The sequence below is a fragment of the Pseudomonas sp. S37 genome (assembly GCF_016658545.1).
Classification (GTDB): Bacteria; Pseudomonadota; Gammaproteobacteria; order Pseudomonadales; family Pseudomonadaceae; genus Aquipseudomonas.
This window is the reverse complement of the sequence record NZ_JACVZC010000007.1, coordinates 1-55,258: the sequence shown is the minus strand read 5'-3', so window position 1 is coordinate 55,258 and position 55,258 is coordinate 1. Positions and strand designations below refer to the sequence as shown.

The following is a 55,258-nucleotide window of genomic DNA, read 5'->3' as shown; positions in this document are numbered from 1 at the left end:
GCCCGGTACATCGATAAAGCCCGTCAGCGGCGCACCTTCGGCCAACGCCGCATAGCGGTAGCCCAGGTCGATGGTCATGCCACGCTCGCGCTCTTCCTGGCGATGGTCACCGGTCTGGCCGGTCAGCGCCTTCAGCAGGGCGGTCTTGCCGTGGTCGATGTGCCCGGCGGTGCCAACGATCACTGCACCGGCCCCAGTTACAGGGCAGGCAACTGCGCCAGCCACTGGGCTTCATCGTCCAGTTGGCGCAGATCGAGCCACAGGGCGTCGTCGTCGATACGGCCAAGTACCGGCACCGGCAAGTCACGCAGGGCCCGCTCCAGTACATGCAAGCTGCGCCCACGCAGCTTCTTCGACACCTGCGGGCGCAGGCACAGGGCAGCACTGGCTAAGCGCGCCACCGGCTGGCTGCCACTGCCGATCATGCCCAACGCCTGTTCCACGCTGACAGCCCATTGCTCGCCGAGGCGAGCCTTGAGTTCAGGAGCCAAACGCTCGGCCTGGGCCTGGATCTCGGCCTGGTTGCGGGTGAGCAGGCGCAGGCTGGGCAGGCGTTCGGCCAACCGTTCCGGGTTGCGGTACAGCGCCAGCACCGCTTCGAGTGCGGCGAGGGTGATCTTGTCGACGCGTAGCGCGCGCTTTAGCGGGTTCTTCTTGATCTTGGCAATCAGCTCCTTGCGGCCAACGATGATGCCGGCTTGCGGCCCGCCCAGCAGTTTGTCGCCACTGAAGGTGACGATATCGGCACCCTCGGCCAGGGCCTGGCGCACTGTCGGTTCGGCAGGCAGGCCCCAGCGGGTGAGGTCGAGCAGGCTACCGCTACCCAGGTCCTCAAGCAGCGGCAAGTCATGCTGGTGGGCGATACGCGCCAGCTCGGCGGTGGGCACCTGGGTGGTGAAACCCTGGATGCTGTAGTTGCTGCAATGCACACGCATCAGCAGGCCGGTGCGCGGGCCGATGGCAGCTTCGTAGTCGCGGGCATGGGTACGGTTGGTGGTACCGATTTCGTGCAGTTTGACGCCAGCACGGGCCATGATGTCGGGAATGCGGAAAGCGCCGCCAATCTCGATCAGCTCGCCACGCGAGATGATGCCTTCCTTGCGCGCGCCCAGGCTGTTCAGCGCCAGCAGCACGGCGGCGGCATTGTTGTTGACCACGGTGACGGCTTCGGCGCCGGTCAGCTCGCGAATCAGGCCTTCGATCAGGTCATCGCGGTCGCCACGCTTGCCGGTGGCCAGGTCGAACTCCAGGTTGAGCGGGTAGCGGGCAGCGGTCTGCATGGCCTCGATGGCTTCCTCGGGCAACAGGGCACGGCCGAGGTTGGTGTGCAGCACGGTGCCGGTGAGGTTGAAGACACGGCGGACCTGGCTGCGTTGCTGAAGGGCGAGGCGTTCGCCGCTGCGGCCCAGCAGGACTTCAGCGGCCAGTTCGGCGGCGCTGAGCTGGCCATTGCGGGCAGGGTCACGCAGGTCGTCGAGCAGTTGGCGCAAGGTGGCCAGCACGGCGTCGCGGCCGTGACGGTCGATCAGTGGCAGGCAGGCCGGGTGGCGCAGGAGGGTATCGATGGACGGCAGGCGTGGGGTGTCGCTGGCGAGGCTGTTGGACATGCGGTACTACCTTGGACTGATCCGTTGTCTGTGCTGGCCCTTTCGCGGGTAAACCCGCTCCCACAGATTCCTCTACAGATCTCGAGACCTGCGCAATTCCTTGTAGGAGCGGGTTTACCCGCGAAGAAGGCAACTCGGTACTTCAGTGTAGACACTCACCCACTACCCGGGCGCAAGCAGCAGGTTGGGTGCCAGGCGATAAAAGCCCTCCTCGTCCAGGCGGATATCCAGCGCCAGGCTCGCCAGATCGTCGGCCAGTGGCTCGGCCGCTGCATCGTTCTCCAGGTAATTCTGCTTCAGGTAGCTTTCGCACCCCGGGCAACACTCGGCGCGCAGCGGCGCCTTGCCCGGCGCATGGCGGTCGTCTTCCAGGCTGGTGTAGCGCAAATCCTTGCTCGACTCGCAATACACGCACTTGACCCGCACCACATGCCACTCGCAGGCGCACAGCGAACAGGCCAGGTAACGCAGGCCGTTGTGCTTGCCACGGTTACGCACCACCCCCGCCATCGCCGGCGAACCGCAGGCCGGGCACTGGGCCAGGCTGCCGGCGGGCTTGAGCTCGGCGGTTGGCAGTGCCAGCAACCAGCTCGACCACGCGGCCTGCAAGGCCGCGCCAATGAACGGCACCAGCGCCGCCGGCAGCGCATCGTATTGCCCACCGAGCAAGGCGATACCCCAGCCCTTGCGCCGACGATCGTCGCTGTCGCGCAGGGCTTGCAGCGCCTCGCCCAGCGCGCCACCGGCCTCGCTGTCGAGGTGCATGAGCAAGGCCTGCAACCAGTCCAGCCACGGGCCTTCACGCACCAGGCTGTCAGCTGCCAGGGGTGGCAGGCCATGACTTATGCACAGGCGCTGACGCTCCTCGGCCACTGGCAATCCGCCGGGCGGGTTATCCACAAGCTGCTGCTGCACGCGGCACAGCTGTGCGATAAAGCGCAGGTAATCACCCAGCGCGTTGCCCTCGGCCAAGTACTCCAGCCGCGCGGCACGCAGTGCAAACAGGTTGGCCGGAGGCAGGTGCAGAAACGGCGGCATCACCGCCGACGCTTCGATCTGGCCGGGTTCAAGTATCGTGCTCAAGCGCTCATCCTTCTTTTCGTCCGTGATTGCCCGGCGTCTTGTCGCCGGTCACCTCGCGGTACCACAACTCATGGTGCTTGCGTGCCCATGCGCGGCTTACCCAGCCATGCAGCATGGCGCCGATCGAACCCTTGATCCAGATGCCGGCGTAGATGTGCACGATGATGCTGAGGATCAGCACGAACGCCGCCAGGGCATGGGCCAGTGCCGACAGGCGAATGACCTCGATGCCGAACAGGTGGCTGAAATACGCCCGCCAGATGACCACGCCGCTGAGCAGCAGCACCAGCATGCACGCCAGCAAGGTCCAGAACAGCAGCTTCTGCCCGGCGTTGTACTTGCCGACCGGCGGCACGCCCTCCTCCTTGTTCAGCATCACCCGGTCCACGCGACGTAGCCACAGGCGGTCGTTGGCAGTGATGAAGTTGGCCCGCCAGAAACGCAGCACCAGACCAAGGAAGAACACGAACATCGCCACGCCCAGGAACGGGTGCAAGATACGCGTCCATGGCCCGCCACCGAACAGGTGGCTGAGCCAGAACAGCGCCGGGTGGAACAGCGCCAGCCCGGAAAGCCCTGCCGTAATGAACAGGATCGCTACGATCCAGTGGTTGGTGCGCTCGTTGGCGTTGTAGCGCAGGATGGGCTTGTTGTCGTTCATGGCCGCTGCTCCCCTTGCCCACCGGGCTTGCCCGGATCGTAGATATGCACCGCGGGGTCCACCTGACGCACGCTACTGTCCGGTGGCGTCGGGTGTTCGTCCTCCTCGACCCGCTGCGGGCCAACCCGCACGTAGTGGAAGAACCCGGCCAGCACCGCTGCACCCATCGCCAACAGCGCCAGCGGCTTGGTGAAGCCTTTCCACAGCCCCACCAGCGGGCTGATCACCGGCTGGTCCGGCAAGCCGGCGTACAGCCTGGGCGTGTCGGCATGGTGCAGCACGTACATCACATGGGTGCCTCCGACGCCATCCGGGTCATACAGCCCGGCATTGTCGTAGCCGCGTGACTTCAGGTCGACGATGCGCTCGGCGGCATGCACCTTCATTTCGTCCTTGCTGCCGAACACGATTGCCCCGGTCGGGCAGGTTTTCACGCAGGCCGGCTCCAGGCCCACGGTCACCCGGTCGGAACATAGGGTGCACTTGTACGCCTTGTGATCCTTTTGCGAGATGCGCGGGATGTTGAACGGGCAGCCGGTGATGCAGTACCCGCAACCGATGCAGTGGTCCTGGTTAAAGTCGACGATGCCGTTGGCGTGCTTGATGATCGCCCCCGGGCTCGGGCAGGCCTTCAGGCAACCTGGCTCAGCGCAGTGCATGCAGCCATCCTTGCGGATCAGCCACTCCAGGTTGCCATCGTCGCGCTCGTGCTCGGTAAAGCGCATCAGCGTCCAGGTCTCGGCCGTAAGGTCCTGGGGGTTGTCGTAGGTACCGTGGTTGTGGCCGACCTCGTCACGCAGTTCATTCCACTCCGAACACGCCACCTGGCAGGCCTTGCAGCCGATGCACTTGGTGGTGTCGATCAGCTTGGCAACTTCCTGTTGCTGGCGTACCGAGGGCGGTACGGTGGTGGTGGCCGAGCGGGCGATGATGTCTTGGCTGGCCATCAGAGTTTCTCCACTTTGACGAGGAACGACTTGGACTCTGGCGTCTGCGTGTTGCCGTCACCGAGGAATGGCACCAGGGTGTTGGTCAGGTAGCCATGCCGGGTCGCGCCGGTAAAGCCCCAGTGCAGCGGAATGCCGATCTGGTGCACGGTCTGGTTGTTGACCTGCAGCGGGCGAATCCGCTTGGTCACCACCGCCACCGCGTCGATATGCCCGCGCTTGCTCGACACACGCACCCGGTCACCGGCCTTGATGCCCTTCTCGTTGGCCAGCACCTCGCCGACCTCGACGAACTGCTCGGGCTGGGCAATGGCGTTGAGCCGGCAATGCTTGCTCCAGAAGTGGAAGTGCTCGGTCAGCCGGTAGGTGGTCGCCGCATACGGGAACTCGTCGTGCGTGCCGAGGGTGTCCCACACCGAATCGAAGATGCGCCCGGCCGGGTTGCTGATGGCCTTCTTGTTCTGCGGGTGCAGCGGGTTGATGCCAATCGGCGTTTCGAACGGCTCGTAATGCTCGGGGAACGGCCCTTCGGCCATCTTGTCGATGGCGAAGAAACGCGCCACACCTTCAGGGTTCATGATGAACGGGTTCATCCCCGCCTCAGGTGGCGAATCGACCTTGAAGTCGGGCACGTCGGTACCGGTCCAGGCCTTGCCGTTCCACCACACCAGGCGCTTTTTCTCCGGGTCCCACGGCTTGCCTTGCGGGTCGCTGGAGGCACGGTTGTAAAGGATGCGCCGGTTGGCTGGCCAGGCCCAGGCCCAGTTCTGCACCTGGTGCATGCCGTACGGGTCACTGTTGTCGCGACGGGCCATCTGGTTGCCCTGCTCGGTCCAGCAGCCGGCGAAGATCCAGCAGCCGGACGCAGTACTGCCGTCGTCCTTCATCTGGCCGAAGCCCGACAGCTGCTGACCCGCCTTGAGCGTGGCGCCGGTGGCATCGGTAAGGTCCGTCACCGCCCAGCCATTCATCTCCTTGGCCAGCTCCTCCGGGGATGGCTCATCAGGAATCTTGTACGGCCAGCTGATGTTCATCATCGCGTCAGGGTAGGCACCACCTTCAGCCTGGTAGCGTTGGCGCAGGCGCAGGAACAGCTCGCTCATGATCTGCACGTCGGTACGGGTTTCGCCCGGGCCATCGGCGCCCTTCCAGTGCCACTGCAGCCAGCGGCTGCTGTTGACCAGCGAGCCGTCTTCCTCGGCGAAGCAGGTAGTGGGCAGGCGGATCACCTCGGTCTGGATATTGGCCGTGTCTACATCGTTGAACGGCCCGGCGTTGCGCCAGAACTCCGAGGTTTCGGTGGCCAGCGGGTCCATGATCACCAACCACTTGAGCTTGGCCAGCGCAGTCGTTACGCGGTTCTTGTCCGGCAGCGCGGCGATCGGGTTGAAGCCTTGGCACATGTAGCCGTTGACCTTGCCCTGGCCCATCATCTCGAACATGCGCAGCACGTCGTACGCTGGTACATCGAGCTTGGGCAGCCAGTCGTAGCCCCAGTTGTTTTCTGCCGTGGCGTTGGCGCCATACCAGGCTTTCATCAGGCTGACGTGGAACTTGCCGTAATTCTGCCAGTACGACAGCTGCCCCGGGCGCAGCGGCTTGGAAGCGCGCTTGTCGATGTAGGTGGCGTAGTCCTGCTCGGCGTCGCCGGCCAGGGTCAGGTAGCCCGGCAGCGAGTTGGACAGCAGGCCGAGGTCGGTCAGGCCCTGGATGTTGGAGTGCCCGCGCAAGGCGTTGACCCCGCCACCCGGCATGCCGACGTTGCCCAGCAGCAACTGGACCATGGCCGCACTGCGGATGATCTGCGCGCCGATCGAGTGCTGCGTCCAGCCCAGCGCATAGAGAATGGTCATGGTCTTGCCCGGTACCGAGCAGGTGGCGATCTCTTCCCACACCTTCATCATCGCGTCCTGCGGCATGCCACAGGTCATGCTCGCCAGCTCCGGGGTATAGCGGCTGTAATGCTGCTTCATCAGCTGGAACACGCAGCGCGGGTGCTGCAGGGTTGGGTCGACCTTGGCAAAACCGTCCTCACCCAGCTCGTAACCCCAGCCGGACTTGTCGGCATACACGCGCTTGGCCTCGTCGTAGCCGCTGAACAGCCCGTCCTCAAAGCCATAGTTCTCTTTGACGATGAACGACACGTCGGTGTAGTTGCGCACGTACTCGTGCTGGATCTTGTCAGAAGTCAGCAGGTAGTTGATCAGCCCGCCCATGAAGGCGATGTCGGTACCGGTGCGGATCGGCGCGTAGTAATCCGCCACCGAAGCGGTACGGGTAAACCGCGGGTCGACCACGATCAGCCGCGCCTTGTTGTGCGCCTTGGCCTCGGTCACCCACTTGAAGCCGCACGGGTGCGCTTCTGCTGCGTTGCCACCCATCACCAGGACCAGATTCGCGTTGGCGATATCGGACCAGTGGTTGGTCATGGCGCCACGGCCATACGTCGGGGCAAGACTTGCCACCGTCGGGCCATGTCAGACACGTGCCTGGTTATCGAACCCCAGCATGCCTGTTGCGCGGACGACCTTGTGGGTCAGGTAACCAGCCTCGCTGGAGGCGGCGGAAGCAGCGAGAAAACCGGTGGTGAGCCAGCGGTTTACAGTTTGCCCCTGAGCGTTCTTCTCGATGAAGTTGGCGTCGCGGTCCTGTTTCATCAGGTCGGCGACACGGTCGAGCGCCTCATCCCAACTGACCCGCACCCACTCCTTGCTGCCCGGCTTGCGTACCTCGGGGTACTGCAGGCGGCTCGGGCTGTGGATAAAGTCCAGCAGGCCGGCGCCTTTCGGGCACAGCGTGCCGCGGTTGACCGGGTGGTCGGCGTCCCCTTCGATGTGGATGATGTTCTGTTTGACGTTTTTGCCCGCATCGCCCTGGCTGTACAGGATCAGGCCGCAGCCGACCGAGCAGTAGGGGCAGGTGTTACGCGTCTCTATGGTGTGCGCCAGCTTGAAGTGACGCACCTGCTCGGCGAAGGCCGGCGTCGGGGCCATGCCCAACGCCGCCAGGCTCGAGCCTCCAAGGCCGACAGCGGCGACCTTGAAGAACTGCCGACGGTTCAGGTCCATCGTGCACTCCTGATCAGGTGGTGGACGCACGGAACATGGCCGGCGTCTCTTGGTAGTCACGGTGGCGGCTTTTTGATGGCTGCCAATAGATAAGACTAGTCAAGAATCGGGAAGGTGCGATGACATGGGTCAGTGGCAGACACTGTTGCTGGCGCTACCGGTGCCAAGCACTGTGCCCAGGCCCGAGCCATGGGACTGTTCCACTGGGAGCAAGCGCGCTCCCACGGAGGCCCCACCATGGCTCGCTACATCTGAAAGGAATCAATGTCACTCAAGGAGATGCAGCAGAACAGCACCTGCCAAAACCAGGCTCACGCCCACAACCTGAAAACAGGACAACCGCTCTCGAAAGAAAAAATAGCCAAGTATTGCAGCGATGCCGCCCGACAGTGTGCTGATCACCGTGACAATGGAAATTGAACCATTGAGTACCCCCCAAGAAAATGCAGAAAAACCACCCAGGTTAAACAAGCTGGCACAGCACAATGTTGCACAGGTTCGTGGTCCGATTGCCGACCAGCCTCTCATCAGTCTAAGCGCTTCGGGCATCAGGAAGATCACCCCTACTGCATACCCTAGCGCCAGCATGTTCACCGGGCCGAGCGACGGCAGCGCATACTTCCCCTGAAGCCAGAAACTGATGCCGTAGAGCGTCGCAGCCAACAAGGCGAAACCTATTGGCAAACGGCTCATCGAGCGCACTTGCTCACTCTCCCTCTTACCGCTGCTACTGGCCAACAGCACACCCAGGAAACAGGTCAGCAAGCCAAGAAACTGCCAAAGCGATAACTCATCACCGCCCAACCAGGCCAGCAGCGTAGTAATGACGCCATACGAGGTCACCAGGGGGGCCACCACCACCGTTTTGCCGATAGCGAAGGCCTTGGAAAGTGACAGCGCCCCTAACACCGTGCAAAGCGCCGCAACCCCACCGAGCAGCAATGCGCTAACAGGTGCCGCCAGCATCTTTTCCAGTTGATTGGCCGAAACGAAGATAATCAGCCCCATCAGCAGCAGACCCAACACCTGTCCAAAAAAGACAGATCGACGAATGCCAACCGCACGGGCGTTCACACCCACCAGAAAATCCGTTGCGCCCCATAACACAGCAGCTACCAGCCCCATCATGACGTCCATTTGCCCATCCCCTCTGCCTGCTAGGGAGCAGATACTAAAGGGTGAGGGCTGCAATCTGGTCGCAACACTGGCAATTTCAGAAGCCTCCTACACCGGGGACTCGGACATAAAAACCCAGGGCAACTGCCCTGGGTTCCTGGTCTTGCTAGACGACCACACGTTCTGATAAGAACGGTTGCCCCGGCGGTTGCCATAGGTTCTAGCGACCTATGTGTATGTGCGGTGGCCTTCGACCGCGCATGATAATGCAGCTACAAGCTTGCTCGATTTCACAACCCTGATGCCCAAGTGCCGGGCATCAGGCAGATGTGTCGGTGCAGGTCAGTTATTAGAGCAACCATTCCCCATAATGCGGTACTCCATGATGTGCCGGTCGCCTTTGGAGTCGTCGTAAGTCAACTGCATTGGCACCACGTCGCAGACATCAGGTACCGGGGTTACCGCCACAACATGGGCGATATCGAGGCGCTGAGCGTAACGATAGAGCTCCACCGTAACCTGTGCAGTTTGGGTAACCTGGCCATCGGCCATGGCCACAGAACCCAGGCAGCCGAGGAACAAAACGAGTAACAGCTTCATCGCAATCACCTGTATTGAAGGCGTGAGAAGGCCAGCGCACTTGAATGGCGCTCAGTCGAAATAAAGGGTTGGGGGCTAGCCCGGCGTCGCCTGACGCCGGGCGGGGTTACATCAGAAAGGTTTGGTCGGCAGGTACTTGCCATCCAGGGTGATGACTGCGCGGTGGCCACCGTCGGGATCTTCGACCTTCTTGATGTCCAGCTTGAAGTTGATGGCGCTGATGATCCCATCGCCGAACTTCTCGTGGACCAGGGCCTTGAGGGTGGTGCCGTAGACCGACATCATTTCGTAGAACCGGTAGATGGTCGGATCGCTAGGGATGCCTTCGAAAAAGCTGCCGCGAATGGGCATCGATTGCAGCAGCGCAACTTGATCAGCATCGAGGTCGAGCTTTTCGCCTACGACCTTGGCGGCGCTTTCAGGCAGCGGGTGTTGGCCAAGCAGGGCTGCCGTGACGAAGGCTTCGGACAGGCCGGTGCCATCGACGATCTCGGCGAAGGAAAGGTCCTTGCGGGCCTTGGCCAGAATGATGATTTCGGTCAGTTCCTGGCGAGCGGTACGGGTAGCTTGAGTCTGGATCATGGTGAATCTCCTGGGTAGGTAAAGGCGTAGGTACAGGTTTCAGGCAACGTGCCTGGCTTGCTGGGAAAGGGCGTGGACTTCTGGGTTCTCTGCGAGCGACACAAAGGCCCCGGTACTGCCATCGAAGGCATCGATACGCCCGGTTTCAATGTCGTAGAGCCAGCCATGCAGGGTGACGCGGCCCTCTTCGAGCGCCAGGCGAACGGATGGGTGGGTCTGGATGTTGGCCAGTTGCGCGATGACGTTTTCACGCACCATGGAAGCGACTTTGCTTGGTTTGTCCGGGTGCTGACGGGCCTCGTTGACCACCTTGGCCGAGTCGGCGTAGCGCAGCCAGCCGGCCACGGCAGGCATGTGGTCCAGGCACTTGCAGGTTGCAATGGCCGTCATCGCACCGCAGTCGGAATGGCCGCAGATCACGATGTCTGCGACGTTGAGCCCGGCCACTGCATACTCGACCGAGGCCGAAACGCCGCCTGGCTCCGGGCCGTACGAGGGGACGATGTTGCCGGCATTGCGGATGACGAACAGGTCGCCTGGCTCGCGCTGGGTAACCAGTTCAGGCACCAGCCGGCTGTCAGAACACGAGATGAACAGCGCCTTTGGACTTTGCTGGTTAGCCAGGTCCTTAAACAGTTTGACCCGCTCAGGGAAGGCGTTTTGCTGGAACTTCAGAAAACCGTCGATGATCGCTTTCATGGTTGCTGTCTCAATGTCGCTGGGTGTGAAACAGAGATTAAGCAAGGCATGACATAAGGTAAAAGTCTCATTTATTATGCAGTGGATCAGATAATCTTATGAGTCAAGACATGCTCGCTCGGCACATCCAGTATTTCCTCGCGGTTGCGGAACATCTCAGTTTCACAAAGGCTGCAGCGGCGCTGCATGTCTCACAACCGGCCTTGTCACAGCAGGTGAGGTTGTTGGAAGAAAGTCTTGGAGCCCAGTTGTTCGACCGTTCTGGACGCACAACGCGATTGACTGACGCGGGCGACGTTTATCTGCTTTATGCGCGCCGTGCTTATCAGGAACTGCGCGAAGCTAAAAACGCTATTCATGACGTGAGCGACCTCAGTCGTGGCTCATTGCGCATTGCCGTAACGCCGACGTTCACGACCTATCTCGTGGGGCCGCTGATTGAGGCATTTCATTCCAGGCACCCCAGAATCACCGTCAACCTGAAAGAGATCTCCCAAGAGCGCATCGAGGAGCTACTTCTGGCAGGAGAGCTGGACGTAGGGATCGCGTTCGATGAAGTAAATACACCGGACATTGAAGCCCTCCCCTTGCTAAACGAAACGCTCGCTCTAGTGGTGAACCGAAGGCACCGCCTGGCCGAGGAGCGGGCAATAACATCGCAAGGCCTGAGTGCTGAGTCTCTGGTTCTGCTCAGTACCGAGTTTGCCACTCGTGAACAAATCGACCGCTACTGCCGCAAACACGAGATACGCCCCCAGGTGCAAATGGAGGCCAATGCCCTTGGGGCAGTGATTGAGATCGTTCGACGAACGCATCTTTCGACCTTGCTGCCTGCCAGAATTGCATTGGCCCATGACGACCTGGTGGCCATCACCCTGGAGCCAGAACGCTTGCAGCGAACAGCCGTTCTTTTACGGCGAAAAGAAGCTTATCTGAGTGCGGCGGTGGGGGTTTTCATCGAGCTGGCCAAAGAAGTGTCCAGCGGTCTTGGTGAGTGAGGCGGCCACGAGGGTTGATGGCGCGGCTTGACGCTTGGGGAAGGAAGACGGCACTTGCGGTTGATTTCGGCGTGATTGCCATGCCGACACCGTGGGTAAAGCAAAAAACCTGATCCTTCAGCTATGAAGGATCAGGTTTGCCACGGCTTACAGGCCCAGTTCAGTCAGGCCTGGGTGGTCATCCGGGCGGCGCCCCAGTGGCCAATGGAACTTGCGCTCGCTTTCCTTGATAGGCATGTCGTTGATGCAGGCGAAGCGGCGGTGCATCAAGCCATCGGCTTCAAACTCCCAGTTTTCATTACCGTAGGAGCGGAACCAGTTGCCCGAGTCGTCGTGCCACTCGTAGGCGTAACGGACGGCGATGCGGTTGTCGGTGAAGGCCCAGAGCTCTTTGATAAGGCGGTAGTCCAGCTCTTTCTTCCACTTGCGAGTGAGGAAGCCCTGGGCTTCTTCGCGATTGGTTGCAAATTCGGCGCGGTTACGCCATTGGGTGTTCAGCGTGTAGGCGAGGGCAATTTTTGCGGGCTCGCGGGTATTCCAGCCATCTTCGGCAAGTCGGACCTTCTCAATCGCTGATTCGCGAGTGAAAGGAGGAAGTGGCGGACGAGCTTGTTCATTGGACATGGGGGGGCCTCCAGGGCAGTGGATACATTAAAAGAGTTAGCATTCATTAAATAAGGCCAATGCGGCTTGGCCTAATTGCAGCGAGCTTGAATAACGTGTCGCGTTGATTGAAAACGTGCAGCCGATAGCCGTCGCCAGTGACAGCAGCAAATTGCTGTTACTGACGGCTCATCAAAAAACAATATAAGGTTAACGTTTAACGTGTAACCGAGTTATCGAGCGCCTGTGCGCTTTGCTTCCTTGATTAATAACTTCGCTACTTCTTTTGCACTCTCAAGAGAGGAATGATCGCCCATGACACGGGCCACGGTAATCGTGCCCTCTATCAGCACAAAGAGTTGCCTCGCCAAGCCCATCGGATCGTCGACAGCCAATTGGCTGGTCAGCTCAAACGTGTAGTCCAGCAGCTTTTGCTTGTGCAACTTCGCGATCTGGCGAATAGGGTCTTCTGCATCGCCAACTTCTCCGGCGGTATTGATAAAAGCACACCCCCGGAAACCGTCCGATACAAACCAACTCTTGAGCACATCAAACATACCGATGATGCGCGCTTGCGCAGATTCCGCTTTGTCACATTCGCTTTTGAACCACTGCATCCAGCGTACATCGCGGGCGTTGAGTGCCGCCGCAGCGACATCGTCCTTGTTCGCGAAGTAACGGTAAATACTTTTACGTGCTACGCCCGAGGTCTTTACCAACAGGTCCATGCCCGTGGCATGAATACCGTTCTCGTAAATTAGCTGCTCGGCCGTCGCCAGGATTTTTTCGCGTGTATCGGTTATTGGCTTTTCCATGTAGCCAGAGTAGAACGACCGTTCTCCCGGGTCAAGCATCTACTGAATATTTTTCGATTGCCGGTTGGGAGAGAGGGTTTCACACGGTCTGGTGCGCAGATTTAACCCTGCCGCCCAAGCTGACCATCACCCTGCTCCGAGCTGCCTCAAGTGTTCACCGGGCGCTTCGGCAGGATGCCCGCCAGTGGAGGCGAAGCATGCATTGACGTCGGACTTCGGCAAATTATACAGTTTGTATACATTATGATTTTGCACACAAGGAAGCACTGCAATGCGTGGAATATTCTCCATCACCCTACTCGCCAGCACTTTCGCATCGCTGGCGTTCGCCGATATGCAAGGCATCACGTACGCCATCGAAAACCCGCTGCGCCCCGGTGCCAAGGCCGCCTACTGCCCCGCGCAAGCGCAGGTAGTCGATGGTTGCACGTTCCATAGCGTGGCCGGGGCTACTTACTCCGCCAGGCTGGCAGTGGCCCCTGGGGAAACCTGGGTCGCCAGCACCCCGGACTCCGCTACTGTCGAGCTTCAGCCGCAAGCGCCAGCAGGCCAGGACTATCAGGTGATACGGGTCGTGCCTAATCCGGCAGTCAATGCCGATACCACCGTCACTTTCGACAAGCTCACTGGCGCACCCGGCGCCCAGAAAGTTATCGAGCGTCGCCGTATTAACGTAATGATTCATCCGGCCTGATTAGGGCAAAAAAAAGCGAAGCCAAATCAGTGGCTTCGCTTTTGGTGTTTGCTGCTTCGAAAAAGCGGTGAATCAGAACGGAATGTCGTCATCAAAGCTGTCAAAGTCAGCCGCTGGCTGCGGTGCAGGCTGCTGCGGCGCCGGGCGCTGTTGCTGCTGCGGGCGCTGGGCCTGCTGACGTGGCGGTGCCTGGTTGTACTGTTGCTGCTGGCCACCACCCTGGTTGTAGTTGCCGCCACCCTGGTTGTACGGGTCGCCGCCCTGCTGCTGGCCCTGCGGACGACCGCCGAGCAGCTGCATGGTGCCGTTGATGTCGACGATGATCTCGGTGGTGTAGCGCTTGATGCCGTCTTTTTCCCACTCGCGGGTCTGCAGCTTGCCTTCGATGTAGCACTGCGAACCTTTGCGCAGGTACTCGCCGGCGATTTCGGCAACTTTGCCGAACAGCGACACACGGTGCCACTCGGTACGCTCGACCTTCTGGCCCGACTGCTTGTCGGTCCACTGCTCGCTGGTGGCCAGGCTCAGGTTGGTCACGGCGTTACCGTTGGGCAGGTAGCGGACTTCGGGATCCTGGCCACAAGTGCCGACCAGAATGACTTTGTTAACCCCACGGGCCATAACGTTCTCCTAGGCTTCGCACGCCGAAGAGGCTGGATTCACCAGTCGCTCGAGGGTCGCACGGTCCAAAATTTTCGTATCCAGTTTGATATAGATGGCGGCTTCTTCAGCCACCACAACGGCGTCGGTCACACCCGGCACGGCCATCAGGCGCTCGGTCAGGCCGGCTTCCCGGACTGCCTCTGGCGTAAGCGGCATGCGCAGGCTGGTCACATACGGCGGCTCGTTCATGCGCAAGGCAACGACCAGCCAGATGGCACACAGCACCGCGCAACCCAGGAACACCATGTTCAGCCCGCCGTGCTGGAACAACCAGCCACCAAGAATCCCGCCCAGCGCTGCACCCAGGAACTGGCTGGTGGAATACACCCCCATTGCCGTCCCCTTGCCACCGGCAGGCGACACCTTGCTCACCAGCGAAGGCAGCGACGCCTCCAGCAGGTTGAATGCGGTAAAGAATACCACGGTGCCAATCACCAGTCCGCGCAAACCGTCAGCCCACTCCCAGAAGTATATCTCTGTCAGTAGCAGGACACTGACCGCGCCGGCCAACACACGTTTCATCTTGCGCTTTTTTTCGCCGTAGATGATGAACGGGACCATTGCAAAAAATGAAATGAACAACGCGGTCAGGTACACCCACCAGTGCTGTTCCTTCGGCAGGCCGCCGCGCTCGACAAAGGCCAGGGGCAACGCAACAAAGCTGGCCATGAGGATGGCATGCAGGATGAAGATGCCCACGTCCAGGCGTAGAAGGTCCGGGTGGCGCAGGGTCGGGCCGATGGCCTTGCGCGCCACACCCGATTCGCGGTGCTGCAGGATGCTGTGGGTGTTGGGCACGACAAAGGCGATCAGCAGGATGCCGACCAGGGCAAGGCCTGCGGTGGCCAGGAACAATCCTGACAAGCCGAAGGCACTTGTCAGCAATGGCCCGACGACCATGGCCACAGCGAACGACAGGCCGATGCTCATGCCGATCATGGCCATGGCTTTGGTCCGGTGTTGTTCGCGGGTAAGGTCGGACAGCAGCGCCATGACTGCGGCCGAAATTGCCCCCGCGCCCTGCAGGATACGCCCGGCAATCACGCCCCAGATGGAGTCGGCCTGGGCCGCCAGCACACTGCCCAGGGCAAAGATCACCAGCCCCAGGTAAATCACCGGCCGGCGACCAATGCGGTCGGAAATCATCCCGAACGGTATCTGCAATACCGCCTGGGTCAGGCCATAGGCACCAATGGCCAGGCCGATCAACGCAGGTGTGGCACCCGCCAGGTCCATGCCGTAGGTGGCCAGTACCGGCAAGACCATGAACATGCCCAGCATACGAAAGGCAAAGACCAGGGCCAGGCCGCCAGCAGCGCGGGTTTCGCCGCTGCTCATGCGCTCGTTGTGGGTGTCGTGCATGGAGTAACCTCGTGTGAACCGGCGGCGATTCTATCAGTCCGACAGCTTGACGGCATCTACGCGACGCTTTGCCGCGTACTGGCAGGGCGCCGTATACTTCCTTGTTTATGCCCGCCAAGCGAGGCCGCAGTGGACAAGATCCTGATTCGTGGGGCACGTACCCACAACCTGAAGAACATCGACCTGACCCTGCCCCGGGACAAGCTGATCGTGATCACCGGCCTGTCCGGTTCCGGTAAGTCGTCCCTGGCGTTCGATACCTTGTACGCCGAAGGCCAGCGCCGCTACGTCGAGTCGCTGTCGGCCTACGCCCGCCAGTTCCTGTCGATGATGGAAAAGCCCGACGTCGACACCATCGAAGGCCTGTCGCCGGCAATCTCCATCGAACAGAAGTCGACGTCGCACAACCCGCGCTCCACGGTCGGCACCATCACCGAAATCTACGACTACCTGCGCTTGCTGTATGCCCGCGTCGGTACGCCTCGCTGCCCGGATCACGATATCCCACTGGAAGCGCAAACGATCAGCCAGATGGTCGACCTGGTGCTGGAGCGCCCGGAAGGCAGCAAGCTGATGCTGCTGGCACCGGTGGTGCGCGAGCGCAAGGGTGAGCACCTGGCGGTGTTCGACGAACTGCGTGCCCAGGGTTTCGTGCGGGCCCGGGTCAATGGCAAGCTCTATGAGCTTGATGAACTGCCCAAGCTGGACAAGCAGAAGAAGCACAGCATCGATGTGGTAGTGGACCGTTTCAAGGTCCGCGCCGACCTGCAGCAGCGCCTGGCCGAATCGTTCGAGACCGCACTGAAGCTGGCCGACGGCATCGCCCTGGTGGCACCGATGGACGACGAACAAGGCGAAGAGATGATCTTCTCCGCGCGCTTCGCCTGCCCGGTGTGTGGCCACGCCATCAGCGAGCTGGAGCCGAAGCTGTTCTCCTTCAACAACCCGGCCGGCGCCTGCCCGACCTGTGATGGCCTGGGGGTGAAGCAGTTCTTCGACACCAAGCGCCTGGTCAATACCGAACTGACCCTGGCCGAGGGTGCGATCCGTGGCTGGGACCGGCGTAATGTGTACTACTTCCAGATGCTCGGCTCACTGGCCGCGCATTATGGCTTCAGCCTGGAGGAGCCGTTTGGCGAACTTTCCGCCGAACACCAGAAGGTGATCCTGCAAGGCAGTGGCAAGCAGAGTGTCGACTTCAAGTACCTCAATGACCGCGGCGATATCGTCAAGCGCACGCACCCGTTCGAAGGCATCGTGCCGAACCTGGAGCGCCGCTACCGCGAGACCGAATCGGCTACCGTACGTGAAGAACTGGCCAAGTTCCTTGGCACCCAGCCCTGCCCGGATTGCCGCGGCACCCGTCTGCGCCGCGAAGCACGCCATGTGTGGGTAGGCGAAAAGACCCTGCCGGCTGTGACCAACCTGCCGATTGGTGAAGCCAGCAACTACTTCGGCGACCTGACCCTGACTGGCCGCCGTGGCGAAATTGCAGCGAAGATCCTCAAGGAAATCTGCGAACGCCTGCAGTTCCTGGTCAACGTCGGCCTCGACTACCTGACCCTGGACCGCAGCGCCGATACCTTGTCTGGTGGTGAGGCCCAGCGTATCCGCCTGGCCAGCCAGATCGGCGCCGGCCTGGTGGGGGTCATGTACATCCTCGATGAGCCGTCCATCGGCCTTCATCAACGCGATAACGACCGCCTGCTGGCCACCCTCAACCACCTGCGCGACCTGGGCAATACAGTGATCGTGGTGGAGCACGACGAGGACGCCATTCGCCTGGCCGACTATGTGGTGGATATCGGCCCAGGTGCCGGTGTGCATGGCGGCCAGATTGTCGCCGAGGGCTCGCCACAGGAGGTCATGGACCACCCTGACTCGCTGACCGGCAAGTACCTGTCGGGGCGCAAGAAGATCGTCGTGCCGGCCAAGCGCACGCCGCGCAACAAGAAGCTGCAACTCAAACTCAAGGGCGCACGGGGCAACAACCTGCAGAACGTTGACCTCGAGGTGCCGATCGGGCTGCTGACCTGCGTGACCGGGGTTTCCGGCTCGGGCAAGTCGACGCTGATCAACAACACCCTGTTCCCGCTCGCGGCCACTGCCCTGAACGGCGCGACCAGCCTGGAAGCGGCACCCCATGCCAGCATGGACGGCCTGCAGCACCTGGACAAGGTGGTGGACATTGACCAGAGCCCGATCGGCCGCACCCCACGCTCGAACCCGGCGACCTACACCGGCATCTTCACGCCGATCCGCGAGCTGTTTTCCGGCGTGCCAGAGTCGCGCTCGCGCGGTTATGGCCCGGGGCGTTTTTCGTTCAACGTCAAGGGCGGGCGTTGCGAGGCCTGCCAGGGCGACGGCCTGATCAAGGTCGAGATGCACTTCCTGCCAGACATCTACGTGCCGTGCGACGTGTGCAAAAGCAAGCGCTACAACCGCGAGACCCTGGAGATCAAGTACAAGGGCAAGAACATCCACGAGGTCCTGGAAATGACCATCGAGGATGCCCGTGAGTTCTTCGACGCAGTGCCGGCACTGGCGCGCAAGCTGCAAACCCTGATGGACGTAGGCCTGTCCTACATCAAGCTGGGGCAATCAGCGACCACGCTGTCCGGTGGTGAGGCGCAGCGGGTCAAGCTGTCGCGCGAGCTGTCCAAACGTGACACCGGCAAGACCCTGTACATCCTCGACGAGCCGACCACGGGCTTGCACTTTGCCGATATCCAGCAACTGCTGGATGTACTGCATCGCCTGCGTGACCACGGCAATACCGTGGTGGTGATCGAGCACAACCTGGATGTGATCAAGACGGCCGACTGGCTGGTGGATCTGGGGCCTGAGGGTGGCTCCAAGGGTGGGCAGATCATTGCCTGCGGTACACCGGAAGAACTGAGCGAGATGAAGCAGTCGTATACCGGGCATTACCTGAAACCGCTGCTGGAGCGGGATCGGGCTTGAGGGCCATGGGGGCGCTCTGCGCCCCATTCGCGGCTAAAGCCGCTCCTACAGGTAACGCGTGAAGGTGAGGCTAACGCCGTCCATGTAGGAACGGCTTTAGCCGCGAATGGGCTGCAAAGCAGCCCCGCTTTTTACATCTGCGATTGCAGGTAATTCTCCAGGCCAATGGCCTTGATCAGACCCTGCTGCTTCTCCAGCCAGTAGGTGTGATCTTCTTCGGTATCGGCCAACTGCGCACGCAGGATGTCACGGCTGATGTAGTCCTTGTGCAGTTCGCACAGTTCAATGCCTTTGCACAGCGCACCACGCACCTTGTACTCCAGCTTCAGGTCGGCCTCGATCATCTCCGGTACAGTGCTGCCAACTTCCAGGTCGTCCGCACGCATGTCCGGGGTACCTTCGAGCATCAGAATACGACGCATCAGGGCATCGGCGTGCTGCGTCTCTTCTTCCATCTCGTGGTTGATGCGCTCGTAGAGCTTGGACAGGCCCCAGTCTTCGTACATGCGCGAATGAATGAAGTACTGGTCGCGTGCCGCCAGTTCGCCTTTCAGCAGCGTGACGAGGTAGTTGATTACGTCCGGGTGGCCTTGCATCGCCCTGTTTCTCCGTATGAAAGCGTGTATGTCACATAGTGTGAACCAGCTTTTGCCCACGGTCACTGAAAAACGCGCAATTAGAAGCAAAAAATCGGTTAAACAGTAGTGATATTCATTGAAAAACCGCCCAAATGAGGGCGGTTCTTCTTATCACTTCGACTTAGACGAGATTCAGGCCCAAAGCCTTGGCGATACCCCCGCCGTAGGCCGGGTCAGCCTTGAAGAAGTACTGCAACTGGCGCTGGATTACATCCTCACTGACACCCGCCATGGTGCCGGCAATGTTGCTGATCAGCAGGGCCTTCTGTTCATCTGTCATCAGGCGGAACAGCGCGCCGGCATGGCTGAAGTAGTCGGTGTCCTCGCGGTGGTCGTAGCGATCAGCCGAACCATTCAAAGCCAACGCTGGCTCGGCATGACGAGGCGACTGCTTTGGTGCATCGCCGAAGCTGTTGGGTTCGTAGTTCGGTGCACTGCCGTAGCTGCCGGTGGCCATGGAGCCGTCACGCTGATAGCTGTTGACCGGGCAGCGCGGTGCGTTCACCGGCAGTTGCTGGTGGTTGGTACCCACGCGGTAGCGATGCGCGTCAGCGTAGGCGAAAACACGACCTTGCAGCATGCGGTCGGGTGACAGGCCAACACCAGGCACCATGTTGCTTGGCCCAAAAGCGGCCTGCTCGACTTCGGCGAAGTAGTTGAGCGGATTACGGTTGAGTTCCAGTACACCCACCTCGATCAGCGGGTAATCCTTCTGCGACCAGGTCTTGGTGACGTCGAACGGATTCTCGTCGCGGCTGGCCGCCTCGGCTTCGCTCATTACCTGAATGCAGACAGTCCAACGCGGATAGTCGCCACGCTCGATGGCCTCAAACAGATCGCGCTGGGCGTAGTCCGGGTCAGTACCCGCCAGGCGCGCGGCTTCTGCCGGAGCGAGGTTCTTGATGCCCTGCTGGGTCTTGAAATGCCACTTGACCCAGGTGCGCTCTCCCTCGGCATTGATCAGGCTGTAGGTGTGGCTGCCAAAGCCGTGCATGTGGCGATAGCCATCCGGAATGCCACGGTCGGAAAACAGGATGGTGACCTGGTGCAACGCCTCTGGCGAGTGCGACCAGAAGTCCCACATCATCTGGGCGTTCTTCAGGTTGGTCTGCGGGTGGCGCTTTTGGGTGTGGATAAAGTCTGGGAACTTGAGCGGATCGCGAATGAAGAACACCGGCGTGTTGTTGCCGACGATGTCCCAGTTACCTTCCTCGGTGTAAAACTTGACCGCGAAACCACGTGGATCGCGTTCGGTGTCCGCAGAGCCGCGCTCGCCACCCACTGTAGAGAAGCGCATGAACGTCTCGGTCTGCTTACCAATCTGTTCAAACAGCCTGGCACTGGTGTAACCAGTAATATCGCGGGTGACGGTGAAGGTGCCATAGGCGCCCGAACCTTTGGCGTGAACGCGACGCTCAGGAATGTTCTCGCGGTTGAAGTGAGCGAGCTTCTCGATCAGGTGGAAGTCGTCGAGCAACAACGGGCCGCGTGGGCCGGCGGAACGGGAATTCTGGTTGTCGGCTACGGGTGCACCGCTGGCGGTGGTGAGAATCTTGCTCATGGGCTCTCCTTATCGGTCTTCAAGCGCCGGCTAATCGGCTATGGAGAGAGTATTGACGAGCAAGGTTACAGGGACAAATTCATTACATGACTTATATCAATAGAAATAAACAATAGTTACAGGTACAAAAAACCGGGCACTAGGCCCGGTTTTCTGTAGCAGACAGAACGTCTTACTCAGCAGCTTCTACAGCACCGCCGACCGGACGATCAACCAGCTCGACGTACGCCATAGGCGCGTTGTCGCCAGCGCGGAAACCGCACTTCAGGATGCGCAGGTAGCCGCCCTGACGGGTGGCGTAACGCTTGCCCAGGTCGTTGAACAGTTTGCCAACAGCGGACTTCGAACGGGTACGGTCGAAGGCCAGACGACGGTTAGCAACGCTGTCTTCCTTGGCCAGGGTGATCAGCGGCTCGGCAACGCGGCGCAATTCCTTGGCTTTCGGCAGGGTGGTTTTGATCAGCTCGTGCTCGATCAACGACACTGCCATGTTCTGGAACATAGCCTTGCGGTGAGAGCTGGTACGGCTCAGGTGACGTCCACTTTTACGATGACGCATGATTCATTCCTTACCAAACACTACGTTCGGTGATTACGACGATCAGGCGGTCGCCTTGTCGTCTTTCTTAAGACTTGCAGGCGGCCAGTTGTCGAGGCGCATGCCGAGAGACAGACCACGAGAGGCCAGGACGTCCTTGATTTCAGTCAGGGACTTCTTGCCCAGGTTAGGAGTCTTCAACAGCTCTACTTCGGTACGCTGAATCAGGTCGCCGATGTAGTAGATGTTCTCCGCCTTGAGGCAGTTGGCCGAACGTACAGTCAGTTCCAGGTCGTCAACCGGACGCAGCAGGATCGGATCGATCTCGTCTTCCTGCTCGACTACGACAGGCTCGCTGTCACCTTTGAGGTCGACGAACGCGGCCAGCTGCTGTTGCAGGATGGTCGCAGCGCGGCGGATAGCCTCTTCAGGATCCAGGGTGCCGTTGGTTTCCAGATCAATGACCAGCTTGTCCAAGTTGGTACGCTGTTCAACACGGGCGTTTTCGACCACATAGGCGATACGACGCACCGGGCTGAACGAAGCGTCCAACTGCAGACGGCCAATGCTACGGCTTTCGTCTTCGTCGGTTTGACGGGAGTCGGCCGGCTCGTAACCACGACCACGAGCTACAGTGAGCTTCATGTTCAGGGCGCCATTCGACGCCAGGTTCGCGATTACGTGATCGGGGTTGACGATCTCGACATCGTGATCCAGCTGAATATCGGCAGCGGTAACCACCCCCGAACCCTTTTTCGACAAGGTCAGCGTAACTTCGTCACGACCGTGCAGTTTGATAGCCAGGCCTTTCAGGTTCAACAGGATTTCAATTACGTCTTCCTGAACACCTTCGATCGCGGAGTACTCGTGGAGTACGCCATCGATCTCGGCCTCGACTACTGCACAGCCAGGCATAGAGGACAACAGGATGCGGCGCAGCGCGTTGCCCAGGGTGTGGCCAAAGCCACGCTCGAGAGGCTCGAGCGTGATCTTGGCGCGGGTCGGACTGACTACCTGCACATCAATATGGCGGGGAGTCAGGAACTCATTTACCGAAATCTGCATGGATGCACCTATTTTCTAGCCCTTACTTGGAGTAGAGCTCGACAATCAGGTTTTCGTTGATGTCGGCAGACAGGTCGCTGCGAGCAGGAACGCTTTTGAAAACGCCCGACTTTTTAGCAGCATCCACGTCAACCCACTCAACGCGGCCACGCTGGGCGCACAGTTCAAGGGCTTGAACAATGCGCAGCTGGGCCAGCGACTTCTCGCGGACCGCGACCACGTCACCCGGACGAACTTGGTAGGATGGAATGTTTACAGTCTTACCGTTGACGCTGATCGCTTTGTGCGAAACCAGCTGACGCGACTCGGAACGAGTCGAGCCGAAGCCCATACGGTAAACGACGTTATCCAGACGGCACTCGAGCAGTTGCAGCAGGTTCTCACCGGTTGCGCCTTTTTTCGAGGCAGCAGCTTGGTAGTAACCGCGGAACTGACGCTCCAGAACACCGTAGATACGACGGACTTTTTGTTTCTCACGCAGCTGGGTGCCGTAGTCGGACTGACGGCCACGGCGCTGGCCGTGGATACCTGGGGCTGCTTCGATGTTGCACTTCGATTCCAGAGCGCGAACGCCGCTCTTCAGGAACAGATCGGTGCCTTCACGACGAGACAGTTTGCATTTTGGACCAATGTAACGTGCCATTCTTCTGTCTCCTGATTACACGCGACGCTTCTTCGGCGGACGGCACCCGTTATGCGGGATAGGCGTCACGTCGGTGATGCTGGCGATCTTGTAGCCGCAGCTGTTCAATGCACGAACGGCGGACTCACGACCTGGACCTGGACCCTTGACGTTAACGTCGAGGTTCTTCAGACCGTATTCCAGCGCAGCTTGACCAGCACGCTCAGCAGCGATCTGTGCTGCGAACGGGGTGGATTTGCGCGAACCACGGAAACCCGAACCACCGGAGGTCGCCCAGGACAAAGCATTGCCCTGACGGTCGGTGATGGTCACGATGGTGTTGTTGAAAGACGCATGGATGTGGGCGATGCCATCAACCACTGTCTTTTTGATTTTCTTACGAGGACGAGCAGCAGGTTTTGCCATGTCTATATTCCTGGGCGATTACTTGCGGATCGGCTTACGCGGGCCCTTACGGGTGCGTGCGTTGGTCTTGGTGCGCTGACCGCGAACCGGCAGACCTTTACGATGACGCAGGCCGCGGTAGCAACCCAGGTCCATCAAGCGTTTGATCTTCATGTTGATGTCACGACGCAGGTCACCTTCGGTGGTGAACTTCGCGACTTCGCCACGCAGGGTTTCGATTTGCTCGTCGCTCAGATCCTTGATCTTTGCGGCTGGGTTTACGCCAGCGTCTGCACAGATCTTCTGTGCAGTTGTGCGACCGACACCATAGATGTAGGTCAGCGAGATAACAGTATGCTTGTTATCTGGAATGTTGACGCCTGCAATACGGGCCATTCAGTGGGACTCCAATTGACAGCTACCTACGCCCCGGAAGCCAAGAAATAGGGCGCGAGATAATATCGCTGTAGAAACAAATAATCAACCCAGCAGCACACTAGCTGCTGGGTTTGAAGCGCAGATCACACTCAGCCTTGGCGCTGTTTGTGACGCGGTTCCGCGCTGCAGATCACTCGTACGACGCCTTCGCGACGGATGATCTTGCAGTTACGGCACAGCTTTTTCACCGATGCACGAACTTTCATTACCGACTCCTCGAACCTTAGGGGCGTATCAGCGCAGCAAACCGCTGCCACCGTAGCCTTTCAGGTTGGCTTTCTTCATCAGGGATTCGTACTGGTGCGAAACGAGGTGCGATTGTACTTGGGACATGAAGTCCATCACAACCACTACCACAATCAGCAACGAGGTCCCGCCAAGGTAGAACGGCACATTTGCTGCCACCACCAGGAACTGGGGCAGAAGGCAGACGGCCATCATGTAAAGAGCACCGAACATGGTCAAACGGGTCAGAACGCCATCAATGTAGCGCGCCGACTGCTCACCAGGACGGATACCCGGAATAAAGGCACCGGACTTCTTCAGGTTTTCCGCTACGTCTTTCGGGTTGAACATCAATGCTGTGTAGAAGAAGCAGAAGAAAATGATCCCTGCACTAAACAGCAGAATGTTCAACGGCTGACCAGGAGCGATCGACTGCGAGATGTCCTGCAGCCAGCCCATACCTTCGGACTGACCGAACCAGGCACCCAGCGAAGCCGGGAACAGCAGAATGCTGCTGGCGAAAATAGCCGGGATAACCCCCGCCATGTTCACCTTCAACGGCAAGTGGCTGGTCTGCGCAGCAAAGACCTTGCGGCCCTGCTGACGCTTGGCGTAGTGAACGGCGATACGACGCTGACCACGCTCAATGAACACCACGAAACCGATAATCGCTACTGCCAGCAAACCGATTGCGACCAGGGCGAAAATGTTGATATCGCCTGTGCGTGCAGACTCGAAAGACTGCCCGATTGCTCTCGGAAGACCGGCAACGATACCTGCGAAGATCAACATCGAGATACCGTTGCCCACACCGCGCTCGGTGATCTGCTCGCCCAGCCACATCATGAACATCGCGCCAGCCACGAAGGTGGAGACGGCGACGACATGGAAGCCCAGGCCTACAGAAAACGCCACGCCCTGGTTGGCCAGGCCAATGGACATGCCAATGGCTTGAACCAGTGCCAGGATAACGGTGCCGTAGCGGGTGTACTGGCTGATCTTGCGACGGCCAGCTTCACCTTCCTTCTTCAACTGCTCCAGTTGCGGGCTGACCGCCGTCATCAGCTGCATGATGATCGATGCCGAAATGTACGGCATGATCCCCAGTGCAAAGATGCTCATGCGCTCAAGCGCGCCACCGGAAAACATGTTGAACAAGCTAAGAATGGTCCCCTCATTCTGCCGAAACAGATCCGCCAGACGGTCTGGATTGATGCCAGGAACCGGGATATGCGCACCTATCCGATAGACGATGATCGCCATGAACAGAAAGCGCAGACGAGCCCAGAGTTCCGACATCCCGCCCTTACCGAGCGAAGAGAGAGCACCTTGCTTAGCCATTTATTCCTCGAATTTGCCGCCAGCTGCTTCGATAGCCGCACGCGCACCCTTGGTGGCTGCGATGCCCTTGATGGTGACTGCGCGAGTAACTTCGCCAGACAGCATGATTTTCACACGCTGAATGTGCTGGTTGATCACGTTGGCATCCTTCAGGGACTGCACGGAGATCACGTCGCCTTCCACTTTGGCCAGCTCGGACAGACGCACTTCTGCGCGGTCCATGGCTTTCAGGGAAACGAAGCCGAACTTCGGCAGACGACGGTGCAGCGGCTGTTGACCGCCTTCGAAGCCAGGAGCGATCGAACCACCCGAACGGGAAGTCTGACCTTTGTGGCCACGGCCGCCGGTCTTACCCAGACCGCTACCGATACCACGACCTGGACGATGCTTCTCGCGACGGGAACCCGGCGCTGGACTCAGATCATTGAGTTTCATCGATTAACCCTCGACCTTCAGCATGTAGTAAGCCTTGTTGATCATCCCGCGGTTCTCGGGAGTATCCTGGACTTCTACAGTGTGACCGATACGACGCAGACCCAGGCCTTTAACACACAGTTTGTGGTTAGGCAGACGGCCCGAGACGCTCTTGATCAGCGTTACTTTTACGGTTGCCATGATCAGAAGATCTCCTCGACGCTCTTGCCGCGCTTGGCAGCAATGGATTCAGGAGATTGCATGGCTTTCAGACCCTTGAAGGTGGCGTAAACCACGTTCACTGGGTTGGTCGAACCGTAGCACTTGGCCAGAACGTTCTGAACGCCAGCAACTTCCAGGACAGCACGCATTGCGCCACCGGCGATGATACCGGTACCTTCCGAGGCAGGCTGCATGTAAACCTTCGAGGCGCCGTGGGCAGCCTTGGTGGCGTACTGCAGGGTGGTGCCCTTCAGGTCAACCTGAATCATGTTGCGGCGAGCAGCTTCCATGGCTTTCTGGATCGCAGCTGGTACTTCGCGCGATTTGCCACGGCCGAAGCCGACACGACCCTTACCATCACCTACCACGGTCAGCGCGGTGAAGGTGAAGATACGGCCGCCTTTTACGGTTTTGGCAACGCGGTTAACTTGAACCAGCTTCTCGATGTAGCCTTCGTCGCGCTTTTGATCGTTATTTGCCATAACTTAGAACTCCAGCCCGCCTTCACGAGCAGCATCAGCCAGCGCTTTGACGCGGCCATGGTACTTGAAGCCGGAACGGTCAAAGGCAACTTGAGATACACCGGCGGCTTTCGCACGCTCAGCTACCAGCTTGCCAACCTTAGTGGCCGCGTCGATGTTGCCAGTGGCGCCATCACGCAGGTCTTTGTCCAAGGTCGAGGCGCTTGCCAGAACCTTGCTGCCGTCGGCCGAAATGACCTGGGCGTAGATGTGCTGCGAGGAGCGGAACACGCACAGGCGCACGACTTCGAGTTCGTGCATCTTGAGACGTGCTTTGCGAGCGCGACGCAGTCGAATAACTTTTTTGTCGGTCATTTACTAGGCCCTACTTCTTCTTGGCTTCTTTACGACGGACTACTTCGTCCGCGTAACGCACACCTTTACCTTTGTAAGGCTCTGGCGGACGGAAGTCGCGGATTTCAGCGGCCACCTGACCTACCAGCTGCTTGTCGATACCCTTGATCAGGATGTCGGTCTGGCTAGGTGTTTCAGCGGTGATACCGGCTGGCAGTTCGTAGTCCACTGGGTGAGAGAAGCCCAGGGCCAGGTTCAGGACGGTGCCTTTAGCCTGTGCCTTGTAACCAACACCGACCAGCTGGAGCTTACGCTCGAAGCCTTGGCTTACGCCTTGGACCATGTTGTTGACCAGAGCACGGGTAGTACCGGCCATGGCACGAGCTTGCTGGTCACCATTGCGAGCGACGAAACGCAGCTCACCAGACTCTTCGGTAACTTCAACAGACGAGTGAACGTTCAGTTCGAGAGTGCCTTTGGCACCCTTCACCGAAAGCTGTTGGCCGGCGAATTTGACTTCGACGCCGGATGGCAGCTTAACGGGGTTCTTAGCGACGCGAGACATGTCTATCCCCCCTTAGAACACTGTGCACAGAACTTCGCCGCCGACACCGGCAGCGCGCGCAGCGCGATCAGTCATCACACCTTTGTTGGTGGAGACGATAGACACGCCCAGACCGCCACGTACTTTCGGCAGATCGGTGACGGCCTTGTACTGGCGCAGGCCTGGACGGCTGGAGCGCTTCAGTTCCTCGATGACCGGACGGCCTTCGAAGTACTTCAGTTCGATCGACAGGGAAGGCTTGGCCTCACCAGTTACCTGGTAGCCAGCGATGTAACCTTCGTCCTTCAGAACTTTGGCAACCGCGACCTTCAGGGTAGAGGAAGGCATGCTTACGACGGACTTTTCAGCCATCTGGGCATTACGGATGCGAGTTAGCATGTCCGCTAACGGGTCCTGCATACTCATGGGCTAGATGCTCCTGATACAAGAATTATTAGCCTTGCGGCTATGACAACCACCTGAGCGGATTGGGCACGAAACCCAGGCTCAGGTGAGCCGGTCATTCTAGACACAAGGCAGAAACGAAACAAGCCCCATATAGGGGCTTGTTTGTTGGCGAGGTCACCGACGGTCGGAAGATTGCTCCCCTTCCGTCGGGTTCCTGCCTGCAGCGATTACCAGGAGGCCTTGACCAGACCTGGTACGTCACCGCGCATTGCAGCTTGACGCAGCATGTTACGGCCCAGGCCGAACTTACGGTATACACCGTGAGGACGACCGGTCAGGCGGCAACGGTTGCGCAGGCGCGCAGCGCTGGCATCACGTGGCTGTTTCTGCAGAGCGACAACGGCAGCGAAACGCTCTTCTGGAGAGGCGTTCACGTTGACGATGGTCGCTTTCAGCTCAGCACGCTTCTTAGCGAACTTGGCTACCGTGAGCTGACGCTTCAGCTCGCGGTTTTTCATGCTCTTCTTGGCCATTTTCCTACTCCAATCAGTTGCGGAACGGGAACTTGAAAGCACGCAGCAGAGCGCGGCCTTCGTCGTCCGAACGAGCAGTGGTGGTCAGGGTGATGTCCAAACCGCGCAGAGCATCGATCTTGTCGTAATCGATTTCCGGGAAGATGATCTGCTCTTTCACGCCCATGCTGTAGTTGCCACGGCCATCGAAGGACTTGGCATTCAGGCCGCGGAAGTCGCGTACCCGAGGCAGGGAGATCGCCAGCAGGCGGTCCAGGAATTCGTACATCTTGTCGCTACGCAGGGTCACCTTGACGCCGATCGGCCAGCCTTCGCGGACTTTGAAGCCAGCGATGGATTTGCGAGCGAAAGTCACGACCGGCTTTTGACCGGTGATCTTTTCCAGGTCGGCAACAGCGTGCTCGATGACTTTCTTGTCGCCGATCGCTTCGCCCAGACCCATGTTCAGGGTGATCTTGGTAACGCGCGGAACTTCCATCACGTTCGACAGCTTAAGTTCTTCCTTAAGCTTAGGAGCGATTTCGTTCCGGTAAATCTCTTTCAGTCGTGCCATGGTCTTCTACCTAGCAGTGTTCAAGCATCAACCGCTTTTTGGGTCGACTTGAAGACACGAATTTTTTTACCGTCTTCTACTTTGAAACCAACGCGGTCAGCCTTGTTGGTTTCGCCGTTGAAGATGGCAACGTTGGAAGCGTGCAGAGGCGCTTCTTTCTCGACGATACCGCCCTGAACGCCCGCCATCGGGTTAGGCTTGGTATGACGCTTGACCAGGTTCACGCCACCGATAACCAGACGGTCATCAGCCAGAACCTTCAGCACCTTACCGCGCTTACCTTTGTCTTTGCCGGCGATCACGATGATCTCGTCGTCACGACGAATCTTTTGCATGTCGGATCTCCTTACAGCACTTCAGGGGCGAGCGAGACGATCTTCATGAACTTCTCAGTACGAAGTTCACGGGTCACTGGCCCGAAGATGCGAGTGCCGATCGGCTCTTGCTTGTTGTTCAGCAGAACAGCAGCGTTGCCGTCGAAACGAATGATGGAACCGTCAGCGCGACGTACACCGTGACGGGTACGGACGACAACAGCAGTCATCACCTGGCCTTTTTTGACCTTACCGCGCGGAATTGCTTCTTTGACGGTTACTTTGATGATGTCACCGATGCCGGCGTAACGGCGGTGCGAACCGCCGAGTACCTTGATGCACATGACGCGACGCGCGCCGCTGTTATCGGCCACATCGAGCATGGATTGAGTCTGAATCATAAAATTTCTCCGACCCCTAGCCCTTAGACTTCAACAGCGCGTTCGAGGACTTCAACCAGTGCCCAGGACTTGGTCTTGGCCAGCGGACGGGTTTCGGTAATCGAAACTTTGTCGCCGATCTTGCACTGGTTGGTTTCGTCGTGCGCGTGCAGCTTAGTCGAACGCTTAACGTATTTACCGTAGATCGGGTGCTTTACGCGACGCTCGATCAGAACGGTGATGGTCTTGTCCATTTTGTCGCTGACGACACGGCCAGTCAGCGTACGGACGGTTTTTTCAGCTTCAGCCATGATCACTTACCTGCCTGCTGGTTGAGCACAGTTTTCACGCGAGCGATGTCACGCTTAACTTGCGAGAGCAGGTGCGACTGCCCCAACTGGCCAGTTGCTTTCTGCATACGCAGATTGAACTGGTCGCGCAGCAAGCCGAGCAGTTGCTCGTTCAGCTGCTGTGCCGATTTTTCACGAAGTTCATTCGCTTTCATCACATCACCGTCCGCTTAACAAAGGAGGTGGCGAGAGGCAGCTTTGCAGCAGCCAGGGCGAAAGCTTCGCGCGCCAGCTCTTCAGAAACACCCTCGATCTCGTACAGGACTTTGCCTGGCTGGATCTGGGCAACCCAGTATTCCACGGAGCCCTTACCTTTACCCATACGAACCTCGAGAGGCTTCTTGGAGATCGGCTTGTCCGGGAACACACGGATCCAGATCTTACCGCCACGCTTAACGTGACGGGTCAGCGCACGACGTGCGGACTCGATCTGGCGAGCGGTGAGGCGACCGCGAGCAACAGCTTTCAGGGCGAATTCGCCGAAGCTGACTTTGCTACCGCGCAGTGCCAGACCACGGTTGTGACCGGTCATCTGCTTGCGGAATTTTGTACGCTTTGGTTGCAACATTTGGCGTACCCCTTACTTAGCAGCTTTTTTACGAGGCGCTGGTGCTTGTGGTTTCAGTTCTTCTTGGCGACCACCAATAACTTCGCCTTTGAAGATCCAAACCTTCACACCGATCACACCGTAAGTGGTGTGAGCTTCGTAGGTGTTGTAGTCGATATCGGCACGCAGGGTGTGCAGAGGCACACGACCTTCGCGATACCACTCGGTACGAGCAATCTCAGCACCGCCGAGACGACCGCTCACCTGGATCTTGATGCCCTTGGCACCAATACGCATGGCGTTCTGTACGGCGCGCTTCATGGCGCGACGGAACATTACGCGGCGTTCCAGCTGCTGAGCTACGCTCTGCGCAACCAGCATAGCGTCGAGTTCCGGCTTGCGGATCTCTTCGATGTTGATGTGCACAGGCACACCCATCTGCTTGGTCAGGTCCTGACGCAGCTTCTCGACATCTTCACCTTTCTTCCCGATAACGATACCTGGACGAGCGGTGTGGATGGTGATGCGTGCAGTTTGAGCCGGACGATGAATATCGATACGGCTTACGGACGCGCTTTTTAGTTTGTCTTGGAGGTACTCACGCGTTTTCAGATCCTTCAACAGGTAATCTGCGTAAGTAGCACCGTCTGCGTACCAGACGGAGGTGTGCTCCTTGACGATTCCCAGGCGAATGCCAGTGGGATGTACTTTCTGACCCATCTGATCGACTCCGTTACTTGTCCGCAACCTTGACAGTGATATGGCAAGACCGCTTGACGATGCGATCAGCACGGCCTTTGGCACGTGGCATGATGCGCTTCAGCGAACGCCCTTCGTTGACGAAGACGGTGGAGACCTTCAGGTCATCAACGTCTGCGCCTTCGTTGTGTTCGGCGTTGGCTACGGCCGACTCGAGGACTTTCTTCATGATTTCAGCGGCTTTCTTGCTGCTGAAGGCCAACAGGTTGAGCGCTTCGCCCACCTTCTTCCCGCGGATCTGGTCGGCGACCAAGCGGGCTTTCTGGGCGGAGATGCGAGCGCCCGACAACTTAGCGGCTACTTCCATTTCCTTACCCCTTAACGCTTGGCTTTCTTGTCAGCCACGTGCCCGCGATAGGTGCGGGTACCGGCGAACTCGCCCAGTTTGTGGCCGACCATGTCTTCGTTCACGAGAACTGGAACATGCTGGCGACCGTTGTGAACCGCGATGGTCAGACCGACCATTTGTGGCAGGATCATCGAGCGACGCGACCAGGTTTTAACTGGCTTGCGATCGTTCTTCTCCACCGCCACTTCGACCTTCTTCAACAGGTGAAGATCGATAAAAGGACCTTTTTTCAGAGAACGTGGCACTGTCGTATCCCTCTAGTTACTTGCGACGACGGACGATCATGTTGTCGGTACGCTTATTACCACGGGTTTTAGCACCCTTGGTTGGGAAGCCCCATGGCGATACCGGATGACGACCACCGGAGGTACGACCTTCACCACCACCATGTGGGTGGTCAACCGGGTTCATGGCAACGCCACGAACGGTTGGGCGAACGCCGCGCCAGCGTTTGGCACCTGCTTTACCCAGCGAACGCAGGCTGTGCTCGGAGTTCGAGACTTCGCCCAGGGTCGCACGGCACTCAGCCAGTACTTTACGCATTTCACCGGAACGCAGACGCAGAGTCACGTATACGCCGTCACGAGCGATCAGCTGAGCCGAAGCACCAGCGGAACGAGCGATCTGAGCACCTTTACCCGGCTTCAGTTCGACGCCGTGAATGGTGCTACCTACTGGGATGTTGCGCAGCTGCAGGGAGTTACCGGCCTTGATTGGGGCCAGGGCACCCGCGATCAGCTGGTCGCCAGCGCTCACGCCTTTAGGGGCGATGATGTAGCGACGCTCACCGTCTGCGTAGCACAGCAGGGCGATGTGAGCAGTACGGTTTGGATCGTATTCGATACGCTCGACAGTGGCTGGAATGCCATCTTTGTCGTTGCGACGGAAGTCGACCAGACGGTAATGCTGCTTATGACCACCACCAACGTGACGAGTGGTAATGCGGCCATTGTTGTTACGACCACCAGACTTCGATTTCTTCTCGAGCAGCGGTGCGTGAGGAGCGCCTTTGTGCAGCTCCTTGTTGACCACCTTGACCACGAAACGGCGGCCAGGGGAAGTCGGTTTGCATTTAACGATTGCCATGATGCACCCCTTCCTTACTCAGCACTGCTGCTGAAATCGAGATCTTGGCCTGGCTGAAGGGAGACGATCGCCTTCTTCCAGTCATTACGCTTGCCCAGACCACGTGCGGTACGCTTGGTTTTACCCAGAACGTTAACAGTCGACACGTTTTCAACTTTTACGTTGAACAGGCCTTCGACAGCTTTCTTGATTTCCAGCTTGGTTGCATCGGTAGCAACCTTGAATACGAACTGGCCTTTTTTCTCAGCCAGAACGGTAGCCTTCTCGGAAACGTGCGGGCCAAGGAGGACTTTGAATACGCGTTCCTGGTTCATCCCAGCAGCTCCTCGAATTTCTTCACGGCCGAGACAGTGATCAACACTTTCTCGTATGCGATCAGACTGACCGGGTCGGAACCCTGTACGTCACGTACGTCGACGTGCGGCAGGTTACGAGCAGCCAGGTACAGGTTCTGATCAACAGCGTCGGAAACGATCAATACATCGCTCAGACCCATGCCGTTCAGCTTGTTCAGCAGATCTTTGGTTTTCGGTGCTTCAACAGCGAAGTCCTGAACCACGACCAGACGGTCGCTACGCACCAGCTCAGCGAGGATGGAGCGCAGTGCTGCGCGGTACATCTTCTTGTTGAGCTTCTGCGAGTGATCTTGAGGGCGAGCTGCGAAGGTTACACCACCGCCACGCCAGATCGGACCACGAGTGGTACCAGCACGAGCACGGCCAGTACCCTTCTGACGCCATGGGCGCTTACCGCCACCAGCCACGTCGGAACGGGTCTTCTGCTGCTTGGTACCCTGACGGCCGCCGGCCATGTAGGCCACGACTGCTTGGTGAACCAGCGTCTCGTTGAATTCGCCACCGAAAGTCAGTTCGGAAACTTCGATCGCCTGAGCGTCATTTACATTAAGTTGCATGTCAGTTTCCCCTTAACCGCGAGCCTTGACAGCTGGACGTACAACCACGTCGCCGCCAGTAGCGCCAGGTACGGCACCCTTGATCAGCAGCAGGTTGCGTTCAGCGTCTACGCGAACTACTTCCAGGGACTGAACAGTCACGCGCTCGGCGCCCATGTGACCGGACATTTTCTTGCCCTTGAACACACGACCAGGAGTCTGGCACTGGCCGATGGAACCAGGAACACGGTGCGACACGGAGTTACCGTGGGTGTTGTCCTGACCACGGAAGTTCCAGCGCTTGATGGTACCGGCGAAGCCTTTACCTTTGGACTGACCAGTAACGTCAACCAGCTGGCCTGCAGTGAAGAGTTCAGCTTTGATCAGATCGCCAGCCTGGAAATCGCCTTCTTCAAGACGGAACTCCCAAACACCGCGACCAGCGGCAACGTTAGCCTTGGCGAAGTGGCCTGCCTGAGCGGCAGTCACACGCGAAGCACGACGCTCGCCGACAGTGACTTGCACTGCACGGTAGCCATCGGTTTCTTCAGTTTTGAACTGGGTGACGCGATTCGGCTCGATCTCAATGACCGTGACCGGAATGGAGACACCTTCTTCGGTGAAAATGCGGGTCATACCGCACTTGCGACCGATTACACCAATAGTCATGTTGTAAACCTCATGAGTGTACGGGGCTTTCACCCGCTATGGCCGCCCATTTCAGAGCGTTACACGACTAGACCGAAGTCTTAGCCGAGGCTGATCTGTACTTCCACACCTGCCGCCAGATCAAGCTTCATCAGCGCATCAACGGTTTTATCCGTTGGCTGGACGATGTCCAGGACACGCTTATGAGTGCGAATCTCGTACTGGTCACGCGCGTCTTTGTTGACGTGCGGGGAGACCAGAACGGTGAAACGCTCTTTGCGGGTAGGCAGTGGAATTGGACCACGCACTTGTGCACCAGTACGTTTCGCGGTTTCCACGATTTCCTGGGTGGATTGGTCGATCAGGCGATGGTCGAAAGCCTTCAACCTGATACGGATTTGCTGATTTTGCATTGGATTTCAGACTCCAGGCTGTTCCCAACGGACGCACTACGCCCGCTAAAAGGAGGCGTGATTCTATAGACGCCCCCATTTAGTGTCAACCCAATAAAAAAAACCCCCGCTGAGCGGGGGTTTTTTCAATCGGTCGAGTGATTACTCGATGATTTTGGCTACGACGCCGGCGCCGACGGTACGACCGCCTTCACGGATAGCGAAGCGCAGACCGTCTTCCATTGCGATGGTCTTGATCAGGGTAACAGTCATCTGAATGTTGTCACCTGGCATTACCATTTCAACGCCTTCCGGCAGTTCGCAGTTACCGGTCACGTCAGTGGTACGGAAGTAGAACTGTGGACGGTAGCCTTTGAAGAACGGAGTGTGACGACCGCCTTCTTCCTTCGACAGAACGTAGACTTCTGCGGTGAACTTGGTGTGCGGCTTGACCGAACCTGGCTTGACCAGAACCTGGCCACGCTCAACGTCGTCACGCTTGGTACCACGCAGCAGAACGCCGCAGTTCTCGCCAGCACGACCTTCGTCCAGCAGCTTGCGGAACATCTCAACACCGGTGCAGGTGGTGGTGGTGGTGTCACGCAGACCAACGATTTCCAGCGGATCCTGAACGCGGACGATACCACGCTCGATACGGCCGGTAACAACGGTACCACGACCCGAGATCGAGAATACGTCTTCGATCGGCATCAGGAACGGCTGGTCGATGGCACGAACTGGCTCAGGAATGTAGCTGTCCAGAGTCTCTACCAGCTTCTTGACAGCGGTAGTGCCCATTTCGTTGTCGTCTTTGCCTTCCAGGGCCATACGAGCGGAACCGATGATGATCGGAGTGTCGTCGCCTGGGAAGTCATAGGTGGACAGCAGGTCGCGAACTTCCATCTCGACCAGTTCCAGCAGCTCAGCGTCGTCTACCAGGTCAGCCTTGTTCAGGAAGACCACGATGTACGGAACGCCAACCTGACGGGACAGCAGGATGTGCTCACGGGTTTGTGGCATCGGACCATCGGCGGCCGAGCAAACCAGGATCGCGCCGTCCATCTGGGCAGCACCGGTGATCATGTTCTTCACGTAGTCAGCGTGACCTGGGCAGTCAACGTGAGCGTAGTGACGAATGGTCGAGTTGTACTCAACGTGAGCGGTGTTGATGGTGATACCGCGCGCTTTTTCTTCCGGAGCCGAGTCGATCTTGTCGAACTCAACGATTGCCGAACCGAAAACTTCGGAGCAAACGCGAGTCAGAGCTGCGGTCAGAGTGGTCTTACCGTGGTCAACGTGGCCGATAGTGCCGACGTTAACGTGGGGAAGGGAACGATCAAATTTTTCTTTAGCCACGACAGTGAACCTCTTGCCTAAAGGGGATTAGCCTTGTTTTTTAACGAGTGCTTCGACGATGTTCGACGGAGCTTCGGCGTATTTGGAGAATTCCATGGAGTAGCTTGCGCGACCCTGAGACATGGAACGAACGTCGGTTGCGTAACCGAACATCTCTCCGAGCGGAACTTCAGCGCGGACGACACGGCCAGAGACCGATTCATCCATACCCTGTACCAGACCACGACGACGGTTCAGGTCACCCATCACGTCACCCAGGTAGTCTTCCGGGGTTACAACTTCGACCTTCATGATCGGCTCGAGCACCACGCCGCCGCCCTTGGTGGCCAGCTGCTTGGTTGCCATCGAAGCGGCGATCTTGAACGCCATTTCGTTGGAGTCGACATCGTGGTACGAACCGTCGAATACCGTGGCCTTCAGGCCGATCAGAGGATAGCCGGCAACAACGCCGTTCTTCATCTGCTCTTCGATACCCTTCTGGATCGGGGCAATGAATTCCTTCGGAATCACGCCACCAACAACTTCGTTGGTGAATACCAGACCTTCGGTGATGTTGCCCTTCGCGTCGACTTCTGGCTCCGAGAAGCGGATCCAGCAGTGACCGAACTGACCACGACCACCCGACTGGCGAACGAACTTGCCTTCGATCTCGACGCCGGACTTGGTGATCTTCTCGCGGTACGAAACCTGCGGCTTGCCGATGTTGGCCTCGACGTTGAATTCGCGCTTCATGCGGTCAACGAGGATGTCCAGGTGCAGCTCACCCATACCCGAGATGATGGTCTGACCAGTCTCTTCGTCGGTCTTGACGCGGAACGACGGGTCTTCCTGAGCCAGCTTGCCCAGTGCGATACCCATCTTCTCCTGGTCAGCCTTGGTTTTCGGCTCAACGGAGAGCGAGATTACCGGCTCTGGGAAGTCCATGCGCTCGAGGATGATTGGCTTGTCGGCGTTGCACAGGGTTTCGCCTGTGGTCACGTCTTTCATGCCGATCAGAGCCGCGATGTCGCCAGCGCGAACTTCTTTGATCTCTTCACGCTGGTTGGCGTGCATCTGCACCATACGGCCAACGCGCTCTTTCTTGCCTTTGACCGAGTTGATGACCGAGTCACCGGAGTTCAGAACGCCCGAGTAGACGCGAACGAAGGTCAGAGTACCTACGAACGGGTCGGTTGCGATCTTGAACGCCAGAGCCGAGAACGGCTCGTCGTCGTCGGCATGACGCACGTCCTTGCGAACGGCCGGATCTTCTTTGTCCAGATCCTTGTCGTCCGGGTTAATACCCTGGATTGCAGGGATCTCGGTCGGCGCAGGCAGGAAGTCGATGACGGCGTCGAGAACCAGGGGAACGCCCTTGTTCTTGAACGACGAACCGCAGACAGCCGGAACGATCTCGCTGGCCAGGGTGCGCGCACGCAGACCTGCCTTGATCTCTTCGACGGTCAGCTCACCTTCTTCAAGGTACTTGTTCATCAGCTCTTCGCTGGCTTCGGCAGCAGCTTCCACCATGTTCGAGCGCCATTCTTCAGCCAGCTCGAGCATGTCCGCAGGAATTTCTTCCTCGCGGTAGGTGGTGCCTTTGTCGTCGTCGTTCCAGTAGATAGCCTTCATCTTGATCAGATCGACCTGACCCTGGAAGTTATCTTCCGAACCGATGGCCAGCTGAACAGGAACCGGGGTGTGACCCAGACGATTCTTGATCTGACCTACGACGCGCAGGAAGTTTGCACCGGCACGGTCCATCTTGTTCACGTAGACAACACGTGGAACACCGTACTTGTTGGCTTGACGCCATACGGTTTCGGACTGCGGCTCAACGCCGGAGGTACCGCAGAACACAACGACCGCGCCGTCGAGTACACGCAGCGAACGTTCTACTTCAATGGTGAAGTCAACGTGGCCGGGGGTATCGATGACGTTTACGCGGTAGTTGTCGTACTGACCACGGGAACCTTTCCAGAAGGTGGTAACGGCAGCGGAGGTAATGGTAATACCCCGCTCCTGCTCCTGCACCATCCAGTCGGTGGTCGCGGCGCCGTCATGCACCTCGCCCATCTTGTGGCTCAGACCTGTGTAGAACAGGATCCGCTCGGTAGTGGTGGTCTTGCCCGCGTCAACGTGGGCACAGATACCAATGTTACGGTAGCGGTTAATTGCTGTAGTACGAGCCATAAAGCCCTCGCAAAATGATTGATGCTTGAATTAGAAGCGGTAGTGCGAGAACGCTTTGTTGGCTTCAGCCATACGGTGAACGTCTTCACGCTTCTTGACTGCAGCACCTTTGCCCTCGGCAGCATCCAGCAGTTCACCGGCCAGGCGCAGGGCCATCGACTTCTCGCCGCGCTTGCGGGCGTAGTCTACGAGCCAGCGCATTGCCAGAGCGTTACGACGGGATGGACGAACTTCAACCGGAACCTGGTAAGTGGCACCGCCTACACGGCGGGACTTAACTTCGACCAGCGGAGCGATGGCGTCGAGAGCTTTCTCGAAGATTTCCAGGGGGTCGCTGTTCTTGCGTGCTTTGACGGTATCCAGGGCACCGTAAACGATGCGCTCGGCTACGGCCTTCTTGCCGCTTTCCATCACGTGGTTCATGAACTTGGCGAGGATTTGGGATCCGTATTTAGGATCGTCCAGAATCTCACGTTTTGCTGCTACACGACGTCTTGGCATGATAAGCCCTCAAACGGTCTTCAGGTTAGCCCGGGACGTGGGTCTTCGACCCCTGCCCGACCTTACTCTTATCGACTCAAAAAAATGGATGTCTGCAAACGGCCGATTACTTCGGACGCTTGGTACCGTACTTCGAACGACCCTGGTTACGGCCTTTAACGCCCGAAGTATCCAGAGAGCCGCGAACGGTGTGGTAACGAACACCTGGCAAGTCTTTTACACGGCCGCCACGGATCAGGACGACGCTGTGCTCTTGCAGGTTGTGGCCTTCACCACCGATGTACGAGGAAACCTCGAAACCGTTGGTCAGACGCACACGGCATACTTTACGCAGTGCCGAGTTAGGTTTTTTCGGCGTGGTGGTGTACACACGGGTGCACACGCCACGACGTTGCGGGCAGTTCTGCAGCGCAGGAACGTCGGACTTTTCGACCGAACGCTTACGCGGCTGACGTACCAGCTGGTTGATAGTTGCCATCTACTAGCTCCACTGATTGTCTTGCGACTCTATTGTCTTGCAAGAAAGCCAAAAATTGGCGAGACGGAGCCTCACCAAATTTAAGGGTACAAAAGTCTACGGAGGATCTTGCACCCAGTCAAGACGAGGCCCCGGCCCTCCTCGCCCGATCATCGGCAACATTTTATGTCGCCGATGGCCGTTCGAGGCTTGCCGGGGCCCTGCCCTGTACTTAGTTACCGCTGGAGTTCAGCGCTTCGGTCAGTGCGGCTTCCACCTCACTGGCGCTTACACGCAGCGGTTTGTCGGCATCACGGCGACGCTTGCGCTCGCTGTGGTAGGCCAGACCGGTACCGGCCGGGATCAGACGACCCACGACCACGTTCTCTTTCAGGCCGCGCAGGTAGTCGCGCTTGCCGGTTACCGCCGCTTCGGTCAATACGCGGGTGGTTTCCTGGAAGGAAGCCGCGGAGATGAACGATTCGGTCGACAGCGAGGCCTTGGTGATACCCAGCAGCACACGGGTGAACTTGGAGATGAACTTGTCTTCCCCAGCCAGGCGCTCGTTTTCCATCAGCACCTGGGTCAGTTCCATCTGGTCGCCCTTGATGAAGCTGGAGTCACCCGACTCGGCGATCTCGACCTTGCGCAGCATCTGACGCAGGATGGTCTCGATGTGCTTGTCGTTGATCTTCACGCCTTGCAGACGGTAAACGTCCTGGATCTCGTTGACGATGTACTTCGCCAGCGCGCTCACACCCAGCAAACGCAGGATGTCGTGCGGATCGCTCGGGCCGTCGGAGATAACTTCACCGCGGTTTACCTGCTCACCTTCGAAGACGTTCAGGTGGCGCCACTTCGGAATCAGCTCTTCGTACGGATCGCTACCGTCGGTCGGAGTGATGACCAGGCGACGCTTGCCCTTGGTTTCTTTACCGAATGCGATGGTGCCGCTGACTTCAGCCAGAATCGAGGCTTCTTTCGGACGACGCGCTTCGAACAAGTCGGCAACGCGCGGCAGACCACCGGTGATGTCGCGGGTCTTCGACGTTTCTTGCGGGATACGCGCGATAACGTCACCAACACCGATCTGGGCACCGTCGGCAACACCAACAAGGGCGTTGGCCGGCAGGAAGTACTGGGCAGGTACGTCGGTACCTGGCAGGTACAGGTCCTTGCCAGCGGCGTCGACCATCTTGATTGCCGGACGGATTTCCTTGCCAGCGGCAGGGCGATCCTTGACGTCCAGTACTTCAATGTTGGTCAAGCCGGTCAGCTCATCGGTCTGACGCTTGATGGTGATGTTTTCTTCCATGCCCACGAAGGTCACGGTACCTTTCAGTTCGGTAACGATCGGGTGGGTGTGCGGGTCCCACTTGGCGACGATGGCGCCAGCTTCGACCTTTTCACCTTCCTTGACCGAAATCACCGCACCGTAAGGCAGCTTGTAACGCTCACGCTCACGACCGAATTCGTCGGCAATGGCCAACTCACCGGAACGCGATACGGCAACCAGGTTACCGTCGGCACGCTCAACCTGCTTCAGGTTATGTAGACGCACCATACCGCCATTCTTCACCTGGACGCTGTCGGCAGCCGAAGTACGGCTTGCAGCACCACCGATGTGGAACGTACGCATGGTCAGCTGGGTACCCGGCTCACCGATCGACTGTGCAGCGATAACGCCGACAGCTTCACCAATGTTCACCTGGTGACCACGAGCCAGGTCGCGACCGTAGCACTTGGCGCAGATACCGAAGCGGGTTTCGCAGTTGATCGGCGAACGCACGATCACTTCGTCGATGCTGTTCAGCTCGATGAACTCGACCCACTGCTCGTCAACCAGGGTACCGGCCGGAACGATGACGTCCTCGGTGCCTGGCTTGAACACGTCACGGGCGATGACACGGCCCAGTACACGCTCACCCAGCGGCTCTACAACGTCGCCGCCTTCAATGTGCGGCGTCATCAGCAGGCCGTGGTCGGTGCCACAGTCGATCTCGGTAACTACCAGATCCTGGGCAACGTCTACCAGACGACGGGTCAGGTAACCAGAGTTAGCGGTCTTCAGTGCGGTATCCGCCAGACCCTTACGAGCACCGTGAGTCGAGATGAAGTACTGAAGTACGCTCAAACCTTCACGGAAGTTCGCGGTGATCGGCGTCTCGATGATCGAGCCGTCCGGCTTGGCCATCAGGCCACGCATACCGGCCAGCTGACGGATCTGTGCTGCGGAACCCCGCGCACCCGAGTCGGCCATCATGTACATCGAGTTGAAGGACTCTTGCTCGACTTCCTTGCCCTCGCGGTCGATGACCTTCTCTTTCGAGAGGTTGGCCATCATCGCCTTGGACACTTCGTCGTTCGCCTTCGACCACAAGTCGATGACCTTGTTGTACTTCTCGCCCTGGGTTACCAGGCCGGAGGCGTACTGGCTCTCGATTTCCTTCACTTCGTCGGTAGCGTTACCGATGATGCGGGCTTTCTCGTCCGGGATAACGAAGTCGTTAACACCGATGGAAACGCCAGAAATGGTCGAGTAAGCGAAACCGGTGTACATCAGCTGGTCAGCGAAGATAACGGTCTCTTTCAGACCAACCACGCGGTAGCACTGGTTGATCAGCTTGGAGATCGCCTTTTTCTTCATCGGCTGGTTGACCACGTCGTACGGCAGGCCTGCCGGTACAACCTGGAACAGCAGCGCACGGCCGACGGTGGTGTCGACGATGCGGGTATTCTTGACCACCGAACCATCACGCTCTTTCACGGTTTCGTTGATACGAACCTTGATTTTCGCGTGCAGGGCAGCTTCGCCGGCGCGGAATACGCGGTCGACTTCCTGCAGGTCGGCAAATACGCGACCTTCGCCCTTGGCGTTGATGGCTTCACGGGTCATGTAGTACAGACCCAGTACAACGTCCTGCGAAGGAACGATGATTGGCTCACCGTTGGCTGGCGACAGGATGTTGTTGGTCGACATCATCAGCGCACGTGCTTCGAGCTGGGCTTCCAGGGTCAGCGGCACGTGAACAGCCATCTGGTCACCGTCGAAGTCGGCGTTGTACGCGGCGCAGACCAGCGGGTGCAGCTGGATAGCCTTACCTTCGATCAGTACCGGTTCAAACGCCTGGATACCCAGACGGTGCAGGGTCGGTGCACGGTTGAGCAGCACGGGGTGTTCGCGAATCACTTCGGCGAGAACGTCCCACACCTCTGGCAGTTCGCGCTCGACCATCTTCTTGGCAGCCTTGATGGTGGTCGCCAGACCACGCATTTCCAGCTTGCCGAAAATGAACGGCTTGAACAGCTCGAGGGCCATTTTCTTCGGCAGACCGCACTGGTGCAGACGCAGGGTCGGGCCTACGGTAATTACCGAACGGCCGGAGTAGTCCACACGCTTACCGAGCAAGTTCTGACGGAAGCGACCTTGCTTACCTTTGATCATGTCAGCCAGGGACTTCAGCGGACGCTTGTTCGAGCCAGTGATGGCGCGACCGCGACGGCCGTTGTCCAGCAGGGCGTCGACCGCTTCCTGCAGCATGCGCTTTTCGTTGCGCACGATGATGTCCGGGGCCGACAGATCCAGCAGGCGCTTCAGACGGTTGTTACGGTTGATCACCCGACGATACAGGTCGTTCAGGTCGGAGGTCGCGAAGCGGCCGCCATCCAGCGGTACCAGCGGACGCAGGTCCGGCGGCAGTACTGGCAGGACGGTCAGGACCATCCACTCAGGCAGGTTGCCCGAGCCCTGGAAAGCTTCCATCAGCTTCAGGCGCTTGGACAGCTTCTTGATCTTGGTTTCCGAGTTGGTCTGCGGAATTTCTTCGCGCAGGCGGCCGATCTCGTGCTCCAGGTCGATAGCGTGCAGCAGCTCGCGAACAGCCTCGGCACCCATGCGGGCGTCGAAGTCGTCACCGAACTCTTCCAGCGCTTCGAAGTACTGCTCGTCGTTCAGCAACTGGCCCTTTTCCAGGGTGGTCATGCCCGGGTCGATAACGACATAGCTCTCGAAGTAGAGCACGCGCTCGATATCACGCAGGGTCATGTCCATCAGCAGGCCGATACGGGACGGCAGCGACTTCAGGAACCAGATGTGGGCAACCGGCGAGGCCAGTTCGATGTGCGCCATGCGCTCACGACGAACCTTGGCCAGGGCAACTTCAACGCCGCACTTCTCGCAGATTACGCCGCGGTGCTTGAGGCGCTTGTACTTGCCGCACAGGCACTCGTAGTCCTTGACTGGGCCAAAGATCTTGGCGCAGAACAGGCCGTCACGCTCAGGCTTGAACGTACGGTAGTTGATGGTTTCCGGCTTCTTAACTTCACCGAACGACCACGAACGGATCATTTCAGGCGACGCCAGACCGATGCGGATGGCGTCGAACTCTTCGACTTGACCCTGGTTTTTCAGCAAATTCAGTAGGTCTTTCAAGGCCTTTCCTCCTGGCGGAGCAGGGAGCGGGCATTACCTGCCCCACTCCCCTTCGCGTCACGTGTTATTCGGTTTCCAGATCGATATCGATACCGAGCGAACGGATCTCTTTGATCAACACGTTGAAGGACTCGGGCATGCCCGGCTCCATACGGTGATCGCCATCCACGATGTTCTTGTACATCTTGGTACGGCCGTTCACGTCGTCCGACTTCACTGTGAGCATTTCTTGCAGGGTGTATGCCGCGCCGTATGCTTCCAGCGCCCACACTTCCATCTCCCCGAAACGCTGACCACCGAACTGCGCCTTACCACCCAGCGGTTGCTGGGTAACCAGGCTGTAAGAACCAGTGGAACGCGCGTGCATCTTGTCGTCCACCAAGTGGTTCAGCTTGAGCATGTACATGTAACCAACGGTCACAGGACGCTCGAACTTGTTGCCGGTACGACCATCGAACAGCACCATCTGGCCGCTTTCTGGCAGGTCTGCCAGTTTCAGCATGGCCTTGATCTCGCGCTCTTTGGCACCGTCGAAGACCGGAGTAGCCATTGGCACGCCTTTCTTCAGGTTGTGGGCCAGAGCCAGGATCTCTGCGTCGGTGAACTCTTCGAGGTTTTCCTGACGACCGCCGATCTCGTTGTAGACCTCGGTCAGGAACACACGCAGTTCAGCCGCTTTGCGCTGCTCTTCGAGCATGCGGTCGATCTTCTCGCCCAGGCCCTTGGCCGCCAGGCCCAGGTGGGTTTCGAGGATCTGACCAACGTTCATACGCGAAGGTACGCCCAGCGGGTTCAGTACGACGTCGACCGGAGTACCGTTGGCATCGTGCGGCATGTCTTCAACCGGCATGATGACCGAGACAACACCTTTGTTACCGTGACGGCCGGCCATCTTGTCACCCGGCTGGATGCGACGGCGGATTGCCAGGTAAACCTTGACGATCTTCAGTACGCCCGGTGCCAGGTCATCGCCCTGCTGCAGCTTGCGTTTCTTGTCTTCGAACTTGTCGTCCAGCAGACGGCGACGGTCGACGATGTACTGCTGAGCCTTTTCCAGCTGCTCGTTCAGTGCATCTTCAGCCATGCGCAGTTTGAACCACTGGCCGTGCTCCAGACCGTCCAGCACTTCGTCAGTGACCACGGTGCCTTTCTTCAGGCCCGCGCCACCGTCGACCACCTGGCCGTTCAGGGCAGAACGCAGACGTTCGAAGGTTGCACCTTCAACGATACGGAACTCTTCGTTGAGATCCTTGCGAATCTCGTCCAGCTGCATCTTCTCGATGGCCAGGGCGCGGCTGTCGCGCTCGACGCCATCACGGGTGAAGACCTGTACGTCGATGACAGTACCCTTGGTGCCGGTTGGCACGCGCAGGGAGGTGTCCTTAACGTCGCTGGCCTTCTCACCGAAGATTGCGCGCAGCAGTTTTTCTTCCGGCGTCAGCTGGGTTTCGCCTTTTGGCGTGACCTTGCCGACCAGGATGTCGCCAGCGCCGACTTCAGCACCTACGTAGACAATACCAGCCTCGTCCAGCTTGTTCAGTGCGGCTTCACCCACGTTCGGGATGTCCGCAGTGATTTCCTCTGGGCCAAGCTTGGTGTCACGCGCCACACAGGTCAGTTCCTGAATGTGGATAGTGGTGAAGCGGTCTTCCTGAACCACACGCTCGGACAGGCAGATGGAGTCTTCGAAGTTGAAGCCGTTCCACGCCATGAACGCGATGCGCATGTTCTGACCCAGCGCCAGTTCACCCATGTCGGTGGACGGGCCGTCGGCCATGATGTCGCTACGCTGAACCTTGTCACCCTTGCTAACCAGCGGACGCTGGTTGATGCAAGTGTTCTGGTTAGAACGGGTGTACTTGGTCAGGTTGTAGATATCCACACCTGCTTCGCCGGTTTCGACTTCGTCGTCATTGACGCGAACGACGATACGGCTGGCGTCGACCGAGTCGATCACACCACCACGGCGAGCAACCACGCAGACACCGGAGTCACGGGCAACGTTGCGCTCCATGCCGGTACCTACCAGCGGCTTGTCGGCACGCAGGGTTGGTACAGCCTGACGCTGCATGTTCGAACCCATCAATGCGCGGTTGGCGTCGTCGTGCTCGAGGAACGGAATCAGCGAGGCGGCAACGGAAACAACCTGCTTCGGCGAAACGTCCATCAGGGTGACGTCTTCCGGCGCCTTGACGGTGAATTCGTTCAGGTGACGAACTGCTACCAGCTCATCGATCAGCTGCTTCTTCTCGTTCATCGCGGCCGAAGCCTGGGCGATGACGTGATCCGCTTCTTCGATGGCCGACAAGAATACGATGTCGTCGCTGACCACGCCTTCCTTCACCACGCGGTACGGGCTTTCCAGGAAGCCGTACTGGTTGGTGCGGGCATAGGCTGCCAGGGAGTTGATCAGACCGATGTTCGGACCTTCAGGGGTCTCGATCGGGCACACACGGCCGTAGTGGGTCGGGTGTACGTCACGGACTTCGAAGCCGGCACGCTCACGGGTCAGACCGCCAGGGCCGAGTGCAGAGACGCGGCGCTTGTGGGTGATCTCGGAGAGCGGGTTGTTCTGGTCCATGAACTGAGACAGCTGGCTGGAACCGAAGAACTCTTTCACCGCCGCCGCAACCGGCTTGGCGTTGATCAGGTCTTGCGGCATCAGGCCTTCGCTTTCCGCCATCGACAGACGTTCCTTGACCGCGCGCTCAACACGCACCAGGCCAACGCGGAACTGGTTCTCGGCCATCTCGCCGACGCAACGTACGCGACGGTTACCCAGGTGGTCGATGTCGTCGACGATGCCTTTGCCGTTACGGATATCGACCAGGGTCTTCAGAACCTCGACGATGTCTTCCTTGCTCAGCACGCCCGAACCCTCGATCTCGGTACGACCGATACGACGGTTGAACTTCATGCGGCCAACGGCGGACAGGTCGTAACGCTCGGCGCTGAAGAACAGGTTGTTGAACAGGGTCTCGGCAGCATCCTTGGTCGGCGGCTCGCCTGGACGCATCATGCGGTAGATCTCGACCAGGGCTTCCAGCTGGTTGCTGGTGGTGTCGATCTTCAGGGTATCGGAGATGAACGGACCGCAGTCGATGTCGTTGGTGTACAGGGTCTCGATACGGACAACCTGTGCCTTGGCGACCTTGATCAGCAGTTCGGTGGTCATCTCGGTGTTGCATTCGGCGAGGATCTCACCGGTAGCCGGATGCACGATAGCCTTGGCGGTGGTACGGCCCAGGACGTATTCCATAGGAACGTCCAGTTGCTTGACCCCGGCCTTCTCGAGCTGGTTGATGTGGCGCGCGGTAATACGGCGGCCTTGCTCGACGATGACTTTGCCGGTTTCGTCATGGATGTCCATGACGGCAACTTCACCACGCAGACGCTGCGGCACCAGTTCCAGGCTGAGTTTTTCGCCGGAAATGTGGAACACGTTGGTGGTGTAGAAGGTGTTCAGCACTTCTTCAGTGCTGTAGCCCAGGGCGCGCAGCAGCACCGAGGCCGGCAGTTTGCGGCGACGGTCGATACGCACGAACACGCAGTCTTTCGGGTCGAACTCGAAGTCCAGCCAGGAACCGCGGTAAGGGATGATGCGAGCGGAGTACAGCAGCTTGCCGGAGCTGTGGGTCTTGCCACGGTCGTGGTCGAAGAACACACCAGGCGAACGGTGCAGCTGGGAAACGATCACACGCTCGGTACCGTTGATTACGAAGGTACCGTTCTCAGTCATCAGGGGGATTTCACCCATGTAGACTTCTTGCTCTTTGATGTCCTTGATCGCTTTGTTCGACGATTCCTTGTCGAAGATGATCAGGCGCACCTTGACCCGCAGTGGTACCGCGAAGGTCACGCCACGCAGGACACATTCCTTCACATCGAAGGCGGGTTCGCCCAGGCGATAGCCTACGTACTCCAGGGCAGCATTGCCGGAGTAGCTGATGATCGGGAATACCGATTTGAAGGCCGCGTGCAGGCCGACGTCGCGGAAGTTATCCTTGGATGCTCCCGCTTGCAGGAATTCGCGATACGAATCCAGCTGGATGGCCAGGAGGTAAGGCACATCCATGACGTCCGGCAACTTGCTAAAGTCCTTGCGGATACGTTTTTTCTCAGTGTATGAGTAAGCCATCAGCGTTCCCCAGCTTGGTCACCTGCTTGTTTGGCTTCTCCCGGCGGGAGCAGCCAGAAAATCGTGCAAACCCCTTGGTTTGCGCCACCCACATGGGTGTCTTGCAGCTCGTTATCGGGGCCGATCTGATCGGCCACCAATAACGGAAAAAGGCCGGTGGCATAAGCCACCAGCCATCAGCCTTTTGCTCAACGCTCAGGCTGGCATCGCAAGGTCGAGATTACTTCAGCTCGACTTTAGCGCCTGCTTCTTCCAGCTTCTTCTTAGCGTCTTCAGCGGCTTCTTTCGAAACGCCTTCAGCTACAACCTGAGGAGCGCCGTCGACTTTCTCTTTGGCTTCTTTCAGGCCCAGACCGGTCAGTTCGCGAACGGCTTTGATCACGTTCACTTTCTTGTCGCCGGCTTCAACCAGAACAACGTTGAACTCGGTCTGCTCTTCAACAACGGCAGCAGCAGCAGCTGGGCCAGCAGCGGCAACAGCAGCGGTAACGCCGAAGGTTTCTTCCATAGCTTTGATCAGCTCAACAACTTCCAGAACGGTTTTCTGGCCGATTGCTTCGATGATTTGTTCGTTAGTCAGAGACATGACTTAAATCCTGTATTGGGGTGACAGCCTACGCAGCCATCAAATTAAACGTATGATTTTGAAAGAATTCGCGTGCCTTAGGCAGCGGTAGCTTCTTTCTGGTCGCGAATGGCTGCCAGAGTACGAGCCAGCTTGCTGGTGGCGCCTTGAATCACGCTCATCAGTCGTGCAATAGCTTCGTCGCGGGTCGGCAGGGAAGCCAACACGTCGATCTGGTTCGCTGCAATCAGATTGCCGTCAAATGCGGCTGCCTTGATCTCGAACTTGTCCTGACCCTTGGCGAACTCTTTGAACAGACGAGCAGCAGCGCCCGGGTGTTCGTTGGAGAAAGCAATCAGGGTCGGGCCTTTGAACGCGTCGTTGAGGATCGAGAATTCGGTGCCTTCAACAGCGCGCTTGAGCAGGGTGTTACGTACGACACGTACGTAAACGCCAGCTTCGCGGGCCTCTTTACGGAGTCCGGTCATTGCGCTTACAGTCACACCACGGGCATCGGCCACGACAGCGGACAGAGCGACTTTGGCAGCCTCGTTGACTTCAGCGACGATGGCCTTCTTGTCTTCGAGTTTAATTGCCACGGGTTTACTCCTGGTTTTTACCGTTTCATCTGGCCGAAGCCGGATGTCGTTTTGGTGTCTGATTCGGTAAACGAATCGGGAGCACCATCTGCGTGGGCTGGAGTTTTAAGGCTTGCGCCGCCTACGGTCTTGGATAGCCCCCGCCAGGCAGGGACCCCAATTTTTGCTGGTGGCGCGACACGTCGCGCCACCATGTTCTTACACGTTCAGCGAGCTCTGATCGATGACCAGACCTGGGCCCATGGTGGTGCTCAGGGTAACGCGCTTGACGTAGATACCTTTCGAGGAAGCTGGCTTGATACGCTTCAGGTCAGCGATCAGGGCTTCAACGTTTTCCTTCAGCTTGCCGGCTTCGAAGCCGACCTTGCCAACGGAGGTATGGATAATACCGTTTTTGTCGGTACGGTAGCGAACCTGACCAGCCTTGGCGTTTTTCACGGCAGTGGCTACGTCTGGGCTCACGGTACCCACTTTCGGGTTAGGCATCAGGCCACGAGGACCCAGAACCTGACCCAGTTGACCTACAACGCGCATGGCATCAGGCGATGCGATGACGACGTCATAGTTCAGGTCGCCGGCTTTCATTTCGGCAGCCAGGTCGTCCATACCTACGCGGTCAGCGCCGGCAGCCAGAGCAGCTTCAGCAGCTGGGCCCTGGGTGAAGACAGCAACGCGAACGGTCTTGCCAGTGCCGTGTGGCAGCACGGTAGCGCTACGTACGACCTGGTCGGATTTACGCGGGTCAACACCGAGGTTAACAGCGATGTCGTAGGACTCGACGAACTTGGCAGCAGGCAGCGAGGCCAGCAGAGTTGCCGCTTCTTCGAAGTTGTAGGCCTTGCCTGCTTCGATTTTCTCGGCGATTGCCTTTTGGCGCTTGGTCAGCTTAGCCATTACACACCCTCCACGTTCAGGCCCATGCTGCGGGCAGAGCCAGCGATGGTGCGTACAGCAGCGTCCAGGTCAGCGGCAGTCAGGTCAGCCTGTTTGGCTTTCGCGATGTCTTCCAGCTGAGCACGGGTAACGGTACCGACTTTAACGGTGTTCGGACGAGCCGAACCACTGGTCAGGCCAGCAGCTTTCTTCAGCAGAACCGAGGCAGGGGTGCTCTTGGTCTCGAAGGTGAAGCTACGGTCGCTGTAGACAGTGATGATCACAGGAGTCGGCAGGCCGGCTTCTTGACCCTGGGTACGGGCGTTGAAGGCCTTGCAGAATTCCATGATGTTCACACCATGTTGACCCAGTGCTGGACCAACGGGTGGGCTTGGGTTGGCCTGGCCGGCCTTAACTTGCAGCTTGATGTAAGCCTGAATCTTCTTAGCCATGAGCTACTCCAAAATCGGGTACGAACGCCTGATGGCTCCCCGGATGACTTGCGTTTTATCCCAGTGACGACAAAACCCCGCAGCACACAGGGCTGCGGGGTATGGGATGCGTTGTCCGCCTAGACCTTTTCGACCTGGCTGAACTCGAGCTCCACCGGAGTAGAGCGACCGAAAATGAGCACCGCAACCTGCAGGCGGCTCTTTTCGTAGTTAACCTCTTCGACACTACCATTGAAGTCAGCGAACGGACCATCAATGACTCGAACCACTTCACCTGGCTCGAACAGCGTCTTCGGCTTCGGCTTGTCACTGCCGTCGGCAACGCGACGCAGGATAGCTTCAGCTTCTTTATCAGTGATTGGCGCAGGCTTGTCTGCGGTACCACCAATAAAGCCCATCACACGAGGGGTGTCCTTGACCAAGTGCCAAGTCCCTTCGTTCATCTCCATCTGGACCAGTACATAGCCAGGGAAGAATTTGCGCTCACTCTTGCGCTTCTGGCCATTGCGCATTTCGACGACTTCTTCGGTCGGGACCAGGATCTCGCCGAAACCGTCTTCCATGCCAGCCAGCTTGACGCGCTCAATCAGGGAGCGCATTACATGCTTCTCGTAACCCGAGTAAGCATGCACAACATACCAACGCTTAGCCACGGGACACCTTTAGCCAACGATCAAGGAGACCGCCCAGCCGAGCAGGGAATCGAGACCCCACAACAGCAGTGCCATAACCAGCACGACAGCCACGACAATCAGCGTGGTCTGGGTGGTTTCCTGGCGGGTCGGCCACACGACTTTACGAATCTCGGTACGAGCTTCCTTCGCCAACGCAAAGAACGACTTACCCTTCGCAGTCTGCAGAGCTACAAAGCCTGCGACAGCAGCCAGGGCGAGAAGTGCGAGAACGCGATACAGGATTGGGGAAGCGGAGTAATATTGATTACCCACAACACCAATTACCACCAAAGCCACTACAGCCAGCCACTTGAACAGATCAAAACGCGATTCTTGGGCTTCAGTTTTGGGGGTCATCGAGGAGGATCCTGTAAGAAGAAAGCCATCACACCGAGGTGAAATGGCAGGTCAGGAGGGAATCGAACCCCCAACCTACGGTTTTGGAGACCGTCGCTCTGCCAATTGAGCTACTGACCTGTAACGCTGTATCAGGCCGGCCATTATACCGGCCTGATCAAGTAAATCAACTACTTATTCAATAATTTTTGCTACGACGCCGGCGCCGACGGTACGACCACCTTCACGGATAGCGAAGCGCAGACCGTCTTCCATTGCGATGGTCTTGATCAGGGTAACAGTCATCTGAATGTTGTCACCTGGCATTACCATTTCAACGCCTTCCGGCAGTTCGCAGTTACCGGTCACGTCAGTGGTACGGAAGTAGAACTGTGGACGGTAGCCTTTGAAGAACGGAGTGTGACGACCGCCTTCTTCCTTCGACAGAACGTAGACTTCTGCGGTGAACTTGGTGTGCGGCTTGACCGAACCTGGCTTGACCAGAACCTGGCCACGCTCAACGTCGTCACGCTTGGTACCACGCAGCAGAACGCCGCAGTTCTCGCCAGCACGACCTTCGTCCAGCAGCTTGCGGAACATCTCAACACCGGTGCAGGTGGTGGTGGTGGTGTCACGCAGACCAACGATTTCCAGCGGATCCTGAACGCGGACGATACCACGTTCGATACGGCCGGTAACAACGGTACCACGACCCGAGATCGAGAATACGTCTTCGATCGGCATCAGGAACGGCTGATCGATGGCACGAACCGGCTCAGGAATGTAGCTGTCCAGAGTCTCTACCAGCTTCTTGACAGCGGTAGTGCCCATTTCGTTGTCGTCTTTGCCTTCCAGGGCCATACGAGCGGAACCGATGATGATCGGAGTGTCGTCGCCTGGGAAGTCGTAGGTGGACAGCAGGTCGCGAACTTCCATCTCGACCAGTTCCAGCAGCTCAGCGTCGTCTACCAGGTCAGCCTTGTTCAGGAAGACCACGATGTACGGAACGCCAACCTGACGGGACAGCAGGATGTGCTCACGGGTTTGTGGCATCGGACCATCGGCGGCCGAGCAAACCAGGATCGCGCCGTCCATCTGGGCAGCACCGGTGATCATGTTCTTCACGTAGTCAGCGTGACCTGGGCAGTCAACGTGAGCGTAGTGACGAATGGTCGAGTTGTACTCAACGTGAGCGGTGTTGATGGTGATACCGCGCGCTTTTTCTTCCGGAGCCGAGTCGATCTTGTCGAACTCAACGATTGCCGAACCGAAAACTTCGGAGCAAACGCGAGTCAGAGCTGCGGTCAGAGTGGTCTTACCGTGGTCAACGTGGCCGATAGTGCCGACGTTAACGTGGGGAAGGGAACGATCAAACTTTTCCTTAGCCATCGATACAATCCTCCGCAGAAGAAATAGTCTTGCGCTGATAAAACAAAGGCAGATATTTTCATATCTGCCTTGTTTGTATGGAGCTCTTGAGCGGATTTGAACCGCTGACCTCACCCTTACCAAGGGTGTGCTCTACCAACTGAGCTACAAGAGCGAAACACTTTGTGCAAAATCCAGCAAACTTGGAGCGGGTAGCGGGAATCGAACCCGCATCATCAGCTTGGAAGGCTGAGGTTCTACCACTAAACTATACCCGCGGAGCTTGCGGCTCTCGCTAAAACTGGTGGAGGGAGAAGGATTCGAACCTTCGAAGCTCTCGCAACGGATTTACAGTCCGTCCCCTTTGGCCGCTCGGGAATCCCTCCAGATGTGGCCGGCATTCTATGTGTCTGCCGTCCTAGTGTCAAGCGTTTTTTCAAATTTTTTCAATCAAATCTGAAACTTAGCTGCTTTGACACCGCTTCTGGTTCTGCCACCTGAGTGGTGTTCCCTGTGAAGCGGGCGCCATTCTATCAAGCTATTCGCCAGTTGCAATACCCTGGCAGAAAATAATTTTATGTTTTAAGTCTTTGAAATCATTGGAAAGAGCCGAGATCACCGTTTGGTCCAGTAAACGCTCGCTTTCCGGGGCAACCTTGAGCCAGCGGCCATCAGCCCCAGGCAGCTGCCCCGCCACCGGGAAAGTAGCGATATCCAGGCTCAGCAGGCGCTGGCGCAGCGCTTCGAGCTGTTCCTGCGCCATTGCACCACCGATTACCAGGCATTCGTCCCGACGCTTGGGCGGCGCCGACACACCGGTTTCACGCAACAGCCGGATTTCTTGCTGACTCCCCTTGTACAGCGACAATGGGGCGACTTCCTTGACCTTCAGCGGGGCTTCCTGCTGATGCCACACGTAATAAAAGACGTTGAGCACCAGTAACAGCAGAAACAACCAACGCATAGGCACCTCAATCCAATGGACAGGCCATGGCCAGGCCAACAAAAACCAGATCAGGCACAACACGCGCCTGTGGCACGGCCTCCTTCACCAGCGGAGCATCGCCACCAGTGAGGAACACCGTGAAGTCCTCCCCCCACAATGCACGCGCCTGTTCGAGCTGGGTGCGCGCAAAACCCTGGAGCATCAACACGCAGCCGCGCTCTACCGCTTCGACGGTCGAGCGACCCGGTGACAGACTCGTCAGTGCGCGCTCGGCGGAGGCGTCGTCATAGCGGATACGCCGTGTGTGCGTGCGCAGCTGGCTACGCATCAACGGCATACCAGGGCAGATGTAGCCTCCAAGGTGTTCGCCGTCCGCAGCAACAAAGTCCGCTTTTGCGGCAGTGCCCAAATCAATGACCAGGCACGCGCCCTTGGCCAAACGAAATGCGCCCAACGCAGCCAGCCAACGATCCATACCGAGGCGCTGATAATCGTCATAGCCATTGCGCACACCCGCCATATCCCGGGCTGGGTGCGCCACTCGCGCCTGCACGGCAAATGCTTGGCAAATTACGGCGCAAAGCGCGTCGGTTTCCTCTTCGCTACGCACACTGACAATGCGACAGCCCGTGAGGCGTACCGAAGCGAGCGCCTCCACCTCGGCAACCAGTGCCTGGTCGGAATCGACGATCCCGCCACCTTCAATCACCGCATCAGCGACATGGATTACCCGCCACTTGATGAAGCTGTTACCGCAATCGAGCTCAAGAATCATCACGCAACCTCAAACTGAGCTCACCACCGCTGAAGCTCTTCTCCACTCCGTCCACCTCAAGGCGCAAGCCGCCCTGCCCGTCGACGCCAAGAACCACACCATCGATACGTGTATTGCCGGCAACCAGCGATACATTACGCCCTTGCCAAAGATGCGCCTGTTCCCACTCCTCCTGGAATGCGGCAAAGCCGTAGCGACGATGGCGCGCCAGCTCGTGCTGCAGCTGCTGGCTGAGCGACGCTACCAGCTGGTTGCGATCAATTGCCGCACCCATTTCACGCCGCATCGAGGTCCATTGTTGGTCGACCTGATCGTTTACCTGCATGTTCACATTGATACCGACGCCTAGCACTACGTGACAGACATCGGCCGGATCACCCACAAGCTCCAGGAGAATGCCGGTGATTTTCTGCCCGCGAACCAGCACATCATTAGGCCACTTGAGCCCCACATCCTTTACACCGAATGCCTGCAAAGTGCGCATTACCGACAAACCCACAACCAGGCTCAAGCCTTCGAGCTGGCGCATGCCGCCATCAACGCGCAGCACCAGGCTGTAATAGAGGTTTTCGGCAAATGGGCTTACCCATTGCCGACCACGCCGACCACGGCCAGCGCTCTGGCGCTCGGCCAGAACCAGGAATGGCGCAGCCTGCCCTTCACCGGCAAGACGCAAACCTTCGGCGTTGGTGGAGTCGATGGTTTCGTGGATGAACACCGGCCACTGCTCGCCCTCGGCAAACCCGGCAATTGCCTGCGCCTCAAGCAAGGCCAGCGGCGCCGCCAATTGATAGCCGCGCCCGCGAACCTTGTGAATGGTGAGGTTCAGCTCACTTTCCAGATGCTGCAGCTGCTTCCAAACGGCGCTGCGACTCACCCCCAGGGCTGCCCCCAGGGCTTCTCCGGAATGGAACCGGCCATCCTTGAGGAGATTCAACAACTTCAGCATGCCAGTCTCGACTTGGAATAAGGCAGGCATGATAGCCATGGGCTGGGGGCTTGCATAGGAAAAGGGCCGAATACCGGCAGGGTGGTACCACGTTCCCTGTGGGAGCGGGCGCGCCCGCGAAGCAGGCGACGCGGTGTATGGCACCGGCTTTGCCGGTGTTCGCG

Annotated in this window: 64 protein-coding genes and 4 tRNA genes (1 of these 68 cut by a window edge); 3 read left to right on the top strand and 65 right to left on the bottom strand. The window is 58.5% G+C overall.

Translation table 11 applies throughout. The features are described 5' to 3' along the window. The 10 genes from selB to IAE39_RS04680 all read right to left on the bottom strand — a co-directional run. Positions 1–183, bottom strand: the start of a protein-coding gene (gene selB / locus IAE39_RS04725) for a selenocysteine-specific translation elongation factor (RefSeq protein WP_201199800.1). It extends 1,740 nt beyond the left edge of the window; 183 of the gene's 1,923 nt are visible here — the first part of the coding sequence; its start codon is at positions 181–183; its stop codon lies beyond the left edge, outside the window. A gap of 14 nt (positions 184–197) precedes the next feature. Beyond that, complete coding sequence (selA, locus tag IAE39_RS04720; RefSeq protein WP_201199799.1) at positions 198–1,607, bottom strand: L-seryl-tRNA(Sec) selenium transferase; 1,410 nt, start codon at positions 1,605–1,607, stop codon at positions 198–200. A gap of 162 nt (positions 1,608–1,769) precedes the next feature. Then, positions 1,770–2,690, bottom strand: coding sequence for a formate dehydrogenase accessory protein FdhE (fdhE, locus tag IAE39_RS04715; protein WP_201199797.1), 921 nt, complete (start codon positions 2,688–2,690; stop codon positions 1,770–1,772). 4 nt (positions 2,691–2,694) lie between these two features. Then, complete coding sequence (locus IAE39_RS04710; protein ID WP_201199791.1) at positions 2,695–3,351, bottom strand: formate dehydrogenase subunit gamma; 657 nt, start codon at positions 3,349–3,351, stop codon at positions 2,695–2,697. Further along, positions 3,348–4,298, bottom strand: a complete 951-nt coding sequence (fdxH, locus tag IAE39_RS04705) for a formate dehydrogenase subunit beta (RefSeq protein WP_201199788.1) — start codon at positions 4,296–4,298, stop codon at positions 3,348–3,350. Before fdxH ends, IAE39_RS04710 begins: the two co-directional genes overlap by 4 nt. Beyond that, entirely contained in the window at positions 4,298–7,366 is a 3,069-nt protein-coding gene (gene fdnG / locus IAE39_RS04700) for a formate dehydrogenase-N subunit alpha (protein ID WP_201199786.1), read from the bottom strand. Before fdnG ends, fdxH begins: the two co-directional genes overlap by 1 nt. Before the next feature lie 267 nt (positions 7,367–7,633). After that, positions 7,634–8,503, bottom strand: coding sequence for a DMT family transporter (locus IAE39_RS04695; RefSeq protein WP_201199784.1), 870 nt, complete (start codon positions 8,501–8,503; stop codon positions 7,634–7,636). A 321-nt stretch (positions 8,504–8,824) separates the two neighbouring features. Then, positions 8,825–9,082: a DUF2790 domain-containing protein gene (locus IAE39_RS04690; protein WP_201199782.1), complete on the bottom strand. Its 258-nt coding sequence runs from the start codon at positions 9,080–9,082 to the stop codon at positions 8,825–8,827. Positions 9,083–9,193: 111 nt separating this feature from the next. Beyond that, positions 9,194–9,664 (bottom strand): cyanase, encoded by a 471-nt coding sequence (cynS, locus tag IAE39_RS04685; RefSeq protein WP_167063175.1) that lies wholly within the window; start codon positions 9,662–9,664, stop codon positions 9,194–9,196. Positions 9,665–9,703: 39 nt separating this feature from the next. Next, complete coding sequence (locus IAE39_RS04680) at positions 9,704–10,363, bottom strand: carbonic anhydrase (protein WP_201199780.1); 660 nt, start codon at positions 10,361–10,363, stop codon at positions 9,704–9,706. A 110-nt stretch (positions 10,364–10,473) separates the two neighbouring features. Here IAE39_RS04680 and cynR point away from each other — a divergent pair, with 110 nt between their 5' ends. After that, positions 10,474–11,361: a transcriptional regulator CynR gene (cynR, locus tag IAE39_RS04675; protein WP_201199895.1), complete on the top strand. Its 888-nt coding sequence runs from the start codon at positions 10,474–10,476 to the stop codon at positions 11,359–11,361. A gap of 147 nt (positions 11,362–11,508) precedes the next feature. Here cynR and IAE39_RS04670 read toward each other — a convergent pair whose 3' ends face one another. Next, positions 11,509–11,985, bottom strand: coding sequence for a nuclear transport factor 2 family protein (locus IAE39_RS04670; RefSeq protein WP_201199778.1), 477 nt, complete (start codon positions 11,983–11,985; stop codon positions 11,509–11,511). A gap of 212 nt (positions 11,986–12,197) precedes the next feature. Beyond that, positions 12,198–12,779, bottom strand: a complete 582-nt coding sequence (locus IAE39_RS04665) for a TetR/AcrR family transcriptional regulator (protein WP_201199894.1) — start codon at positions 12,777–12,779, stop codon at positions 12,198–12,200. Positions 12,780–13,050: 271 nt separating this feature from the next. Here IAE39_RS04665 and IAE39_RS04660 point away from each other — a divergent pair, with 271 nt between their 5' ends. Further along, entirely contained in the window at positions 13,051–13,473 is a 423-nt protein-coding gene (locus IAE39_RS04660) for a hypothetical protein (protein WP_201199776.1), read from the top strand. 72 nt (positions 13,474–13,545) lie between these two features. Here the strand turns inward: IAE39_RS04660 and IAE39_RS04655 are convergent, their stop codons facing one another. Beyond that, the gene (locus tag IAE39_RS04655) at positions 13,546–14,094 is read right to left on the bottom strand and encodes a single-stranded DNA-binding protein (RefSeq protein ID WP_103448767.1); all 549 of its coding nucleotides are present in this window, start codon (positions 14,092–14,094) and stop codon (positions 13,546–13,548) included. Between the two features lie 9 nt (positions 14,095–14,103). Then, positions 14,104–15,498 carry an MFS transporter gene (locus tag IAE39_RS04650; RefSeq protein WP_201199775.1) on the bottom strand — a complete coding sequence of 465 codons (1,395 nt, stop codon included), beginning with the start codon at positions 15,496–15,498 and terminating at the stop codon, positions 14,104–14,106. A gap of 129 nt (positions 15,499–15,627) precedes the next feature. On the opposite strand from IAE39_RS04650, the gene uvrA reads away from it, so the two are divergent. Next, the gene (uvrA, locus tag IAE39_RS04645) at positions 15,628–18,462 is read left to right on the top strand and encodes an excinuclease ABC subunit UvrA (RefSeq protein ID WP_201199774.1); all 2,835 of its coding nucleotides are present in this window, start codon (positions 15,628–15,630) and stop codon (positions 18,460–18,462) included. A gap of 131 nt (positions 18,463–18,593) precedes the next feature. On the opposite strand, the gene bfr is transcribed toward uvrA, so the two are convergent. The 51 genes from bfr to birA form a co-directional block, all read right to left on the bottom strand. Next, positions 18,594–19,058 carry a bacterioferritin gene (gene bfr, locus IAE39_RS04640; protein ID WP_003257116.1) on the bottom strand — a complete coding sequence of 155 codons (465 nt, stop codon included), beginning with the start codon at positions 19,056–19,058 and terminating at the stop codon, positions 18,594–18,596. 163 nt (positions 19,059–19,221) lie between these two features. Further along, entirely contained in the window at positions 19,222–20,661 is a 1,440-nt protein-coding gene (locus IAE39_RS04635) for a catalase (protein WP_201199771.1), read from the bottom strand. A 172-nt stretch (positions 20,662–20,833) separates the two neighbouring features. Then, the gene (gene rplQ / locus IAE39_RS04630; protein ID WP_003255451.1) at positions 20,834–21,220 is read right to left on the bottom strand and encodes a 50S ribosomal protein L17; all 387 of its coding nucleotides are present in this window, start codon (positions 21,218–21,220) and stop codon (positions 20,834–20,836) included. A 42-nt stretch (positions 21,221–21,262) separates the two neighbouring features. Next, the gene (locus IAE39_RS04625; RefSeq protein ID WP_003255452.1) at positions 21,263–22,264 is read right to left on the bottom strand and encodes a DNA-directed RNA polymerase subunit alpha; all 1,002 of its coding nucleotides are present in this window, start codon (positions 22,262–22,264) and stop codon (positions 21,263–21,265) included. A 22-nt stretch (positions 22,265–22,286) separates the two neighbouring features. Then, positions 22,287–22,907, bottom strand: a complete 621-nt coding sequence (rpsD, locus tag IAE39_RS04620) for a 30S ribosomal protein S4 (RefSeq protein WP_201199769.1) — start codon at positions 22,905–22,907, stop codon at positions 22,287–22,289. A gap of 15 nt (positions 22,908–22,922) precedes the next feature. After that, on the bottom strand, positions 22,923–23,312 hold the full coding sequence (gene rpsK, locus IAE39_RS04615; protein WP_012270237.1) for a 30S ribosomal protein S11: 390 nt from the start codon (positions 23,310–23,312) through the stop codon (positions 22,923–22,925). Positions 23,313–23,330: 18 nt separating this feature from the next. After that, on the bottom strand, positions 23,331–23,687 hold the full coding sequence (gene rpsM, locus IAE39_RS04610; protein WP_003255457.1) for a 30S ribosomal protein S13: 357 nt from the start codon (positions 23,685–23,687) through the stop codon (positions 23,331–23,333). 131 nt (positions 23,688–23,818) lie between these two features. After that, positions 23,819–23,935, bottom strand: a complete 117-nt coding sequence (rpmJ, locus tag IAE39_RS04605) for a 50S ribosomal protein L36 (protein WP_002555468.1) — start codon at positions 23,933–23,935, stop codon at positions 23,819–23,821. A gap of 28 nt (positions 23,936–23,963) precedes the next feature. After that, on the bottom strand, positions 23,964–25,295 hold the full coding sequence (gene secY / locus IAE39_RS04600; protein ID WP_003257108.1) for a preprotein translocase subunit SecY: 1,332 nt from the start codon (positions 25,293–25,295) through the stop codon (positions 23,964–23,966). After that, positions 25,296–25,730: a 50S ribosomal protein L15 gene (gene rplO / locus IAE39_RS04595; protein ID WP_003255461.1), complete on the bottom strand. Its 435-nt coding sequence runs from the start codon at positions 25,728–25,730 to the stop codon at positions 25,296–25,298. A 3-nt stretch (positions 25,731–25,733) separates the two neighbouring features. Then, positions 25,734–25,910: a 50S ribosomal protein L30 gene (gene rpmD, locus IAE39_RS04590; protein WP_003255463.1), complete on the bottom strand. Its 177-nt coding sequence runs from the start codon at positions 25,908–25,910 to the stop codon at positions 25,734–25,736. A 2-nt stretch (positions 25,911–25,912) separates the two neighbouring features. Further along, positions 25,913–26,413 (bottom strand): 30S ribosomal protein S5, encoded by a 501-nt coding sequence (gene rpsE, locus IAE39_RS04585; protein ID WP_003255465.1) that lies wholly within the window; start codon positions 26,411–26,413, stop codon positions 25,913–25,915. 3 nt (positions 26,414–26,416) lie between these two features. After that, positions 26,417–26,767: a 50S ribosomal protein L18 gene (rplR, locus tag IAE39_RS04580; RefSeq protein ID WP_003255467.1), complete on the bottom strand. Its 351-nt coding sequence runs from the start codon at positions 26,765–26,767 to the stop codon at positions 26,417–26,419. A 10-nt stretch (positions 26,768–26,777) separates the two neighbouring features. Continuing rightward, complete coding sequence (gene rplF, locus IAE39_RS04575; RefSeq protein ID WP_003255469.1) at positions 26,778–27,311, bottom strand: 50S ribosomal protein L6; 534 nt, start codon at positions 27,309–27,311, stop codon at positions 26,778–26,780. 12 nt (positions 27,312–27,323) lie between these two features. After that, positions 27,324–27,716: a 30S ribosomal protein S8 gene (gene rpsH / locus IAE39_RS04570; protein ID WP_003255471.1), complete on the bottom strand. Its 393-nt coding sequence runs from the start codon at positions 27,714–27,716 to the stop codon at positions 27,324–27,326. 209 nt (positions 27,717–27,925) lie between these two features. Then, the gene (rpsN, locus tag IAE39_RS04565; RefSeq protein WP_008089807.1) at positions 27,926–28,231 is read right to left on the bottom strand and encodes a 30S ribosomal protein S14; all 306 of its coding nucleotides are present in this window, start codon (positions 28,229–28,231) and stop codon (positions 27,926–27,928) included. A gap of 13 nt (positions 28,232–28,244) precedes the next feature. After that, positions 28,245–28,784 (bottom strand): 50S ribosomal protein L5, encoded by a 540-nt coding sequence (rplE, locus tag IAE39_RS04560; RefSeq protein ID WP_003255474.1) that lies wholly within the window; start codon positions 28,782–28,784, stop codon positions 28,245–28,247. A 20-nt stretch (positions 28,785–28,804) separates the two neighbouring features. After that, positions 28,805–29,119, bottom strand: coding sequence for a 50S ribosomal protein L24 (rplX, locus tag IAE39_RS04555; protein ID WP_003255476.1), 315 nt, complete (start codon positions 29,117–29,119; stop codon positions 28,805–28,807). A gap of 11 nt (positions 29,120–29,130) precedes the next feature. Further along, positions 29,131–29,499: a 50S ribosomal protein L14 gene (gene rplN / locus IAE39_RS04550; RefSeq protein ID WP_002555479.1), complete on the bottom strand. Its 369-nt coding sequence runs from the start codon at positions 29,497–29,499 to the stop codon at positions 29,131–29,133. A 23-nt stretch (positions 29,500–29,522) separates the two neighbouring features. Continuing rightward, positions 29,523–29,789, bottom strand: a complete 267-nt coding sequence (rpsQ, locus tag IAE39_RS04545; protein WP_023534981.1) for a 30S ribosomal protein S17 — start codon at positions 29,787–29,789, stop codon at positions 29,523–29,525. Between the two features lie 2 nt (positions 29,790–29,791). Further along, the gene (gene rpmC, locus IAE39_RS04540) at positions 29,792–29,983 is read right to left on the bottom strand and encodes a 50S ribosomal protein L29 (protein WP_002555481.1); all 192 of its coding nucleotides are present in this window, start codon (positions 29,981–29,983) and stop codon (positions 29,792–29,794) included. Further along, a complete protein-coding gene (gene rplP / locus IAE39_RS04535) occupies positions 29,983–30,396 on the bottom strand; it encodes a 50S ribosomal protein L16 (RefSeq protein WP_003255479.1) in 414 nt (137 codons plus the stop codon). Before rplP ends, rpmC begins: the two co-directional genes overlap by 1 nt. 12 nt (positions 30,397–30,408) lie before the next feature. Next, on the bottom strand, positions 30,409–31,095 hold the full coding sequence (rpsC, locus tag IAE39_RS04530) for a 30S ribosomal protein S3 (RefSeq protein ID WP_003255481.1): 687 nt from the start codon (positions 31,093–31,095) through the stop codon (positions 30,409–30,411). A gap of 13 nt (positions 31,096–31,108) precedes the next feature. Then, the gene (gene rplV, locus IAE39_RS04525; RefSeq protein ID WP_003103908.1) at positions 31,109–31,441 is read right to left on the bottom strand and encodes a 50S ribosomal protein L22; all 333 of its coding nucleotides are present in this window, start codon (positions 31,439–31,441) and stop codon (positions 31,109–31,111) included. 11 nt (positions 31,442–31,452) lie between these two features. Continuing rightward, on the bottom strand, positions 31,453–31,728 hold the full coding sequence (rpsS, locus tag IAE39_RS04520) for a 30S ribosomal protein S19 (RefSeq protein ID WP_003255482.1): 276 nt from the start codon (positions 31,726–31,728) through the stop codon (positions 31,453–31,455). A gap of 16 nt (positions 31,729–31,744) precedes the next feature. Continuing rightward, positions 31,745–32,569, bottom strand: coding sequence for a 50S ribosomal protein L2 (gene rplB, locus IAE39_RS04515; protein ID WP_008089816.1), 825 nt, complete (start codon positions 32,567–32,569; stop codon positions 31,745–31,747). Between the two features lie 14 nt (positions 32,570–32,583). Continuing rightward, positions 32,584–32,883 carry a 50S ribosomal protein L23 gene (gene rplW, locus IAE39_RS04510; RefSeq protein WP_003255484.1) on the bottom strand — a complete coding sequence of 100 codons (300 nt, stop codon included), beginning with the start codon at positions 32,881–32,883 and terminating at the stop codon, positions 32,584–32,586. Continuing rightward, positions 32,880–33,482, bottom strand: a complete 603-nt coding sequence (rplD, locus tag IAE39_RS04505; protein ID WP_003255485.1) for a 50S ribosomal protein L4 — start codon at positions 33,480–33,482, stop codon at positions 32,880–32,882. Before rplD ends, rplW begins: the two co-directional genes overlap by 4 nt. Positions 33,483–33,494: 12 nt before the next feature. Then, a complete protein-coding gene (gene rplC / locus IAE39_RS04500) occupies positions 33,495–34,130 on the bottom strand; it encodes a 50S ribosomal protein L3 (protein WP_003255486.1) in 636 nt (211 codons plus the stop codon). Positions 34,131–34,210: 80 nt separating this feature from the next. Further along, entirely contained in the window at positions 34,211–34,522 is a 312-nt protein-coding gene (gene rpsJ / locus IAE39_RS04495; protein WP_003186070.1) for a 30S ribosomal protein S10, read from the bottom strand. 141 nt (positions 34,523–34,663) lie between these two features. Then, positions 34,664–35,857 (bottom strand): elongation factor Tu, encoded by a 1,194-nt coding sequence (tuf, locus tag IAE39_RS04490; protein ID WP_003255489.1) that lies wholly within the window; start codon positions 35,855–35,857, stop codon positions 34,664–34,666. A 27-nt stretch (positions 35,858–35,884) separates the two neighbouring features. Further along, positions 35,885–38,029, bottom strand: coding sequence for an elongation factor G (gene fusA / locus IAE39_RS04485; RefSeq protein WP_201199760.1), 2,145 nt, complete (start codon positions 38,027–38,029; stop codon positions 35,885–35,887). A gap of 30 nt (positions 38,030–38,059) precedes the next feature. Then, positions 38,060–38,530: a 30S ribosomal protein S7 gene (gene rpsG / locus IAE39_RS04480; RefSeq protein WP_003246741.1), complete on the bottom strand. Its 471-nt coding sequence runs from the start codon at positions 38,528–38,530 to the stop codon at positions 38,060–38,062. A gap of 106 nt (positions 38,531–38,636) precedes the next feature. Beyond that, positions 38,637–39,008, bottom strand: coding sequence for a 30S ribosomal protein S12 (gene rpsL, locus IAE39_RS04475; protein ID WP_003255492.1), 372 nt, complete (start codon positions 39,006–39,008; stop codon positions 38,637–38,639). Between the two features lie 211 nt (positions 39,009–39,219). After that, on the bottom strand, positions 39,220–43,419 hold the full coding sequence (rpoC, locus tag IAE39_RS04470; RefSeq protein ID WP_201199758.1) for a DNA-directed RNA polymerase subunit beta': 4,200 nt from the start codon (positions 43,417–43,419) through the stop codon (positions 39,220–39,222). Positions 43,420–43,483: 64 nt separating this feature from the next. Beyond that, a complete protein-coding gene (gene rpoB, locus IAE39_RS04465; RefSeq protein ID WP_201199756.1) occupies positions 43,484–47,557 on the bottom strand; it encodes a DNA-directed RNA polymerase subunit beta in 4,074 nt (1,357 codons plus the stop codon). Continuing rightward, complete coding sequence (locus IAE39_RS04460) at positions 47,557–47,727, bottom strand: hypothetical protein (protein ID WP_155951450.1); 171 nt, start codon at positions 47,725–47,727, stop codon at positions 47,557–47,559. Before IAE39_RS04460 ends, rpoB begins: the two co-directional genes overlap by 1 nt. A 50-nt stretch (positions 47,728–47,777) precedes the next feature. After that, positions 47,778–48,143 carry a 50S ribosomal protein L7/L12 gene (rplL, locus tag IAE39_RS04455; protein WP_003255496.1) on the bottom strand — a complete coding sequence of 122 codons (366 nt, stop codon included), beginning with the start codon at positions 48,141–48,143 and terminating at the stop codon, positions 47,778–47,780. Between the two features lie 77 nt (positions 48,144–48,220). Then, positions 48,221–48,721: a 50S ribosomal protein L10 gene (rplJ, locus tag IAE39_RS04450; RefSeq protein WP_060513244.1), complete on the bottom strand. Its 501-nt coding sequence runs from the start codon at positions 48,719–48,721 to the stop codon at positions 48,221–48,223. Between the two features lie 198 nt (positions 48,722–48,919). Continuing rightward, the gene (rplA, locus tag IAE39_RS04445; RefSeq protein WP_016392127.1) at positions 48,920–49,615 is read right to left on the bottom strand and encodes a 50S ribosomal protein L1; all 696 of its coding nucleotides are present in this window, start codon (positions 49,613–49,615) and stop codon (positions 48,920–48,922) included. After that, positions 49,615–50,046, bottom strand: coding sequence for a 50S ribosomal protein L11 (gene rplK, locus IAE39_RS04440; protein ID WP_003255500.1), 432 nt, complete (start codon positions 50,044–50,046; stop codon positions 49,615–49,617). The genes rplA and rplK overlap by 1 nt, the downstream gene beginning before the upstream one ends. Before the next feature lie 119 nt (positions 50,047–50,165). Next, complete coding sequence (gene nusG, locus IAE39_RS04435) at positions 50,166–50,699, bottom strand: transcription termination/antitermination protein NusG (RefSeq protein ID WP_003255501.1); 534 nt, start codon at positions 50,697–50,699, stop codon at positions 50,166–50,168. Positions 50,700–50,708: 9 nt separating this feature from the next. After that, a complete protein-coding gene (gene secE, locus IAE39_RS04430) occupies positions 50,709–51,077 on the bottom strand; it encodes a preprotein translocase subunit SecE (protein WP_046788137.1) in 369 nt (122 codons plus the stop codon). A 44-nt stretch (positions 51,078–51,121) separates the two neighbouring features. Beyond that, a tRNA-Trp gene (locus IAE39_RS04425) sits at positions 51,122–51,197 on the bottom strand. A 54-nt stretch (positions 51,198–51,251) separates the two neighbouring features. After that, positions 51,252–52,445, bottom strand: a complete 1,194-nt coding sequence (gene tuf / locus IAE39_RS04420; RefSeq protein ID WP_003255489.1) for an elongation factor Tu — start codon at positions 52,443–52,445, stop codon at positions 51,252–51,254. 78 nt (positions 52,446–52,523) lie between these two features. Beyond that, positions 52,524–52,599 (bottom strand) — tRNA-Thr (locus IAE39_RS04415). Positions 52,600–52,628: 29 nt separating this feature from the next. Next, a tRNA-Gly gene (locus IAE39_RS04410) sits at positions 52,629–52,702 on the bottom strand. A 24-nt stretch (positions 52,703–52,726) separates the two neighbouring features. After that, a tRNA-Tyr gene (locus IAE39_RS04405) sits at positions 52,727–52,810 on the bottom strand. 152 nt (positions 52,811–52,962) lie between these two features. Beyond that, positions 52,963–53,388: a hypothetical protein gene (locus IAE39_RS04400; protein WP_201199754.1), complete on the bottom strand. Its 426-nt coding sequence runs from the start codon at positions 53,386–53,388 to the stop codon at positions 52,963–52,965. A 7-nt stretch (positions 53,389–53,395) separates the two neighbouring features. Further along, positions 53,396–54,145, bottom strand: a complete 750-nt coding sequence (locus IAE39_RS04395; RefSeq protein WP_201199752.1) for a pantothenate kinase — start codon at positions 54,143–54,145, stop codon at positions 53,396–53,398. Next, entirely contained in the window at positions 54,135–55,094 is a 960-nt protein-coding gene (birA, locus tag IAE39_RS04390) for a bifunctional biotin--[acetyl-CoA-carboxylase] ligase/biotin operon repressor BirA (protein ID WP_201199892.1), read from the bottom strand. Before birA ends, IAE39_RS04395 begins: the two co-directional genes overlap by 11 nt. Between the last annotated feature and the right edge of the window lie 164 nt (positions 55,095–55,258).

Bases quoted from the DNA above. Each gene is read 5' to 3' on its own strand.
- rpsE (WP_003255465.1), bottom strand. From the start codon at position 26,413: ATGGCAAATAACGATCAAAAGCGCGACGAAGGCTACATCGAGAAGCTG.
- cynR (WP_201199895.1), top strand. From the start codon at position 10,474: ATGCTCGCTCGGCACATCCAGTATTTCCTCGCGGTTGCGGAACATCTC.
- IAE39_RS04670 (WP_201199778.1), bottom strand. From the start codon at position 11,985: ATGTCCAATGAACAAGCTCGTCCGCCACTTCCTCCTTTCACTCGCGAA.
- rplA (WP_016392127.1), bottom strand. From the start codon at position 49,615: ATGGCTAAGCTGACCAAGCGCCAAAAGGCAATCGCCGAGAAAATCGAA.
- rpsL (WP_003255492.1), bottom strand. From the start codon at position 39,008: ATGGCAACTATCAACCAGCTGGTACGTCAGCCGCGTAAGCGTTCGGTC.
- rpsK (WP_012270237.1), bottom strand. From the start codon at position 23,312: ATGGCAAAACCTGCTGCTCGTCCTCGTAAGAAAATCAAAAAGACAGTG.
- cynS (WP_167063175.1), bottom strand. From the start codon at position 9,664: ATGATCCAGACTCAAGCTACCCGTACCGCTCGCCAGGAACTGACCGAA.
- rpmJ (WP_002555468.1), bottom strand. From the start codon at position 23,935: ATGAAAGTTCGTGCATCGGTGAAAAAGCTGTGCCGTAACTGCAAGATC.
- fusA (WP_201199760.1), bottom strand. From the start codon at position 38,029: ATGGCTCGTACTACAGCAATTAACCGCTACCGTAACATTGGTATCTGT.
- IAE39_RS04625 (WP_003255452.1), bottom strand. From the start codon at position 22,264: ATGCAGATTTCGGTAAATGAGTTCCTGACTCCCCGCCATATTGATGTG.
- rplR (WP_003255467.1), bottom strand. From the start codon at position 26,767: ATGACCGACAAAAAAGTTATTCGACTGCGTCGCGCTCGCAAAGCACGT.
- rpsJ (WP_003186070.1), bottom strand. From the start codon at position 34,522: ATGCAAAATCAGCAAATCCGTATCAGGTTGAAGGCTTTCGACCATCGC.
- IAE39_RS04680 (WP_201199780.1), bottom strand. From the start codon at position 10,363: ATGAAAGCGATCATCGACGGTTTTCTGAAGTTCCAGCAAAACGCCTTC.
- secE (WP_046788137.1), bottom strand. From the start codon at position 51,077: ATGACCCCCAAAACTGAAGCCCAAGAATCGCGTTTTGATCTGTTCAAG.
- rpoB (WP_201199756.1), bottom strand. From the start codon at position 47,557: ATGGCTTACTCATACACTGAGAAAAAACGTATCCGCAAGGACTTTAGC.
- rplQ (WP_003255451.1), bottom strand. From the start codon at position 21,220: ATGCGTCATCGTAAAAGTGGACGTCACCTGAGCCGTACCAGCTCTCAC.
- rpsC (WP_003255481.1), bottom strand. From the start codon at position 31,095: ATGGGTCAGAAAGTACATCCCACTGGCATTCGCCTGGGAATCGTCAAG.
- selA (WP_201199799.1), bottom strand. From the start codon at position 1,607: ATGTCCAACAGCCTCGCCAGCGACACCCCACGCCTGCCGTCCATCGAT.
- IAE39_RS04395 (WP_201199752.1), bottom strand. From the start codon at position 54,145: ATGATTCTTGAGCTCGATTGCGGTAACAGCTTCATCAAGTGGCGGGTA.
- rplE (WP_003255474.1), bottom strand. From the start codon at position 28,784: ATGGCACGACTGAAAGAGATTTACCGGAACGAAATCGCTCCTAAGCTT.
- rpmD (WP_003255463.1), bottom strand. From the start codon at position 25,910: ATGGCAACCGTAAAAGTAACGCTGATCAAGAGCGTCTCGGGCCGTCTG.
- rplO (WP_003255461.1), bottom strand. From the start codon at position 25,730: ATGAAACTCAATGATCTGAGTCCAGCGCCGGGTTCCCGTCGCGAGAAG.
- IAE39_RS04710 (WP_201199791.1), bottom strand. From the start codon at position 3,351: ATGAACGACAACAAGCCCATCCTGCGCTACAACGCCAACGAGCGCACC.
- rpsH (WP_003255471.1), bottom strand. From the start codon at position 27,716: ATGAGTATGCAGGACCCGTTAGCGGACATGCTAACTCGCATCCGTAAT.
- rplX (WP_003255476.1), bottom strand. From the start codon at position 29,119: ATGCAAAAGATTCGTCGTGACGACGAGATCATCGTGATCGCCGGCAAA.
- birA (WP_201199892.1), bottom strand. From the start codon at position 55,094: ATGCTGAAGTTGTTGAATCTCCTCAAGGATGGCCGGTTCCATTCCGGA.
- rplD (WP_003255485.1), bottom strand. From the start codon at position 33,482: ATGCAACTTAATGTAAATGACGCTCAGGCGATCGAAGTTTCCGAACTG.
- bfr (WP_003257116.1), bottom strand. From the start codon at position 19,058: ATGCAAGGCCACCCGGACGTAATCAACTACCTCGTCACGCTGCTGAAA.
- rpsQ (WP_023534981.1), bottom strand. From the start codon at position 29,789: ATGGCTGAAGCTGAAAAAACCGTCCGTACGCTGACTGGCCGTGTCGTC.
- IAE39_RS04665 (WP_201199894.1), bottom strand. From the start codon at position 12,779: ATGGAAAAGCCAATAACCGATACACGCGAAAAAATCCTGGCGACGGCC.
- IAE39_RS04695 (WP_201199784.1), bottom strand. From the start codon at position 8,503: ATGGACGTCATGATGGGGCTGGTAGCTGCTGTGTTATGGGGCGCAACG.
- IAE39_RS04400 (WP_201199754.1), bottom strand. From the start codon at position 53,388: ATGCGTTGGTTGTTTCTGCTGTTACTGGTGCTCAACGTCTTTTATTAC.
- IAE39_RS04655 (WP_103448767.1), bottom strand. From the start codon at position 14,094: ATGGCCCGTGGGGTTAACAAAGTCATTCTGGTCGGCACTTGTGGCCAG.
- rpsN (WP_008089807.1), bottom strand. From the start codon at position 28,231: ATGGCCAAGAAGAGCATGAAAAACCGCGAGCTGAAGCGTCAGCTCACG.
- IAE39_RS04650 (WP_201199775.1), bottom strand. From the start codon at position 15,498: ATGCACGACACCCACAACGAGCGCATGAGCAGCGGCGAAACCCGCGCT.
- IAE39_RS04660 (WP_201199776.1), top strand. From the start codon at position 13,051: ATGCGTGGAATATTCTCCATCACCCTACTCGCCAGCACTTTCGCATCG.
- tuf (WP_003255489.1), bottom strand. From the start codon at position 52,445: ATGGCTAAGGAAAAGTTTGATCGTTCCCTTCCCCACGTTAACGTCGGC.
- rplN (WP_002555479.1), bottom strand. From the start codon at position 29,499: ATGATTCAGACTCAATCCATGCTCGATGTGGCCGATAACAGCGGCGCG.
- IAE39_RS04690 (WP_201199782.1), bottom strand. From the start codon at position 9,082: ATGAAGCTGTTACTCGTTTTGTTCCTCGGCTGCCTGGGTTCTGTGGCC.
- rplV (WP_003103908.1), bottom strand. From the start codon at position 31,441: ATGGAAGTAGCCGCTAAGTTGTCGGGCGCTCGCATCTCCGCCCAGAAA.
- rplB (WP_008089816.1), bottom strand. From the start codon at position 32,569: ATGGCAATCGTTAAATGCAAACCGACTTCCCCTGGCCGCCGTTTCGTG.
- rplW (WP_003255484.1), bottom strand. From the start codon at position 32,883: ATGAACCAGGAACGCGTATTCAAAGTCCTCCTTGGCCCGCACGTTTCC.
- secY (WP_003257108.1), bottom strand. From the start codon at position 25,295: ATGGCTAAGCAAGGTGCTCTCTCTTCGCTCGGTAAGGGCGGGATGTCG.
- rpmC (WP_002555481.1), bottom strand. From the start codon at position 29,983: ATGAAAGCGAATGAACTTCGTGAAAAATCGGCACAGCAGCTGAACGAG.
- rplK (WP_003255500.1), bottom strand. From the start codon at position 50,046: ATGGCTAAGAAGATTCAGGCTTACATCAAGCTGCAAGTTAAGGCCGGC.
- rpsG (WP_003246741.1), bottom strand. From the start codon at position 38,530: ATGCCAAGACGTCGTGTAGCAGCAAAACGTGAGATTCTGGACGATCCT.
- rpsM (WP_003255457.1), bottom strand. From the start codon at position 23,687: ATGGCCCGTATTGCAGGCGTCAACATTCCAGATAACAAGCATACTGTT.
- rplF (WP_003255469.1), bottom strand. From the start codon at position 27,311: ATGTCTCGCGTCGCTAAGAACCCCGTTAAGCTGCCATCCGGCGTCGAA.
- rpsD (WP_201199769.1), bottom strand. From the start codon at position 22,907: ATGGCACGTTACATTGGTCCAAAATGCAAACTGTCTCGTCGTGAAGGC.
- rplC (WP_003255486.1), bottom strand. From the start codon at position 34,130: ATGACTATTGGTGTAATCGGTCGCAAGTGCGGTATGACCCGCATTTTC.
- rplP (WP_003255479.1), bottom strand. From the start codon at position 30,396: ATGTTGCAACCAAAGCGTACAAAATTCCGCAAGCAGATGACCGGTCAC.
- rplL (WP_003255496.1), bottom strand. From the start codon at position 48,143: ATGTCTCTGACTAACGAACAAATCATCGAAGCAATCGGCCAGAAAACC.
- IAE39_RS04635 (WP_201199771.1), bottom strand. From the start codon at position 20,661: ATGAGCAAGATTCTCACCACCGCCAGCGGTGCACCCGTAGCCGACAAC.
- fdxH (WP_201199788.1), bottom strand. From the start codon at position 4,298: ATGGCCAGCCAAGACATCATCGCCCGCTCGGCCACCACCACCGTACCG.